The sequence below is a fragment of the Pseudomonas sp. R28(2017) genome (assembly GCF_002112505.1).
In the GTDB taxonomy this organism is placed as follows: Bacteria; Pseudomonadota; Gammaproteobacteria; order Pseudomonadales; family Pseudomonadaceae; genus Aquipseudomonas.
This window is the reverse complement of sequence record NZ_NEHW01000001.1, coordinates 1-57,671: the sequence shown is the minus strand read 5'-3', so window position 1 is coordinate 57,671 and position 57,671 is coordinate 1. Positions and strand designations below refer to the sequence as shown.

The 57,671-nt window shown below is 63.3% G+C and carries 41 protein-coding genes and 2 pseudogenes (1 of these 43 running past the window's edge); 18 read left to right on the top strand and 25 right to left on the bottom strand.

The window, feature by feature from the left end; translation table 11 throughout:
• The 5 genes from ccoN (CAF78_RS00230) to ccoN (CAF78_RS00205) form a co-directional block, all read right to left on the bottom strand.
• Positions 1 to 774, bottom strand: the 5' portion of a protein-coding gene (ccoN, locus tag CAF78_RS00230; protein ID WP_085677877.1) for a cytochrome-c oxidase, cbb3-type subunit I. 669 nt of this gene lie to the left of the window's left edge; the window shows 774 of its 1,443 coding nt (coding positions 1-774); the start codon lies at positions 772 to 774; its stop codon lies beyond the left edge, outside the window.
• A 365-nt stretch (positions 775 to 1,139) separates the two neighbouring features.
• Entirely contained in the window at positions 1,140 to 2,081 is a 942-nt protein-coding gene (gene ccoP / locus CAF78_RS00220) for a cytochrome-c oxidase, cbb3-type subunit III (RefSeq protein ID WP_085673176.1), read from the bottom strand.
• Positions 2,078 to 2,284, bottom strand: a complete 207-nt coding sequence (locus tag CAF78_RS00215) for a CcoQ/FixQ family Cbb3-type cytochrome c oxidase assembly chaperone (RefSeq protein ID WP_054884102.1) — start codon at positions 2,282 to 2,284, stop codon at positions 2,078 to 2,080. Before CAF78_RS00215 ends, ccoP begins: the two co-directional genes overlap by 4 nt.
• A 5-nt stretch (positions 2,285 to 2,289) precedes the next feature.
• On the bottom strand, positions 2,290 to 2,898 hold the full coding sequence (gene ccoO, locus CAF78_RS00210; protein WP_054884101.1) for a cytochrome-c oxidase, cbb3-type subunit II: 609 nt from the start codon (positions 2,896 to 2,898) through the stop codon (positions 2,290 to 2,292).
• A 13-nt stretch (positions 2,899 to 2,911) separates the two neighbouring features.
• The gene (gene ccoN, locus CAF78_RS00205) at positions 2,912 to 4,336 is read right to left on the bottom strand and encodes a cytochrome-c oxidase, cbb3-type subunit I (RefSeq protein WP_085673174.1); all 1,425 of its coding nucleotides are present in this window, start codon (positions 4,334 to 4,336) and stop codon (positions 2,912 to 2,914) included.
• Positions 4,337 to 4,387: 51 nt separating this feature from the next.
• Here ccoN (CAF78_RS00205) and CAF78_RS00200 point away from each other — a divergent pair, with 51 nt between their 5' ends.
• Complete coding sequence (locus tag CAF78_RS00200) at positions 4,388 to 5,080, top strand: alpha/beta family hydrolase (protein WP_085673171.1); 693 nt, start codon at positions 4,388 to 4,390, stop codon at positions 5,078 to 5,080.
• A gap of 113 nt (positions 5,081 to 5,193) precedes the next feature.
• On the opposite strand, the gene CAF78_RS00195 is transcribed toward CAF78_RS00200, so the two are convergent.
• Positions 5,194 to 5,478 carry a pyrimidine/purine nucleoside phosphorylase gene (locus tag CAF78_RS00195; protein WP_013973489.1) on the bottom strand — a complete coding sequence of 95 codons (285 nt, stop codon included), beginning with the start codon at positions 5,476 to 5,478 and terminating at the stop codon, positions 5,194 to 5,196.
• Positions 5,479 to 5,554: 76 nt separating this feature from the next.
• A complete protein-coding gene (locus tag CAF78_RS00190) occupies positions 5,555 to 6,106 on the bottom strand; it encodes an exonuclease domain-containing protein (protein ID WP_085673169.1) in 552 nt (183 codons plus the stop codon).
• Positions 6,107 to 6,269: 163 nt separating this feature from the next.
• On the opposite strand from CAF78_RS00190, the gene CAF78_RS00185 reads away from it, so the two are divergent.
• Both CAF78_RS00185 and CAF78_RS00180 read left to right on the top strand, forming a co-directional pair.
• A complete protein-coding gene (locus tag CAF78_RS00185; RefSeq protein WP_085673167.1) occupies positions 6,270 to 7,070 on the top strand; it encodes an ABC transporter substrate-binding protein in 801 nt (266 codons plus the stop codon).
• Positions 7,071 to 7,135: 65 nt separating this feature from the next.
• On the top strand, positions 7,136 to 8,149 hold the full coding sequence (locus CAF78_RS00180) for a GNAT family N-acetyltransferase (RefSeq protein WP_085673165.1): 1,014 nt from the start codon (positions 7,136 to 7,138) through the stop codon (positions 8,147 to 8,149).
• 131 nt (positions 8,150 to 8,280) lie between these two features.
• Here the strand turns inward: CAF78_RS00180 and CAF78_RS00175 are convergent, their stop codons facing one another.
• Complete coding sequence (locus tag CAF78_RS00175) at positions 8,281 to 8,811, bottom strand: RNA polymerase factor sigma-70 (RefSeq protein WP_079229034.1); 531 nt, start codon at positions 8,809 to 8,811, stop codon at positions 8,281 to 8,283.
• Positions 8,812 to 9,116: 305 nt separating this feature from the next.
• Between CAF78_RS00175 and CAF78_RS00170 the strand changes: the two genes are divergently transcribed.
• Entirely contained in the window at positions 9,117 to 22,067 is a 12,951-nt protein-coding gene (locus tag CAF78_RS00170) for a non-ribosomal peptide synthetase (RefSeq protein ID WP_085673163.1), read from the top strand.
• A 251-nt stretch (positions 22,068 to 22,318) separates the two neighbouring features.
• On the opposite strand, the gene CAF78_RS00165 is transcribed toward CAF78_RS00170, so the two are convergent.
• From CAF78_RS00165 to CAF78_RS00145, 5 genes are read right to left on the bottom strand one after another with little or no spacing between them, the layout of a single operon-like run.
• A complete protein-coding gene (locus CAF78_RS00165) occupies positions 22,319 to 23,029 on the bottom strand; it encodes an ATP-binding cassette domain-containing protein (protein ID WP_085673161.1) in 711 nt (236 codons plus the stop codon).
• Positions 23,030 to 23,788 carry an ABC transporter permease gene (locus CAF78_RS00160; protein WP_085673159.1) on the bottom strand — a complete coding sequence of 253 codons (759 nt, stop codon included), beginning with the start codon at positions 23,786 to 23,788 and terminating at the stop codon, positions 23,030 to 23,032. It lies immediately after the preceding gene.
• A complete protein-coding gene (locus tag CAF78_RS00155) occupies positions 23,785 to 24,978 on the bottom strand; it encodes a YcaO-like family protein (protein ID WP_085673157.1) in 1,194 nt (397 codons plus the stop codon). Before CAF78_RS00155 ends, CAF78_RS00160 begins: the two co-directional genes overlap by 4 nt.
• A gap of 4 nt (positions 24,979 to 24,982) precedes the next feature.
• The gene (locus CAF78_RS00150) at positions 24,983 to 25,774 is read right to left on the bottom strand and encodes a SagB/ThcOx family dehydrogenase (RefSeq protein WP_085673155.1); all 792 of its coding nucleotides are present in this window, start codon (positions 25,772 to 25,774) and stop codon (positions 24,983 to 24,985) included.
• A 2-nt stretch (positions 25,775 to 25,776) separates the two neighbouring features.
• Positions 25,777 to 26,637 (bottom strand): McbB family protein, encoded by an 861-nt coding sequence (locus CAF78_RS00145; protein ID WP_085673153.1) that lies wholly within the window; start codon positions 26,635 to 26,637, stop codon positions 25,777 to 25,779.
• Between the two features lie 690 nt (positions 26,638 to 27,327).
• Here CAF78_RS00145 and CAF78_RS00135 point away from each other — a divergent pair.
• Positions 27,328 to 27,744, top strand: a pseudogene (locus CAF78_RS00135) (phosphopantetheine-binding protein); the annotation flags it as partial.
• A gap of 179 nt (positions 27,745 to 27,923) precedes the next feature.
• On the opposite strand, the gene dsbG reads toward CAF78_RS00135, so the two are convergent.
• From dsbG to dsbD, 3 genes are read right to left on the bottom strand one after another with little or no spacing between them, the layout of a single operon-like run.
• Positions 27,924 to 28,682 carry a thiol:disulfide interchange protein DsbG gene (dsbG, locus tag CAF78_RS00130; protein WP_085673146.1) on the bottom strand — a complete coding sequence of 253 codons (759 nt, stop codon included), beginning with the start codon at positions 28,680 to 28,682 and terminating at the stop codon, positions 27,924 to 27,926.
• Position 28,683: 1 nt separating this feature from the next.
• The gene (locus tag CAF78_RS00125; protein ID WP_085673144.1) at positions 28,684 to 29,520 is read right to left on the bottom strand and encodes a TlpA family protein disulfide reductase; all 837 of its coding nucleotides are present in this window, start codon (positions 29,518 to 29,520) and stop codon (positions 28,684 to 28,686) included.
• Positions 29,520 to 31,232, bottom strand: coding sequence for a protein-disulfide reductase DsbD (gene dsbD / locus CAF78_RS00120; protein WP_085673180.1), 1,713 nt, complete (start codon positions 31,230 to 31,232; stop codon positions 29,520 to 29,522). The genes CAF78_RS00125 and dsbD overlap by 1 nt, the downstream gene beginning before the upstream one ends.
• Before the next feature lie 282 nt (positions 31,233 to 31,514).
• Here dsbD and CAF78_RS00115 point away from each other — a divergent pair, with 282 nt between their 5' ends.
• From CAF78_RS00115 to CAF78_RS00095, 5 genes are read left to right on the top strand one after another with little or no spacing between them, the layout of a single operon-like run.
• Positions 31,515 to 34,346 (top strand): xanthine dehydrogenase family protein molybdopterin-binding subunit, encoded by a 2,832-nt coding sequence (locus CAF78_RS00115; RefSeq protein WP_085673142.1) that lies wholly within the window; start codon positions 31,515 to 31,517, stop codon positions 34,344 to 34,346.
• Positions 34,339 to 34,875 (top strand): (2Fe-2S)-binding protein, encoded by a 537-nt coding sequence (locus CAF78_RS00110; protein WP_013973477.1) that lies wholly within the window; start codon positions 34,339 to 34,341, stop codon positions 34,873 to 34,875. The genes CAF78_RS00115 and CAF78_RS00110 overlap by 8 nt, the downstream gene beginning before the upstream one ends.
• A gap of 2 nt (positions 34,876 to 34,877) precedes the next feature.
• Positions 34,878 to 36,089, top strand: coding sequence for a cytochrome c (locus CAF78_RS00105; RefSeq protein WP_085673140.1), 1,212 nt, complete (start codon positions 34,878 to 34,880; stop codon positions 36,087 to 36,089).
• A 3-nt stretch (positions 36,090 to 36,092) separates the two neighbouring features.
• Positions 36,093 to 37,064: an XdhC family protein gene (locus CAF78_RS00100; protein WP_085673138.1), complete on the top strand. Its 972-nt coding sequence runs from the start codon at positions 36,093 to 36,095 to the stop codon at positions 37,062 to 37,064.
• Positions 37,061 to 37,627, top strand: coding sequence for an NTP transferase domain-containing protein (locus CAF78_RS00095; protein ID WP_085673136.1), 567 nt, complete (start codon positions 37,061 to 37,063; stop codon positions 37,625 to 37,627). Before CAF78_RS00100 ends, CAF78_RS00095 begins: the two co-directional genes overlap by 4 nt.
• A gap of 9 nt (positions 37,628 to 37,636) precedes the next feature.
• Here the strand turns inward: CAF78_RS00095 and CAF78_RS00090 are convergent, their stop codons facing one another.
• From CAF78_RS00090 to CAF78_RS00075, 4 genes are read right to left on the bottom strand one after another with little or no spacing between them, the layout of a single operon-like run.
• The gene (locus CAF78_RS00090) at positions 37,637 to 38,260 is read right to left on the bottom strand and encodes a GAD-like domain-containing protein (RefSeq protein WP_085673134.1); all 624 of its coding nucleotides are present in this window, start codon (positions 38,258 to 38,260) and stop codon (positions 37,637 to 37,639) included.
• Positions 38,261 to 38,295: 35 nt separating this feature from the next.
• On the bottom strand, positions 38,296 to 38,913 hold the full coding sequence (locus CAF78_RS00085; RefSeq protein ID WP_085673132.1) for a GAD-like domain-containing protein: 618 nt from the start codon (positions 38,911 to 38,913) through the stop codon (positions 38,296 to 38,298).
• Positions 38,914 to 38,943: 30 nt separating this feature from the next.
• Entirely contained in the window at positions 38,944 to 39,576 is a 633-nt protein-coding gene (locus CAF78_RS00080) for a GAD-like domain-containing protein (RefSeq protein ID WP_085673129.1), read from the bottom strand.
• 15 nt (positions 39,577 to 39,591) lie between these two features.
• Entirely contained in the window at positions 39,592 to 40,938 is a 1,347-nt protein-coding gene (locus CAF78_RS00075) for a DUF6861 domain-containing protein (protein ID WP_085691000.1), read from the bottom strand.
• Between the two features lie 502 nt (positions 40,939 to 41,440).
• Between CAF78_RS00075 and CAF78_RS00070 the strand changes: the two genes are divergently transcribed.
• The 3 genes from CAF78_RS00070 (at position 41,441) to CAF78_RS00055 (ending at position 45,048) form a co-directional block, all read left to right on the top strand.
• Complete coding sequence (locus tag CAF78_RS00070; RefSeq protein WP_085675894.1) at positions 41,441 to 42,124, top strand: response regulator transcription factor; 684 nt, start codon at positions 41,441 to 41,443, stop codon at positions 42,122 to 42,124.
• Entirely contained in the window at positions 42,121 to 43,443 is a 1,323-nt protein-coding gene (locus CAF78_RS00065; RefSeq protein WP_085675895.1) for an ATP-binding protein, read from the top strand. Before CAF78_RS00070 ends, CAF78_RS00065 begins: the two co-directional genes overlap by 4 nt.
• A gap of 213 nt (positions 43,444 to 43,656) precedes the next feature.
• Positions 43,657 to 45,048, top strand: coding sequence for an aspartate aminotransferase family protein (locus CAF78_RS00055; protein WP_085675897.1), 1,392 nt, complete (start codon positions 43,657 to 43,659; stop codon positions 45,046 to 45,048).
• Positions 45,049 to 45,088: 40 nt separating this feature from the next.
• Here the strand turns inward: CAF78_RS00055 and CAF78_RS00050 are convergent, their stop codons facing one another.
• The 4 genes from CAF78_RS00050 to CAF78_RS00035 are packed head-to-tail and all read right to left on the bottom strand — an operon-like array spanning position 45,089 to position 50,585.
• Positions 45,089 to 45,979, bottom strand: coding sequence for a siderophore-interacting protein (locus tag CAF78_RS00050; RefSeq protein ID WP_085675898.1), 891 nt, complete (start codon positions 45,977 to 45,979; stop codon positions 45,089 to 45,091).
• 55 nt (positions 45,980 to 46,034) lie between these two features.
• On the bottom strand, positions 46,035 to 47,450 hold the full coding sequence (locus tag CAF78_RS00045; protein ID WP_085675899.1) for an efflux transporter outer membrane subunit: 1,416 nt from the start codon (positions 47,448 to 47,450) through the stop codon (positions 46,035 to 46,037).
• 3 nt (positions 47,451 to 47,453) lie between these two features.
• Positions 47,454 to 49,418: a MacB family efflux pump subunit gene (locus tag CAF78_RS00040; RefSeq protein WP_085675900.1), complete on the bottom strand. Its 1,965-nt coding sequence runs from the start codon at positions 49,416 to 49,418 to the stop codon at positions 47,454 to 47,456.
• Positions 49,419 to 50,585, bottom strand: coding sequence for an efflux RND transporter periplasmic adaptor subunit (locus CAF78_RS00035; RefSeq protein WP_085675901.1), 1,167 nt, complete (start codon positions 50,583 to 50,585; stop codon positions 49,419 to 49,421).
• A 204-nt stretch (positions 50,586 to 50,789) separates the two neighbouring features.
• On the opposite strand from CAF78_RS00035, the gene CAF78_RS00030 reads away from it, so the two are divergent.
• The 4 genes from CAF78_RS00030 (at position 50,790) to CAF78_RS00015 (ending at position 55,043) form a co-directional block, all read left to right on the top strand.
• The gene (locus CAF78_RS00030) at positions 50,790 to 51,266 is read left to right on the top strand and encodes a sigma-70 family RNA polymerase sigma factor (RefSeq protein WP_085675902.1); all 477 of its coding nucleotides are present in this window, start codon (positions 50,790 to 50,792) and stop codon (positions 51,264 to 51,266) included.
• A gap of 171 nt (positions 51,267 to 51,437) precedes the next feature.
• Complete coding sequence (locus CAF78_RS00025) at positions 51,438 to 51,917, top strand: histidine kinase (protein WP_085675903.1); 480 nt, start codon at positions 51,438 to 51,440, stop codon at positions 51,915 to 51,917.
• Between the two features lie 70 nt (positions 51,918 to 51,987).
• Positions 51,988 to 53,295, top strand: a complete 1,308-nt coding sequence (locus tag CAF78_RS00020; protein WP_085675904.1) for an MFS transporter — start codon at positions 51,988 to 51,990, stop codon at positions 53,293 to 53,295.
• 110 nt (positions 53,296 to 53,405) lie between these two features.
• Complete coding sequence (locus CAF78_RS00015) at positions 53,406 to 55,043, top strand: hypothetical protein (RefSeq protein ID WP_085675905.1); 1,638 nt, start codon at positions 53,406 to 53,408, stop codon at positions 55,041 to 55,043.
• Between the two features lie 112 nt (positions 55,044 to 55,155).
• On the opposite strand, the gene CAF78_RS00010 is transcribed toward CAF78_RS00015, so the two are convergent.
• Positions 55,156 to 56,838, bottom strand: coding sequence for an electron transfer flavoprotein-ubiquinone oxidoreductase (locus tag CAF78_RS00010; RefSeq protein WP_085675906.1), 1,683 nt, complete (start codon positions 56,836 to 56,838; stop codon positions 55,156 to 55,158).
• A 531-nt stretch (positions 56,839 to 57,369) separates the two neighbouring features.
• On the opposite strand from CAF78_RS00010, the pseudogene CAF78_RS00005 reads away from it, so the two are divergent.
• Positions 57,370 to 57,671 (top strand): annotated as a pseudogene (locus CAF78_RS00005) (electron transfer flavoprotein subunit beta/FixA family protein); the annotation flags it as partial.

The following is a 57,671-nucleotide window of genomic DNA, read 5'->3' as shown; positions in this document are numbered from 1 at the left end:
GTGCGGGCCGGCCCAGATGTACAGGGTGATCAGCGCCCAGAAGTGGACGATCGACAGGCGATAGGAGTAGATCGGCCGTTCAGCCTGCTTGGGCACGAAGTAGTACATCATCCCCAGGAAGCCGGTGGTGAGGAAGAAACCCACCGCGTTGTGGCCGTACCACCACTGGATCATCGCGTCGGTGGCGCCGGCGTAGGCCGAGTACGACTTGAACAGGCTGACCGGCAGCGAGATGTGGTTGACGATGTGCAGCATCGCGGTGACCACGATGAAGGCACCGTAGAACCAGTTGCCGACATAGATGTGCTTGGTCTTGCGCTTGACGATGGTGCCGAAGAACACCAGCCCGTAGGTGACCCAGACGATGGCCAGCAGGATCGCCAGCGGCCACTCGAGCTCGGCGTATTCCTTGGTGGTGGTGAAGCCCATCGGCAGGGTGATCAGCGCGCCGACGATCACCGCCTGCCAGCCCCAGAAGGTGAAGGCGGCCATGCTGTCGGAGATCAGCCGGGTCTGGCAGGTGCGCTGCACCACGTAGTAACTGGTGCCGAACAGCGCACAGCCACCGAAGGCGAAGATGACCAGGTTGGTGTGCAGCGGGCGCAGGCGGCCGAAGCTGGTCCAGGGCAGGTCCAGGTTCAGTTGCGGCCACACCAGCTGCGAGGCGATGAAGACGCCCAGGCCCATGCCAAGGATCCCCCAGACCACCGTCATGATGGCGAACTGGCGGACGACCTTATAGTTATAAGCAGTCGGACTGATTGCTGTGCTCATTCTAAGGTTCCACGGTTTTGGTGTTCTTGTTGGTCGAAAAATCGGCGCCAGTATCGATAACCACTGGGGTTATGGCAACGCAAGGATCCTTGCGCCGACCCGTGTCCGGGCCCTTTCGCCGGTGTCCCGCGGCGAGAGGGTCGGGACGATTGTACACAAATAAATATTTGTAATGTGTACCGTTTTTCATATTTTTCTGATCGATCGGTCAAGCTTTTTTTCCGGGCGGCATCAGGCTGTACGCCGCGTCTGCTTCGGTCCTTTGGGAGCGAAGCCCACTGTGGCAACAAGCTTAGTTCTGTTCGGAGGGGGTGCAAGGGCGGGGGTAGAGCGGGGAGAGGGGCCGCAATGCGGCCCCGGGGGTATTACTGGGCGGTCAGGTTCTCTGAGGCGCCATTCTGCGACAGGCTGTACACATAGGCTGCCAGCAGATGCACCTTGTCATTGCCCTGGATGTCCGCCTGGGCTGGCATCTGCCCTTGGCGGCCATAGCGAATGGTCTGCTGCAACTGGGCAGAGCTCGAACCATAGATGAACGCCTGCGGATGGGTCAGGTTCGGCGCGCCCATGGCAGGGGTGCCTTTGCCTTCAGGCCCGTGGCAGGCCACGCAGTTGCTGGCGAAGAGTTCCTTGCCCTTGAGCGGGTCGGCCTTGACCCCTTCCGGCAGGCTGCGGCCATCGAGGTTGGTCAGCACGAAGGCGGCGACATCCGCCACGCCCTGTTCCCCGATCACCTCGGCCCACGCTGGCATCACGCCGTGGCGGCCGTTCATGATCGAGGCCTTGATGGTTTCCGGTTCGCCGCCCCAGCGCCAGTCCTGGTCGGTGAGGTTGGGGAAGCCGTAGGCGCCCTTGGCATCCGAGCCGTGGCACACCGAGCAGTTGGAGGCGAACAGGCGGCTGCCCATTTTCAGCGCTTGCGGGTCCTTGGCCACATCCTCCAGCGGCATGGCGGCGTACTTGGCAAAGATCGGGCCGAACCTGGCGTCGGCCTTTTCCATTTCCTTCTGCCACTCGTTGGCGCCGGTCCAGCCATTCTCGTAGCCGGGCAGGATGCCTTTCCAGTTGCCCAGGCCCGGGTACAGCACCAGGTAGCCGGCACCGAACACCAGGGTGCCGACGAACAGCCAGAACCACCACTTGGGCAGCGGGTTGTCGTACTCCTCGATGCCATCGAAGCTGTGCCCCATGGTCTGGTCGGTGGTGCTGTTGCTCTGGCCCTTGCGGGTGGACAGCAACAGCCAGGCCAGGCCGATCAGGCTGCCGAGGGTCAGTACGCTGATGTAGGTACTCCAGAAGGTGGTCATTGCGCTTTGCTCCTCACAGCCGCAGTCATGGCAGCAGGTTCCTGCCCGGCGGGGGGCAGGCGGTCGTCGACGAAGGGCAGCAGGCGCGCTTCGGCGAAATCATGGTCGCGGCGACGGTTGAACACCCACAGCGACAGGCCGATGAAGGCGATCATCACCACCAGGGTGCCCAGGCCGCGGATCATGCCGATGTCCATTTCCATGGCACTTACCTCTTGTTCTTGATGGCGGTGCCGAGCACCTGCAGGTAGGCGACCAGGGCGTCCATCTCGGTCTTGCCCTTGACCGCGTCACGGGCCCCGGCGATGTCCTCGTCGGTATACGGCACGCCGAGGGTGCGCAGGGTGCGCATCTTGGTGTCGGTGTGGCTGTTGTCGACCTTTTCGGCGACCAGCCACGGGTACGACGGCATCTTCGACTCCGGTACCACGTTGCGCGGGTTGTACAGGTGCGCGCGGTGCCAGTCGTCCGAGTAGCGGCCGCCGACCCGGGCCAGGTCCGGGCCGGTGCGCTTGGAGCCCCACAGGAAGGGGTGGTCCCAGACGCTTTCGCCGGCGACCGAGTAGTGGCCGTAGCGCTCGGTTTCGGCGCGGAACGGGCGGATCATCTGCGAGTGGCAACCGACGCAACCTTCGCGGATGTAGATGTCGCGGCCTTCCAGTTGCAGCGCGGTGTAAGGCTTCATGCCTTCGACCGGCTTGTTGGTGACGTCCTGGAAGAACAGCGGAACGATCTGGGTCAGGCCGCCGATGCTCACGGCAAACACCATCAGCAGGGCCAGCAGGCCGACGTTTTTCTCGATGACTTCATGTTTCATCAGGCAGGTCTCCTCAAGCCAGCTGGGCGGTCGCAGGGGCAGCGTCGAGCGCCGGCGAACGCACGGTGCGCCAGGTGTTCCAGGCCATCAGGAACATGCCGCTGAGGAAGATCGCGCCACCGACGAAGCGCACGATGAAGCCTGGGTGGCTGGCCACCAGGGTTTCCACGAACGAGTAGGTCAGCGTGCCGTCGCTGTTGACCGCGCGCCACATCAGGCCCTGGGCGATGCCGTTGACCCACATCGAGGCGATGTACAGCACGGTGCCGATGGTCGCCAGCCAGAAGTGCGCGTTGATCAGGCCCAGGCTGTGCATCTGCTGCTTGCCGAACACTTTCGGGATGGTGTGGTACAGCGCGCCGATCGAAATCATCGCCACCCAGCCGAGGGCGCCGGCGTGCACGTGGCCGATGGTCCAGTCGGTGTAGTGGGACAGGGCGTTGACCGTCTTGATGGCCATCATCGGGCCTTCGAAGGTGGACATGCCGTAGAACGCCAGCGACACCACCAAAAAGCGCAGGATCGGGTCGCTGCGCAGTTTGTGCCAGGCCCCCGAGAGGGTCATCATGCCGTTGATCATGCCGCCCCAGCTTGGTGCCAGCAGGATCAGCGACATCACCATGCCCAGCGACTGCGCCCAGTCCGGCAGGGCGGTGTAGTGCAGGTGGTGCGGGCCGGCCCAGATGTACAGGGTGATCAGCGCCCAGAAGTGGACGATCGACAGGCGATAGGAATACACCGGGCGTTCGGCCTGCTTGGGCACGTAGTAGTACATCATCCCGAGGAAGCCGGCGGTGAGGAAGAAGCCCACCGCGTTGTGCCCGTACCACCACTGCACCATGGCGTCGGTGGCGCCAGCGTAAACCGAGTACGACTTGGTCAGGCTGACCGGCAGCTCCAGGTTGTTGACGATGTGCAGCAGCGCCACGGTGAGGATGAAGGCGCCGAAGAACCAGTTGCCCACGTAGATATGCTTGGTGTTGCGCTTCATCAGCGTGCCGAAGAACACGATGGCGTAGCACACCCAGACGATGGTGATGAGGATGTCGATCGGCCATTCCAGCTCGGCGTATTCCTTGGAGCTGGTGTAGCCCAGCGGCAGGGTGATGGCCGCCAGCAGGATCACCAATTGCCAGCCCCAGAAGGTGAACGCGGCCAGGCCCGGTGCGAACAGGGTGGTCTGGCAGGTGCGTTGCACCGAATAATAGGAGGTGGCGAACAGCGCGCAGCCGCCGAAGGCAAAGATCACCGCATTGGTATGCAGGGGTCGCAGGCGGCCGAAGCTGGTCCAGGGGAGGTCGAAGTTGAGGGAAGGCCAGGCGAGCTGGGCGGCGATGAAGACGCCGAGCCCCATCCCGACGATTCCCCACACCACCGTCATGATGGCGAATTGGCGGACCACCTTGTAGTTATAGGCGGTACTGCTGGTTGTGTTCATGTATGGGTTCCCATCCACGGTTATTTTGGCAGGCTTTACAGCGAGGCAAGCATGAGTAATGGGCAAAGTGCCGGTATTGACGGGGATCAATGGGCGCAAGTCGGAAATGTCCCAGGCTTGCGCTGCGATCCTCCGCGAAACGGGGGCGAGGGCGGTGCGTCCGCGTGCCTGATCCTGGCTCACGGCGCGGGCGCGCCGATGGACAGCGACTTCATGAACGAAATGGCGCGAAGGCTGGCGGCGCTTGGGGTCGGGGTGGTTCGTTTCGAGTTCCCCTACATGGCCGAGCGGCGTCATGGCGGCGGCAAGCGGCCGCCCAATCCGCAGAAGGTGCTGCTCGAATGCTGGCGCGAGGTGTACCGGCAGGTGCGACCTTTGGTCACGGGCAGGCTGGGCATTGGCGGCAAGTCGATGGGCGGGCGCATGGCCAGCCTGTTGGCCGATGAATTGGGCGCGGATGCGCTGGTGTGCCTGGGGTATCCCTTCTATGCGGTGGGCAAGCCCGAGAAGCCCAGGGTCGAGCACCTGGCAGGGCTGAATACGCGTACGTTGATCGTGCAGGGGGAGCGCGATGCGCTGGGCAATCGCGAGGCAGTGCAAGGGTATGCGCTGTCACCGTCGATCGAGGTGAGCTGGCTGGTGGCGGGGGATCATGACCTTAAGCCGCTGAAGGCTTCGGGATTCAGCCATGAGCAGCACTTGCAGGCTGCGGCTGAAAAGGTGGCGAATTTCCTGAAGGTTTAGTGCTGGATTTTTCGCGGGTAAACCCGCTCCCACAGGTTCACCACTGCCCTCGAGTGTGGTGCTTAACCTGTGGGAGCGGGCTAGCCCGCGAAAGGGCCGGTACAGGCTGGCGCTTAGTCGCGGTACTCGCACAGGTAGGCGGTATCCACCTTCACCTGCAGCTGGAACTTGCTGTCGGCCGGTACGTTGAACTTGTCGCCAGCGTTGAAGGTTTCCCAGTTGTCGCTACCTGGCAGCTTCACGGTCAGGGCGCCGGACACCACGTGCATGATCTCGCGCTTGGCGGTGCCGAACTCGTATTCGCCCGGGGCCATCACGCCCACAGTGGCAGGGCCTTCTTCGCCCGCGAATGCGATCGACTTGACGGTGCCGTTGAAGTACTCGTTGACCTGGAACATGGGCGACTCCTGAAAGAATGGGGGTGAAAAAAGGGCTGGCCAGTATGCCCAAGCCCATTCGCCCCGTCATCTGCTTTCAAGTACCGTTCGCAGGCAGGCTCAATGGCAGCAGGCGTGCGGTGTTGCGTGCATCTTCCAAGGCCCGGTGCTGCTGCCCGCAGAAGTGCATGCCGGCCAGTTGCAGCGCACCATTGAGCCCGGCCGGGCGCTGCAGGTGGCGGGCCTTGGCGAAACGCTGCTTGAGGTTGATGTGCGGCAGCTCGCGCAGCAGGCTGTCGACCGCATGCTGGCGCCACTCCTGCAGCAGCTGCTGGCGGTCGTAGTCACCCCAGCTGACCCAGGCCTGCAGCTGCCCGCGATGGTGCTCCAGCCAGCGCTCGAAGCGCGCCCAAACCTCCGGGAACGCCGCAGCACTGTCGACGTTGGCCTGGCTGATGTGCGTCAGCTCGCGGCAGAACGGTGTCAGCTGTGGCCGCCGCCGGGGCCGCACGAAACGCTGGAAGTGGTCCACTTCACGGCCTTCGCGGGTCACCAGGCTGGCGCCGATTTCAATGATTTCCATCTCCGTGACCGGCCAGCCACCGTCATCGGTGGTGGCTTCCAGGTCGATCACCAACCAGTGGCCCATACCAGGCTCCCTCGCCATCTATGCCAAAGCAGCGTAGCCAATGTCTGGCCACACGGCATCCCCTGGCAAAATGCCCTCACTTTGGCATAACCAGCAGTTGTGCCATGCCGGGAAAACGCCTAGCTTAGGCGCATCCAGGTATGAACCGTGATGAGCGTCCGTTTTGACTCCAGCGCCCGGCCTGAAGGTAATTTCCACCCTGTTGATGCTGGCGGCAGCCTGGCTGGCGGTGCCAGCGTGGGCCGCCGAGGCCATCGACGTGAAGATCGGCGCCGCGCATTTCCCGCCTTACACCGTGCGCCCGGAGCAGGGCGCCGACACCGGTTTGCTGCCACAGCTGGTCGAGGCCTTGAACCGCCTGCAGCAGGATTACCGTTTCGTCCTGGTGCCCACGTCCATCCAGCGGCGCTTTGGTGATTTCCAGCAAGGTCGCACCGACATGGCGATCTTCGAGAACCCCGAGTGGGGTTGGCAGCAGATCCCCCACCAGACGGTGGACATGGGCCTGGAGGATGCCGAGGTGTTCGTCGCCAGGAAGGCCGATGGCCGTGACCCGCATTACTTCGATAGCCTGGGTGGCAAGCGCCTGGCCTTGTTCAACGGTTATCACTACGCCTTTGCCAACTTCAACCCCGACCCCAACTACCTGCGCAAGGCCTACAACGCGACACTGACCTACTCCCACGACAGCAACCTGCTGATGGTGCAGGCCGGCCGCTCCGACATTGCCCTGGTGACGCGCTCGTACCTGAGCGACTTCCTCGCCCGCAACCCCGAGAGCTTCAGCCAGCTGATCGCCTCGCAGCGCATCGACCAGGTCTATCACCACTATGCCTTGCTCCGCCCCGGTTCACCGATCAGTGATCGCAAGTTCGCCGAGCTGATGGGTAACCTGCGCAACACGGGTGAACTGGCGCGTATCTTCCAGCCCTACCAGATCACCGTCGCCGCGCCGCACGACTAAATTCCCCTGGCACGGGCACGTCATCAGCAGTGAGCCTTTCTTTCCTTTTGCCGTGAGCCCAGACCATGCCATCCGATGCCGCTTCGCAGCCCCTGTCTCTCCCCCGCTGGCGCAGCCTCAATGCCGAGGAGGGCGACGGCTGGTTGAGCCTGACCCTTGAAGGCCGCCCACTGATCCAGGTACGCCTGGTGCCGGGCGATACGCTGCAAGCCCATGTGCAGAGCCTGTGTTCGCAGCGCCCGCAGCAGGCGTTGTGGGCTGCCTGCTACTGGCTGCTGTCGCGTGACCCGGCACGTCAGCGCCTGGCTGTGCATCTGTCGGCAAGCGTGCCCGAGGCATTGGCCAGTGGTTTGTTGCTGGCCAGCGAAGCCGACGGTGTGTACCTGTGCGAACGTACGTTGTTCTGGCAGTTGCCGCAGCCATGGCTGGGCGCCTCGGCCTGCGCTGCCTACCCGCAGCAGATGCAATTCAGCAACGGCAAGCGCCACCCGCGCCGGGCACCCAAGCCCCGTGGCGAGGTGTATCGCCGCTTCGATACGCGCCTGGGCGCCTGGGTTTCGCTGCGGACCCTGGAAATCGACCAGGACCTCGAGCGTTTCAACCGCTGGCAGAACAACCCGCGGGTAGAGAAATTCTGGCAGGAGGCGGGCACGCTGGCGCAGCACCGCGAGTACCTGGCCAAGCTTGAAGCCGACCCCCATGCCCTGACCCTGATCGGCTGCTTCGATGACCAGCCGTTTGCCTACTTCGAAGCCTACTGGGCCAAAGAGGACCGCATCGCGCCGTTCTACCCGGCCGACGACTACGACCGTGGCATCCATATGTTGGTGGGGGAAGAGGCGCACCGTGGCCCGCACAAGGTCGCCAGCTGGCTGTTGGCACTGGTGCACTACCTGTTCCTGGACGACCCGCGCACCCAGCGGGTGGTGGCTGAGCCGCGCGCCGACAACGGCAAGATGATCGGCTACATGCACGACCAGTGCTTCCATTGCGACAAGGAGTTCGATTTCCCGCACAAGCGCGCGGCGCTGATGATTCTGGGGCGGGAGCGGTTCTTCGACCGCTGCAAGCTGGTCTGAAACCGCGTCGCCTGCTTCGCGGGCAAGTCGGGGCGCCGAACCGCCGCTCCCACAAAGGACCGCGCAGGCTTCAGATCCTGTGCTGTCTTTGTGGGAGCGGGTTCACCCGCGAAGCAGCCAGCACCGATGTTTCAGGCTTGCCGGTTGGCAGTCTTGCGGCAATGCACCAAAGCATCGCGAATCATGAAGTTGACCAGGGTCGGCGACACCCCTAGTTCCTTGGCGATGTCCTTCTGCGGCACGCCATGCAAGCGGTACATCTCGAAGGCATAGCGGGTGCGCTGGGGCAGTTCGTTGAGCGCCTCGGCGATATGCTCGAGTGCCGCCAGGTTGATGTGCGTGGCCTCGGGCGAAGCGTTCGGGATGACCACGTTCAGGCCTTCCTCTTCGCTGCCGGAGTACTTCAGCTCCATCGCCTGCTTGCGGTAATGGTCGATGGCCAGGTTGCGCACGATCTGGAACAGGTAGCTGAGCTGCGCCTTGAACGACGAGGTGATCTGCGGGGCGGCGCTGAGCCGGAAGAAAGCGTCCTGCACCACATCCTCGGCGCGCGAGCGGCAGCCAGTGATGCGCGCCGCGATCTTGACCAGGATGCTGCGGTTGTCGACGAACGCCTGGAGTAATGGTGAATCGCACTTACTTGTGGATAGTTGTTCCGCCATGGAAATCACCTTGTCTCGAAGGGGAAAGGGAGCACCCCATAAGGGGAAGCTTCCTACGACGTGCGACAAACTATTCAGAATGATAATGATTGTCAAATACGAAAGTTAATGAGTTTCTATTAGTTTCGGTTCTAAGCCGATGAGCGTGACGCAGTTCACCTTCCGCCGCCATCCGCGCCCCTTCGCGCCGCTAATTTCCTGCCGCGCCCATCCGTTCCCCTGTGTACATCCGGCCGCTGCAGCCGCCCGCCCACCGTGTGCGAGGCAGCCAGCCCGACTCAACCAGACACTGGCAGGAACCCCCCATGACGGACGCCTTCGAACTCCCGCTCTCGCTGGTCCAGGCCCTGGCGCAACGCGCCGCGCTGACCCCGGACCGCATCGCCCTGCGCTTTCTGGCCGATGCCCCCGGCGAGCAGGCCGTGCTCAGCTACCGCGACCTGGATGCGCGAGCGCGCACCATCGCTGCGGCGTTGCAGGCCCGTGCCGGGTTTGGCGAGCGGGCCGTGCTGCTGTTCCCCAGCGGCCCGGACTACGTGGCGGCGTTCTTCGGTTGCCTGTACGCCGGCGTCATTGCCGTGCCGGCCTATCCACCGGAGTCGTCGCGTCGGCATCACCAGGAGCGCCTGCTGTCGATCATCGACGACGCCGAGCCGCGCCTGCTGTTGACCGTCGCGGCGCTGCACGACAGCCTGCAGGGCCTTGAAGCCTTGAGCGGCGACAATGCTCCCGAACTGCTGGCGGTGGATGCGCTCGATCCGGCATTGGCAGCCAGCTGGCGCGAGCCTGCGCTGCAGGTGGACGACATTGCCTTCCTGCAATACACCTCCGGCTCCACCGCGTTGCCCAAGGGCGTGCAGGTCAGCCATGGCAACCTGGTGGCCAACGAGCAGTTGATCCGCTCGGGCTTCGGCATCGACCTCAACCCCGACGACGTGATCGTCAGCTGGTTGCCGCTGTACCACGACATGGGCCTGATCGGTGGGCTGCTGCAGCCGATCTTCAGCGGCGTACCCTGCGTGCTGATGTCGCCGGGTTACTTCCTCGCCCGGCCGCTGCGCTGGTTGCAGGCGATCAGCGAGTACGGCGGCACCATCAGCGGCGGGCCAGACTTCGCCTACCGGCTGTGCAGCGAGCGGGTCAGCGAGGCGGCCCTGGCCGGCCTCGACCTGAGCCGCTGGCGTGTGGCCTATTCCGGCTCCGAGCCGATCCGCCAGGACAGCCTCGCCACCTTCGCCGACACGTTCGCGGCCTGCGGCTTCCAGCCGGGCAGCTTCTTTGCCAGCTATGGCCTGGCCGAAGCCACCTTGTTCGTCAGTGGCAGCCGCCGTGGCCAGGGCATCGGCGCGCTGGAGCTGGACGCCGAGGCGTTCGCCGTCAACCGAGCCGAAGCCGGCAAGGGCAGTGTGCTGATGAGCTGTGGCTACCCGCAGCCCGGTCATGCGGTGCGCATCGTCGAGCCACAGCAACTGACGGTGCTGGGCGACAACCTGGTCGGCGAGATCTGGGCCGGCGGCCCGAGCATCGCCCGGGGTTACTGGCGCAACCCAGAGGCCACGGCGCGCACCTTCGTCGAACAGGATGGCCAGACCTGGCTGCGTACCGGCGACCTCGGTTTCATGCGTGATGGCGAGGTGTTCGTCACCGGGCGCCTGAAGGACATGCTGATCGTCCGCGGCCAGAACCTTTACCCGCAAGACCTGGAAAAGACCCTGGAACGTGAGGTCGACGTGCTGCGCAAGGGCCGGGTGGCCGTGTTCGCGGTCGACGACCAGGGCGAGGAGGGCATCGGCGTGGCGGTGGAAATCAGCCGCAACGTGCAGAAGGCGGTCAAACCCGAGGACCTGATCAAGACCCTGCGCCAGGTGATCGCCGATGCCTGCCGCCAGGCGCCAGCCGTGGTCCTGCTGCTCAACCCGGGCGCATTGCCGAAGACCTCCAGCGGCAAGCTGCAGCGTTCGGCCTGCCGCCTGCGCCTGCACGACGGCAGCCTGGATTGCTATGCGCGCTTCCCCGTGGCTGCCGGGCAGGTTGCAGAGACGGCAATGGCTGATGATCTGCAGGCATGCATCGCCGGCATCTGGCGCGAGGTCCTCAAGGTCGAGGCGGTTGCCGCTGACGATCACTTCCTGCTGCTGGGCGGCAACTCCATCGCGGCCACCCAGGTCACAGCCCGTCTGGCAGATGAGCTGGCTATCCCGCTGAGCCTTCGAACCCTGTTCGAGGCACCGACACTGGCCGAATACAGCGCTGGCGTGGCGGCCATCCTGGCTGAAGGCGCCGCTGCAACCACCGCTATCACGGCCCTGAACCGTGGCCAGGCCTTGCCGCAGTCGCTGGCTCAGAACCGCCTGTGGCTGACCTGGCAGTTGCAGCCACAGTCTGCCGCCTACAACATTCCCGCAGGCCTGCACCTGCGCGGCGAGCTGGACGAAGCCGCGCTCGAAGGCGCATTTCAAGCGTTGGTGGCGCGCCACGAATCGCTGCGCACGGTATTCAGTGAAGTAGACGGGCAGGCCTTGCAGCATGTGTTGCCGGAGCAGCCGTTCAGCCTTCAGCGCCTGGACTTCGAAGGGCTGGCGCCTGAACACGTGCGCCAGCGCCGCGAGGACGAGGCCCGGCAACCGTTCGACCTGACTCAGGGCCCGCTGCTGCGCGTGACCCTGGTGCGCCTGGATGATGAAGACCATCAACTGTGGGTGACCTTGCATCACATCGTCGCCGATGGCTGGTCGCTGAACATCCTCCTCGACGAATTCGCCAAACTGTATGCCGCCCGTTGCCAGGGCCTGGACGCCAGGCTGGCGCCGCTGACACTGGGTTATGCCGATTACGGCACCTGGCAGCGCCAATGGCTGGCCGAGGGCGAGAGTGCGCGCCAGCTGGCGTACTGGAAGGCCGCGTTGGGCGACACTTCGCCCGTGCTCGACCTGTACCCGGACCAGCCGCGCTCAAGTCTCCATCAGAACCGTGCCGCACGCCTGAGCGTGAAAGTGCCGGCCAGGCTGGGCGATGCCCTCAAGGGCCTGGCCGGCGAACAGCAGGCCAGCCTGTTCATGGTCCTGCTGGCGGCCTGGCAAGGCCTGTTGCACCGTTACACCGGCCAGGCCGACATCCGCGTCGGCGTGCCCAACGCCAACCGCCCGCGCCAGGAAACCCAGGGCATGGTCGGCTTCTTCATCAACACCCAGGTGCTGCGTGCGCACCTGGACGGCCGCCTGCCGTTCACGCAGTTGCTGGCCCAGGTGCGCGGGGCGACCCTCGACGCCCAGGCCAACCAGGACCTGCCGTTCGAGCAACTGCTCGAAGCCCTGCCCGAAGCCCGCGAGCAGGGGTTGTTCCAGGTCATGTTCAACCACCAGCAGCGTGATCTTTCAGCGTTGCGCCGCCTGCCGGGCCTGCTCGCCGAAGAGCTGCCGTGGCACAGCCGCGAAGCCAAGTTCGACCTGCAGCTGCACAGCGAGGAGGACCACCAGGGCCGCCTGAGCCTGGCCTTCGACTACGCCGCCGAGCTGTTCGAGGCCAGCACCGTCAAGCGCCTGGCCCAGCACCTGCTGGCGCTGCTCGAGCAAGTCTGCGCGCAGCCGCAACTGCCGTTGGGCGACATCCAGCTGCTGGATGAGCAGGGTCGCCAGCAACTGCTGGCATGGGGTGATGCACCTGCGCCTGCTCCGCAGCAGCTGCTGGTCGAGCAGCTCAACGAACAGGCCCGGCTGACCCCGGAGCGCACTGCCCTGGTGTGGGAGGGCGGCAGCCTCAGCTACGCCGAGCTGCATCAGCAGGCCAACCGCCTGGCGCACTACCTGCGCGACAAAGGCGTCGGCCCCGACACCTGCGTGGCCATCGCCCTCGAGCGTTCGCCGCAGCTGCTGGTCGGCCTGCTGGCCATCCTCAAGGCAGGTGGCGCCTATGTGCCGCTGGATGTCGACTACCCGGCCGAGCGCCTGGCCTACATGCTTGGCGACTGCCAGGCCAGCCTGTTGCTCAGCCACAGCAGCCTGCTTGGCACGCTGCCGCAGGTTGACGGCGTCAGCGCCATCGCCCTCGATCAGCTGCACTTGGACAGCTGGCCAAGCCAGGCGCCGGGCCTGCACCTGCACGGCGACAACCTGGCCTATGTGATCTACACCTCCGGCTCCACCGGCCGGCCGAAAGGCGTGGGCAACACCCATGCCGCGCTGGCCGAGCGCCTGCAGTGGATGCAATCCACTTATACGCTGGATGAAAGCGACGTGCTGATGCAAAAAGCGCCGATCAGCTTCGACGTCTCGGTGTGGGAGTGCTTCTGGCCGCTGATCACCGGTTGCAAGCTGGTGCTGGCCGGGCCCGGCGAGCACCGCGACCCGCAGCGTATCGCCGCGCTGGTGCAGGCGCATGGCGTGACCACCCTGCACTTCGTGCCGCCGCTGCTGCAGGTGTTCGTGCAGGAGCCGCTGGCCGCTGGCTGCAGCAGCTTGCGCCGGCTGTTCTCAGGTGGCGAGGCGCTCCCTTCGCACCTGCGTGACCGTGTGCTGCAACTGCTGCCGCAGGTGCAGTTGCACAACCGCTACGGGCCGACCGAAACTGCCATCAATGTCACCCACTGGCATTGCCAGGCAGCCGATGGCGAGCGCTCGCCGATCGGTCGACCATTGGGCAACGTGCTGTGCCGGGTACTGGACGATGAGCTTGAACTGGCTGCGCCTGGCGTGCCGGGCGAGCTGTACCTGGGCGGTGCCGGCCTGGCCCGTGGTTACCTGGGCCGCCCGGGCCTGACTGCCGAGCGCTTCGTGCCCCAGGCCGACGGCAACGGCGCGCGCCTGTACCGCAGCGGTGACCGCGCCCGCTGGCAGGTGCAGAACACCGCCCTGGAGTACCTCGGGCGCCTCGATCAGCAGGTGAAGGTGCGCGGCTTCCGCGTCGAGCCCGAAGAAGTGCAGGCCTGCCTGCTGGCCCAGCCGGGTGTCGAACAGGCCGTGGTGCTGGTCCACCAGGACGCGGTCGGCGCGCAACTGGTCGGCTACTATAGCGGCAGCAGCGGCAGTGCACAGTCCGATGCCTTGCTGGCCGCCTTGGCCGAGCAACTGCCGGCGTACATGGTGCCGTCCCAGTTGATCGGCCTGGCGCAGATGCCGCTGGGCCCGAGCGGCAAGATCGACCGCAAGGCGCTGCCCGCACCGGTCTGGCAACAGCGTGCCCATGTCGAGCCACAGACCGCGCTGCAGCAGCAGGTTGCGGCCATCTGGCGCGAGGTGCTGAACCTGCCACAGGTGGGCCTGCACGACGACTTCTTCGCCCTCGGCGGCCACTCGTTGCTGGCCACCCAGATTGTCTCGCGCACCCGCCAGGCGTGCGATGTCGAGCTGCCGCTCAAGGCGCTGTTCGAAGCCAGCGAGCTGGCGGCGTTCTGTGCAGAGATCGCCCGCATCCGCGCTGCCGGTGAGTGCAACCGGCAAGGCCAGATCGCCCTGGTCGACCGGCGCCAGGCCGTGCCGCTGTCGTACTCCCAGCAGCGCATGTGGTTCCTCTGGCAGATGGAGCCGGACAGCCCCGCCTACAACGTGGGCGGCATGGCGCGTTTACGTGGCGCCCTGCATGTGGATGCCTTCGAACGCGCCCTGCAGGCGCTGATCGTGCGCCACGAAACCCTGCGGACCACCTTCCCCAGCATCGAGGGTGTGCCGTACCAGTGCGTTGCCGACGACAGCGGGCTGCAACTGGACTGGCAGGACTTCATCGCGCTACCGGCCGATACCCGTCAGCAGCGCCTGCAGCAACTGGCTGACGACCAGGCCCACCAGCCGTTCGACCTGGAACGCGGCCCGCTGCTGCGCGCCTGCCTGGCCAAGACCGAAGACCGTGAACACTACTTCGTGCTGACCCTGCACCACATCGTCACCGAAGGCTGGGCCATGGACATTTTCGCTCGCGAGTTGGGCGAGCTCTACGAAGCCTTCGTCGATGATCGAGAATCGCCACTGGCACCGCTGCCGGTGCAATACCTGGACTACAGCGTGTGGCAGCGGCAATGGCTGGAAAGCGGCGAGGGCGCACGCCAGCTGGCCTACTGGAAAGACCGCCTGGGCGATGAGCACCCCGTGCTGGCGCTGCCCGCCGACCGCCCGCGCCCGGCCGTGCAGAGCCACCGCGGCGAGCTGCACCGCTTCGACCTCGACCCGGCGCTGGTCGCCCGCGTGCACGCCTTCAACCATCAACGCGGGCTGACCCTGTTCATGACCATGACCGCCACGCTGGCCGCGTTGCTGCACCGCTACAGCGGCCAGCGCGACCTGCGCATTGGCGCGCCAGTGGCCAACCGTATCCGCCCGGAAAGCGAAGGCCTGATCGGCGCCTTCCTCAACACCCAGGTGCTGCGTTGCCAGCTGGACGGGCAAATGACCGTCGCCGCCTTGCTCGACCAGGTGCGCCAGGCCGCCATTGAGGGCCAGTCGCACCAGGACTTGCCGTTCGACCAGCTGGTCGAGGCCCTGCAACCGCCGCGCAGCAGCGCCTACAACCCGCTGTTCCAGGTGATGTGCAACGTGCAGCGCTGGGCCTTCCAGCAGAGCCGCACGCTCGCTGGCATGCAGGTGGATTACCTGGTCAACGACGCCAGCGCCACCAAGTTCGACCTGTACCTGGAGGTCACCGACCTCGACGGCCGCCTGGGCTGCTGCCTGACCTACAGCCGCGACCTGTTCGATGCGCCGCGCATCGCGCGCATGGCCGAGCACTGGCAGCAGTTGCTGGTCGGCCTGCTCGATAACCCGCAACAGCGCCTGTGCGAGTTGCCGATGCTGGCCGATGCCGAGCAGCAGGTGCTGATCGGCCAGTTGCAGGGCGAACAGGACTTCGCCCTCGACCAGACCCTGCATGGTCTGTTCGCTGCCCAGGCTGCACGCACACCGAACGCGGGGGCGCTGACCTTCGCCGGCCAGCACATGACCTACGCCGAGCTCGACCAGCAGGCCAACCGCCTGGCCCGCGCCCTGCGTGAACGCGGGGTCGGCCCGCAGGTGCGGGTGGGCCTGGCGCTGGAGCGTTCGCTGGAGATGGTGGTCGGCTTGCTGGCCATTCTCAAGGCCGGTGGTGCTTATGTGCCGCTCGACCCGGAGTACCCGCTCGACCGCCTGCGCTACATGATCGAGGACAGCCGCATCGGCCTGCTGCTGAGCCAGCGCGCCCTGCTCGAAACCCTTGGCGAATTGCCTGATGGCGTGGCCCGCTGGAGCCTGGAAGACGATGCCGCGAGCCTGTCGGCCCACAGCAATGCGCCGCTGGACAACCTCAACCTGCCGCAGCATCAGGCCTACCTGATCTACACCTCCGGCTCCACCGGCAAGCCCAAGGGCGTGGTGGTCAGCCACGGTGAAATCAGCATGCACTGCCAGGCCGTGATCGACGCCTTCGGCATGCGCAGCGATGACTGCGAGCTGCACTTCTATTCGATCAACTTCGACGCGGCCAGTGAACGGTTGCTGGTGCCGTTGCTGTGCGGCGCCCGTGTGGTGCTGCGCGCCCAGGGCCAATGGGGCGCCGATGACATTTGCCAGCTGGTGCGTGAGCAGCAGGTGAGCGTGCTCGGCTTCACCCCCAGCTATGGCAGCCAGCTGGCCCAGTACCTGGCCGGGCGGGGCGAGCAACTGCCGGTGCGGCTGGTGATCACCGGTGGCGAAGCGCTCACCGGCGAGCACCTGCAGCGCATCCGCCAGGCCTTCGTCCCGCAGCAGTTCTTCAACGCCTACGGCCCCACCGAAACCGTGGTCATGCCGCTGGCCTGCCTGGCGCCGGAGGTGATGCCCGCCGACGCTGGTAGCGTGCCGATCGGCCGGGTGATCGGTGCCCGCACCGCCTACATCCTCGACGAGGACCTGGCCCTGCTGCCGCAAGGCGGGATCGGTGAGCTCTACGTCGGCGGCGCCGGCCTGGCCCAGGGTTACCACGACCGCCCGGGCCTCAGCGCCGAGCGTTTTGTCGCCGACCCGTTCAGCCGCGACGGTGGGCGCCTGTACCGCACCGGCGACCTGGTACGCCTGCGTGCCGATGGCCTGGTGGAATACGTCGGCCGTGCCGACCAGCAGGTGAAGATCCGCGGCTTCCGCATCGAGCTGGGTGAAATCGAAAGCCGTCTGCAGGAACATGCCGATGTCGATGAGGCCGTGGTCCTTGCGCTCGACCTGCCCGGTGGCAAGCAGCTGGTCGGTTACCTTGTCTGCCAGCAGGCCACTGCCGACAGCGAGGCTCAGTCCAGGCTGCGTGAGGCGGTCAAGGCCGATGCCCGTCAGCACCTGCCGGACTACATGGTGCCTGCGCACCTGGTGCTGCTCGAACGCCTGCCGTTGATGGGCAACGGCAAGCTCGACCGCCGCGCACTGCCAGCACCGGACCTGGAACAGGCGCGTCAGCACTACCAGGCGCCGGCCAATGAGCTGGAGGAGCAACTGGCGCAGGTCTGGCGCGAAGTGCTCAACACTTCCCGCGTGGGTGTGCAGGACAACTTCTTCGAGCTGGGTGGCGATTCGATCCTGTCGATTCAGGTGGTCAGCCGTGCGCGCCAGCTGGGCCTGCAGTTCACCCCGCGTGACCTGTTCCAGCACCAGACCATCCAGACCCTGGCCGCCGTGGTCAGCCGCAGCGCGGCGCCGAGCAGCATCGAGCAGGGCCCACGCGAGGGGTACAGCGGCCTCACGCCGATTCAGCACTGGTTCTTCGACAGTGACGTGGCCCAGCCGCAGCACTGGAACCAGGCGGTGTTGCTGGAGGCACGCCAGCCACTGGACCGTGCCACCCTGGAGCAGGCCCTGGCCGGGCTGGTGGCGCACCACGACAGCTTGCGCCTGCGCTTCACCCAAGGCCGCGCCGCATTCGCCGCGCCGTCTGCCGAGCAGTTGCTGTGGACGGCCACGGTCGCCGACTTCGCCGACTGCCAGGCGCTGTATACCGACGTACAACGCAGCCTCGACCTGGAGCGAGGCCCGCTGCTGCGTGCCTTGCTGGTCAGTGACGGGAAGGGCGCCCAGCGCCTGTTGCTGGCGATCCACCACCTGGTGGTCGATGGCGTGTCCTGGCGCGTGCTGCTCGAAGACCTGCAGGCGCTGTATCGCGGCCAGCCACTGGCGGCCAAGACCCACGCCATGGCCGACTGGGCCGCGCGCCTGGCCAGCTACGCCGGCAGCGATTCACTGCGTGACGAACTGGGCTGGTGGCAAGGCCAGCTCGGCAGCGTGCGCCATGAACTGCCGTGCGATCATCCGCAGGGTGGCAACCTGCATCGGCATGCCGACACCTTGGCCATCAGCCTGGACGTGGCGCAGACCCGGCAGTTGCTGCAAGAGGCACCGGCGGCCTACCACACCCAGGTCAACGACCTGCTGCTGACCGCGCTGGCCCGCACCCTGTGCCGCTGGAGTGGTGATCAGGAAGTGCTGGTGCAGCTCGAAGGCCACGGCCGCGACGGCCTGTTCGAGGACATGGACCTGACCCGCAGCGTCGGCTGGTTCACCAACGCCTACCCGCTGCGCCTGAACCCGCAGGTCGGCGATGACGATGCCGCGCGCGGAACATCGATCAAGCGCATCAAGGAGCAACTGCGTCAGGTGCCGCACAAGGGGCTGGGCTACGGTGTTCTGCGCTACCTGGGCGATGCTGCCAGCCGCGAACGCATGGCGGCACTGCCGCAGGCGCGCATCACCTTCAACTACCTGGGGCAGTTCGACCAGCAGTTCGACGAGGCCGCCTTGTTCCTGCCGCTGGATGCGCCGGCAGGCCTGGCTCACGACCTGGATGCGCCGTTGCCGAACTGGCTCAGCGTCGACGGCCAGGTCTACGGGGGCGCACTGCAACTGCGTTGGACCTACAGCCGCGAGCGTTATGAGCCGCGGACCATCGCGCAATTGGCCGAGGCCTACCGCCAGGAACTGCTGGCCCTGGTCAGCCACTGCCTGGCCGATGGCAATGGCAGCTTCACGCCATCGGACTTCCCGCTGGCGTACCTGACCCAGGCGCAGATCGATGCACTGCCGGTCCCCGCTGCCCGGATCGAAGACGTCTACCCGCTGACGCCGATGCAGGAGGGCATGCTGTTGCACACCCTGCTGGAGCCGGGTACCGGCCTTTACTACATGCAGGACCGCTACCGCATCAACAGCGCGCTCGACCCCGAGCGCTTCGCCCAGGCCTGGCAGGCCGTGGTGGCGCGTCACGAGGCCCTGCGCGCCTCGTTCAGCTGGAACGCTGGCGAGACCATGCTGCAGATCATCCACAAGCCGGGCCGTACGCCGGTGGATTATCAGGACTGGCGCGGCCTTGATGAAGCCGCCCAGGAGGCGCGCCTGCAGGCCCTGCACAAAGCGGAGCGGGAAACGGGCTTTGCCCTGCTGCAGGAGGCACCGTTCCACCTGCGCCTGGTGCGGGTCGATGACCAGCGCTACTGGTTCATGATGAGCAACCACCACATTCTCATCGATGCCTGGTGCCGTTCGTTGCTGATGAACGACTTCTTCGAGATCTACCAGGCGCTCGGCGAAGGCCGTCAGGCCCAGTTGCCGGTGCCGCCGCGCTACCGCGACTACATCGGCTGGCTGCAGCGCCAGGACATGGGCGAAGCGCGCCGCTGGTGGCAGGCCAACCTGGCCGGTTTCGAACGCGCCACGGCGCTGCCCAGCGACCGCCCGTTGCGCAACGATCACGCCGGTGACGGCATGGTGGTGGGCGACTGCTACACGCGCCTGGAGGTGAGCGACGGCGTGCGCCTGCGCGAACTGGCCCAGGCCCACCAGCTGACCATCAACACCTTCGCCCAGGCGGCCTGGGCGCTGGTGCTGGCGCGCTACAGCGGCGATCGCGACGTGGCCTTCGGCGTGACCGTGGCCGGGCGCCCGGTGAGCCTGCCGCAGATGCAGCGCACGGTCGGCCTGTTCATCAACAGTATCGCCCTGCGCGTGCAGCTGCCCGAGCCGGGCCAGCGCCGTAGCGTGCGCCAGTGGCTGCAGGGCTTGCTGGAACGCAACATGGAGCTGCGCGAGTACGAGTACCTGCCGCTGGTGGCGATCCAGGAGTGCAGCGAACTGCACAAGGGCCAACCGCTGTTCAACAGCCTGTTCGTGTTCGAGAACGCACCGGTGGAAACCGCAGTGCTCGACCACGCCCAGCACCTCAATGCCAGCTCCGACTCAGGCCGCACCCACACCAACTTCCCGCTGACGGCGGTGTGCTACCCGGGCGATGACCTGGGCCTGCACCTGTCATTCGACCAGCGCTACTTCGACTACCCGACCGTCGAACGCTTGCTGGCTGAGTTCAAGCGCCTGCTGCTGGCGCTGGTGCAAGGCTTTGAAGGGGAGGTGAGTGCCTTGCCGTTGCTGGGCGCGGACGAACAGCGCTTCCTGCTCGACGACTGCAACCGCACCGAGCATGCCTACCCGCTGGAGCAGAGCTACGTGGCACTGTTCGAAGCGCAGGTGGCTGCCCACCCTGAGCGAACAGTCGCCCGCTGCCTCGAAGCGTCGTATGACTATGCCGGGCTGAACCTGGCGGCCAACCGCCTGGGCCATGCCCTGGTCGGTGCAGGCGTGGCCATCGACCAACCGGTTGCCTTGCTGGCCGAGCGGGGCTTGCCGCTGCTGGGCATGATCGTCGGCAGCTTCAAGGCTGGCGCCGGCTACCTGCCGCTGGACCCGGGCCTGCCGTCGGCACGGCTGCAGCGTATCGTCGAACTGAGCCGCACGCCGGTGCTGGTGTGCAGCGCGGCTTGTGCCGGGCAGGCGCGCCAGCTGCTGGATGAGCTGGCCGGTGTGGCGCGGCCACAGTTGCTGGTGTGGGAGGAGGTGCAGGGCAGCAGCATCGCCAGCCACAACCCAGGCATCCACAGCGGGCCGGACAACCTGGCTTACGTGATCTACACCTCCGGCTCCACCGGGTTGCCCAAGGGCGTGATGGTCGAGCAGCGCGGGATGCTCAACAACCAGCTGAGCAAGGTGCCGTACCTGGCCTTGAGCGAGCGCGACGTGATCGCCCAGACCGCCTCGCAGAGCTTCGACATTTCGGTCTGGCAGTTCCTCGCCGCGCCGTTGTTCGGCGCCAGGGTGGAGATCGTGCCGAACGCCATCGCCCATGACCCACAAGGTTTGCTGGCGCATGTGCAAGCCACTGGTATCAGTGTGCTGGAAAGCGTGCCGTCGTTGATCCAGGGCATGCTGGCCAACGATCATCAGGCGCTCGATGGCCTGCGCTGGATGTTGCCGACCGGCGAGGCGATGCCGCCGGAGCTTGCTGCGCAATGGCTGCAGCGTTATCCGCAGGTTGGCCTGGTCAATGCCTACGGGCCGGCAGAGTGCTCGGATGATGTGGCCTTCTTCCGCGTCGACATGGCCTCGACCCGCGGCAGTTACCTGCCGATCGGCACGCCGACCGACAACAACCGGCTGTATCTGTATGGCGAAGATCAGGCCCTGGTCCCGCTGGGTGCGGTGGGTGAGCTGTGTGTGGCCGGTACCGGCGTCGGTCGCGGCTATGTCGGCGACCCGGTGCGCACGGCACTGGCCTTCATCCCGCACCCGCACGGGGCGCCGGGCGAGCGCCTGTACCGTACGGGTGACCTGGCGCGCCAGCGCCCGGACGGGGTGCTCGAGTATGTAGGGCGCATCGACCACCAGGTGAAGATCCGCGGCTACCGTATCGAACTGGGCGAGATCGAGGCGCGCCTGCACGAGCAGGCCGAGCTTCGCGATGCGGCGGTGGGCGTGCAGGAGAGCGCCAATGGCAAGCACCTGGTTGGTTACCTGGTGGCACACCAGGGTGTGGTTGCCGATGCCGCGTTGCTGGAGCAGGTCAAGCAGCGCCTGCGTGCGGAGCTTCCGGAGTACATGGTGCCGCTGCACTGGGGCTGGTTCGCCAGCCTGCCGCACAACGCCAACGGCAAGCTCGACCGCAAGGCGTTGCCGGCCATCGAGATCGGTGGGCAGCACAACCAGGCCTACCTGGCACCGCGGGATGAGCTGGAAGCGGTGCTGGCCGGTATCTGGGGCGATGTGCTCAAGGCCGAACGGGTCGGGGTGCATGACAACTTCTTCGAGCTGGGCGGGCATTCGCTGCTGGCCACGCAGATCGCTTCGCGGGTGCAGAAGCAGCTGCAATTGAACGTGCCGTTGCGTGCGATGTTCGAGTGCAGCACGGTGGAAGAGTTGGCCGAGTATGTGCGTGGGTTGCAGGGCAGTGCGCTGGATGAGGGCAAGGCGGATCGGCTCAGTGACCTGATGGCTGAGCTCGAAGGGCTTTAGACCGTAGGGGGGCGCTTTGCGCCCCATTCGCGGGCAAGCCCGCTACCACAGGAGTCGCGCCAGATTCTAGAAATTGAGCAAGACAGTTGCTCCCACAGGTACTCCGCAAGGCTTGATCCAGCGAGGTCCCTGTGGGAGCGGGCTTGCCCGCGAAGAGGCCGGAACTGGCAACCGAGGTATCAGCGCTTGCCGAGGATCTTGCCAAGCAGCTCTGGTCGCGGTGCCCCTTGCTGGCTCTGCAGGTTACCCTGTCAATCCTCATGAGAGGACGCTTTGATGAATGCCTCATCGAGTGATGAAGCGTTGTAACGCGACATAAATTCTCCGCCGCTATCAAACGCCTCAAGCCGCTGGTTTGCAAGCATGTAGAAGCGGTCACAATTTGCCGCGATCTCTTCGGTGTAATGGGAGGATACCAGCACGCTCGCACCTTCTTGGCGCGCACTGTTAATGGCTAGCCATATGAAATGCCGGAATTCTGCATCCACGCCTGCAGTCGGTTCGTCGAGGATGATCAAATCGCTCTCTAGCAGTAAAAGCGTAAGCGTGAAGTAGCTGCGGATCTCGCCGTAGCTGCAGCGGGCGACTTTTTTCTGGGAGATTAAGCTGTACCGTTTGTAAAGTGACGGTGACCATCTTGCTAAGCGGGCCAGCATTTCGCTTTGGGTAGGGACAATGGATGAGTTCAGGTGCCTGATGAGATCACCTGTTTCGCTCATGCGTAGCAAGGGTGGAGGTGTAAGGATTTGGGTAAGATAAATTTGTCTCTTTGCTGAGTTGAAAATGTGTCCGCTTGAAGGTTTTTTTATATTGCAGATAAGATCAAATAATGTTGTTTTGCCGGTGCCGTTGTTCCCTAAAATGCCTATCAATTCCCCTGGTTCTAGGTTGAGTGCTACTTCTTTCATTAGCGGCATGTCTTCATAGCTGAAGCACAGGTCTATTAAGCTGAGTAGATTCATTTAGTATCTGCTCCAGACAGGTTGGATCCTGAAGTGTCGCCCAGTGAGGTAAAGTCCGGTGAGCAGCGCCGCGAGCGCGATGCAGAAGGAAGTCAGCAGGGGGATTTCATGGTTGAAAATTTTGCTGCTCAATTGCAGTGGGTTTAAAGAGAGTAGGCTCTGAGGCGCGGCGCGAGACTGAGCGGATCCTAAGTATCCAGAGAGTAACATGAGAAATGATAATAGTGAAAATAAGGTGCTGGCTGTATTGAATTTAATGGGTAGCGCGGCTATGACAAGTCCGATGCAGCTGAATGTCAAGAAGCTGGTGTAAAAACATGCGGTCACGTATAGCAGTTCCGCAATTCTGTAATCGCCATACAGCGGTTTGGTGAGAAGGTAAAAGAGTGCCGCGTAGAGCACGCTTACCGTGGAATAACTGAGGAAGTGAGCTGCCAGAAAGCGCCTAATAGCGTCGGGCTGGTAGATGAAGGACCTGGTGAAACCGCTCTCACGTCTTCCGATCAGGTAAAAACTGAATCCAAAAAAAGCAATGCTTGCAGAGATGTACGAGAAAAACCACGATGCGGAGAGAATGTAAGCTTCATTACGGGCGGACTCTGCTTCTGCATGACCTTGTGTCAACAAGAATAGTAGGCAGGGAGCGATGGCTGACCATATAAGGGCTGTGGGTTCTCTCAGGTGCTCTAGGGTTAAGATTCGCGTGATGTGGAGTACTTTTTTTGTATTGATGATAATGGGTGTTAAGTGGCTGGTCATGGAAAGGGTACCATTCGAGATGATTGGCGTGCGATAACCTGATTGAGGAAATCGGCGGAGTACCTGTTCTTCAGGTTGAAATGATTCGCATTGTTCATGTGGAGGAACAGGTTTGGTGAGAAATATTTGCAAAAGTATATTGTTGGATGATTGGATGTCAGTCTGGATAGGTAGATGTAACCGTTCAGCTCTAAGCATCTGAGTGTGCTCAGAAGTGTTTGGCAATCTAATGGTGGGTGCTTGGTAGTAAGCGCTTCACAGTCATCGTAAGGGGTGGCTGTAGACATTTCTATGTAAGTTTTGTAGTTGTTGCAAGCAAGGAAATGTCTAAGGTAGGGGTCTTTAGGCTCACTGGCTAAGTTGTCAATGGACTGCATGTAACGGAACGTTTGCCAGAGTTCAAGGACAGCTTTTTCAAGCGCGTTGCTTGCAGTGTCTGAATATGACATGCCTGCGCAATATTGGACCTTGGCTTCGGCACGCATGTTGCCATAGCAGAGAAGAATGCAGGCGCCTGGAAAACGCCCGTCAGTGAGGTCTAGAACGAGAATATCCCCAGACTTTGATAGCTCACGAAAGAGGGTTGAACTGGGTCGTAACTCTAGGAGAGCACAGGCTTCGTGATGGTCAAGACGTTTTTTAAATTTAAGGGTGAGCCAGAATCGTAGCAAGAATTGCCGTTCGAGACTTTCTTTGGCAGCGCCAAATATGGCACTTTCAATGTTCTCATGCGCGCTGCATCCGCAGGTGTCCCGCATTGGGTAATATTTGTTGTCAATATTGTTTCTACATTCTGTTATCGAAAGACAGGCCGTTGGGACTTTGCAGGAGGTAAAATCGATTACTCTGTGCACGGTGGTGCGATCGAAGACGTGTGATTGAAGTTCTGTATCTGAGCCGTATGTGGATGTCTGCAGGAATGCCTCCGTGAACTCGTCAAGTTCTTGGTTGCTCAGTCCATCGGCAAGCTTCTCGGTGTCGTCGACCGGGATGTCCAAGTAAAAATGCTTCCGCTCGAAATGCTCACCTCTGGCGCAGACCGTTATCTTCGCAGACCAACCGCTACTGGATCCGTAGGTTTGCCAGCGACTGCCGCACTCTACGCTGTGGGGTAGGTGTGTTACCGCGCTTGGGCGAAGCAGTTCGAAATCAGGAGACGAAGGATGATGAACCTCATTGAATATATTCATTGATTTAACCTATCAATTGGATGCATGTCGGCAGGAATAGGGTTGGATTGAGGTTCAAGAGTTTTGTTATTTGATGGTCTGTGAAGGCGGACCAAGGTCTGCTATCCAAATTTAATTCTTTGCAGCGTAGGTCTGTGAGCATGTACAGCGAGCCCGCCTCCATTAATGCGTGGCGGTAACCTCGATATCGATATTTGAACAATGCTTTAGGCAGATAAATCACATAGATAAGTGCTAGGGCAGGTGCGCCGATTTCTGGGTTTTGTGGAGTAATAGCTTGAGTGAGCTGTTTTATATTGATGTTTGTGCTGTGTATTTCAAATGTTTGGGATGCTGGGAGCAGATGCAGGGCCATGCAGTCAGTTGGCCACTGTTCAATTCTATTATTTAGATTGATGCAAAATATTTCAATTGGAAAAATTGCTCCAGCGCTCGGGTAGCCGCGCTTGTGGTTTGATCCGATTTTTTTCAAAAGGGGAGCAATTAGATTGCGAACGGTATCAAAGTGCAGGTGGCGCTCACGGAAGTGATCGCACGACTCGTTTCTTATGAGGGGATGATCCAAGGGAAGCGCTGATAACTGAAACTCGCGGGCTTCGGCCTCGTTTGTGAGGGTGTTGAGTTTCAGCTCTTTGCCAGTAAGCTTGCGGAGGTCTTTAGCGGGTATGTGATGGAGAGTGCTTAGATGTCGGGTTGCTTCGTGGAGCGTATAATTTCCTTTGGCATGAAATGCCAATGTTTCGTCGAGAACTCTGGAGTCGGTGAATCTTGAATACTGGTCGTGACTAATACTCATTCTTATTTACCTAGGCATTGGCAGAATGGCCAGTGGACGCTTACTTCTTCGGTGGTAGCACCTGTCTCCAGGTCGATGGTTCTGGATAGAAGTGTCTGGTCTTGCGTGTACTTGGACTTTGGTGCTTGCGTAAGCTTGTTTGTGAAGGAAATGATGGTTCCCAGAATCAATGAAGCCTGGAAGTCGTCAATTGCTGCTTTAGGTAGGTCATAGTTGTTGTTGCAGCAAAAGGCCCATACTTTGCTCCATGGGTGTTGGCTTAGGCGTTTGGATTCATAATATGTAATTCGATCGAGAGTGCAAAAGGCACATGGGTTTCCTATTGATGGCACATGCACTTCTGTGAGATGGAAGTAACGATTGCTTGTAAATCCGATGCTGATGCCGTGCTCCGGGTTCTCTTTCGTTAGACTTGTGTAGATGCTTCTGATTGAGTCGGGGCGAAGTTTAAGGCAGGCAAAAACGAATAACGTTGGTGTGCAGATGTTAGGTGCTTCAAAGTGCTCGATTTTTTTAATTGTTATTGTGTTGCTGTGTTTTTTCTCGTAAAACTGTATTAGTGGTAGGGGCGCGTCTAGGTCGTGATAAATTATTACATTCTGAAAGTGTGGCGGCTCTGCTTTCTCTCCCAGAATTGATAACGTTTTTAGGAAATTTAACGTGCTTATGGGTTCAAGCTTCTCAGTTTCAAAAATTTCTTCAAGATCCTGGCGTTTAATGTATTTGGATTGGGTGCTCTCCATTTTCTGCAAAGCCCTGATTATTTTGGGTTCTTTGATCTTTGTGAATCCTGTGCTCGAAAAAATCATGGGGTCTAGGTCGAAATTTAATATCTCGTAATTGTAGATTCTGAATACGTTCATTGGATTGCCTTTTGCGTTATGCGGGCGTTCCTAGCGTTTTGCTGGGAACGCTCGCTCCTTAGTAAGTTATGGGGTTATCAGTTCGTGTTGCCTTCGATGTCAATAGCGTTTCCCCCACTACCACCGGAACCGCCACTGCCACCGCTGCACCCGCCTCCGCCGCCGCAGCCTCCACTACCACCGCAACCACCGGCGCCGCCAGAACCCCCGAAAAACTCCGAGTCCATATCGCAATTACTGTCGGAGGACAGTTCAAGGATGTTGATGCCGTATTGAGTTTCCATAGTGTCTCCTTAACTGTTTTTGTTGTCGCCCGATGTGTGCGGGCATCTAAAGGTTTAGAAGTTTGACTTTTCATTGTCAATGCGGCGGCGAGGCTTGCATGGGTGTGCAGGCGTAATAATTATCTTTGGTTTGAAGAGGTGGGTGTAGGAGCTTTCCTATGGAAAGTTTCTACTTGGGGAAGTTGTTTCTGGCTACTTATGCGGCGGACTTAATTTTTGTAGGTTTGATACTTGTCTCGCGTAAGAAAGTTTTCTTTGTGATGTCAGAGGATTCTTTTTCTTCATGTCTCTCAATTTTTGGGTGTCAGAGGGGGCGGCGCGATGTTTAGCCAATAATCTTTTCGCCAGATTGTTTCAAGATATTTGGTCTCGCTCTCATGGACGATTGCAGTTTGTTAGGAGTGGATGGAACGGCTTTTTTTCACTAGATAGCATCGGCCTGATTTCGCACGACACCAATGGCAAGCTTGACCGCAAGGCGCTGCCGGCCATCGAGATCGGTGGGCAGCACAGCCAGGCCTACCTGGCGCCGCGGGATGAGCTGGAAGCGGTGCTGGCGGGTATCTGGGGCGATGTGCTCAAGGCCGAACGGGTCGGGGTGCATGACAACTTCTTCGAGCTGGGCAGGCATTCGCTGCTGGCCACGCAGATTGCTTCGCGGGTGCAGAAGCAGCTGCAATTGAACGTGCCGTTGCGGGCGATGTTCGAGTGCAGCACGGTGGAGGAGTTGGCCGAGTATGTGCGTGGGTTGCAGGGCAGTGCGCCGGATGAGGGCAAGGCGGATCGGCTCAGTGACCTGATGGCTGAGCTCGAAGGGCTTTAGACCGTAGGGGGGCGCTTTGCGCCCCATTCGCGGGCAAGCCCGCTCCCACAGGAATCGCGCCAGACTCTAGAAATTGAGCAAGACAGTTGCTCCCACAGGTACTCCGCAAGGCTTGAACCAGCGAGGTCCCTGTGGGAGCGGGCTTGCCCGCGAAGAGGCCGGAACTGGCAACCGAGGTATCAGCGCTTGCCGAGGATCTTGCCAAGCAGCTCTGGTCGCGGCGCCCCTTGCTGGCTCTGCAGGTTACCCTGCTCATCCTGATAGAAGATCGCCGGGGTCGCCTGCAGCCCCATTTCCTCCATCAGTGCCATGTTCGCCGCCAGCTTCTGCTGCACGGCATCCGGCACCTTGTCCAGCGGCTTCAGGCTGCTCGCCTTGCCCGCTTTCTCATGCTCATGCAACGCCTTGGCCGGGTCCTTGGCTGCCAACAGTGCAGCCGACTTGCCCGGGCTGTCCTCGCGGATGATGCCGACCATGATATGGCGCAACTGCACCTTGCCCGACTCCACCCAAGGCCGCGCCTGTTCCCAGAACATGTTGCAGTACGGGCAGTTGGGGTCGCTGAACAGGTACACCTTGCGCGGCGCACTGTCCTTGCCATCGGCGATCCAGGCGGTTTTCTCCATCTTCGCCCAGATTGCCTTGCTCATCGGCGCGTACACCAGCTTCTGCAGCGGCTCGGCGCTGAGGTCCTTGCCCTGTTCGTCGAACAGGCTGCCGACCAGCACGTGCTTGCCGTCCGGGGTCAGGTACAGGGCCAGGGCGTTGTTCTGGTACTCGGCGGCATAGCCGCGCAGGCCGTTGGGCGCATCGAAGCTGCCCTTGATCTCGGCGCCCTTGGCTTGCAGTTGCTGGATCGCCTTGGGCAGGTCTTCGGCCTGCGCCAGCGGGGCGGCCAGCAGGGCCAGGGAGAGGGGCAGCAGGGCAGTCAATCGCATGTCAGTTTCCTTGTGCGGCGGGGGCGGGCGCCTTGGCCCGCTCGAAAGGTTCCAGGGCATGGCGCAGGCTGGCCCGCGACAGCTCGCCGAGGTGGCTGCCGATCAGGCGGCCGTCGGCGTCGTAGAACAGGGTGGTGGGCAGGGCCATCGAGCCGACCCGTTGGGCCAGCACGCCGGTACCGTCGAACAGCACATGGGTCAGGCTCAGCCCGGTGGTGGCGAGGAAGGTGGTGACGTTTTCCGGCGTCTCCCCCTGGTTGACGAAGATGAAGGTCACGTGGGGGTACTCGCCCTGGGCCTGTTGCAGCACTGGCATTTCCCGACGGCATGGCGGGCACCACGTGGCCCAGATGTTGATTACCAGCGGTTTGCCACGGTAGCCGTGCAACGCCACGGACTGGCCGGCGGCGTTGCGCAGGCTCAGCTCGGGCAGTGCGGTGCCCTTGCTGTACAGGTGGCTGCCCAGGCTGGTCAGGCCCCAGAACAGCGCACCGCTGAACAGTGCCCAGCCCAGCGGGCGACGCAAGCCAGGCTGACGCCAGCCCTGCCACAGGGTGGCGAGGACGATGCCGACCAGGCCCGACCAGAGCAGGAAGCCGCCGTCACGGATGTCGATGACCTGCAGCAGGTCGTCGCGGTACATCGGCCAGTAGGCCAGCACGAAACCCAGGCGGGCGCACAGCAGGCCGATCAGGAACAGGTTGAACAGCGCCGATTCAGGGCTTTCGCCGCCACGCCGGGCGACCCACCAGCCAACCAGGCAGGCCACGCCGAGGGCGGCGAGCATCAGCAGGTGGTTGAGGGCCATGGTCAGCGGCCCGAGGGTTACCGTCAGCATCAGCCTTGGCTCCGGGTCTGGGTCCAGTGTTGCAGGAATGCGGCGGCATCCACCTCACCGGTGATGCGCCGGGCGCGGCGTTCGTCGCCTTCCGGGCCGAGCCAGATGATGCTGGGCGGGCCGGGTACCTGGTAGCGCTGCAGCAGGGCGCGGCTGGCGGCGGAGTCGGCGGTCACGTCCAGGCGCAGCAGGTGCACGCCGGCCAGGCTCGATTGGATGTCGGGGCGGGAGAACACCTGCTTTTCCATGACCTTGCACGACACGCACCAGTCGGCGTAGTAGTCGACCATCACCCACTGGCCGCGGGCCTTGGCGGCGTCCAGCTCGCGCTGCAGGGCTTCAGGGCTGCTGACCGTGACGAAGTGCTCGTCGGCCTTTTGCACGGTGGCGGCTGCGCTGCCGCCGGCGAACGGCCGCAACGGTTGCCACAGGTCGTCGCCCCCCGCAGCAGCGCCGACCAGCAGCAAGCCGCCCCACAACGCGCCCAGCAGCGGTAGCGCACGCAGCGCCGGCAAGCGCTGCAGGGCCGGCCACATGGCCCAGCCCAGGGCAATCAGCCAGGCACCGCTCAGGGCCAGTACCACGGGCGCGGCAAGCAGGCTGCGCACGGTGTACAGGGCCATGGCCAGGAACACGAACCCAAAAACGCCCTTGACCCGGTTCATCCAGGCGCCCGGGCGCGGCAGGTAGCGGTTGCCCAGGGTCACCAGCAACAGCAGCGGCACGCCCATGCCCAGGCCGAGGCTGAACAGCACCAGTGCGCCTTGCAGCACATCGCCACTCTGCGCGATGTACAGCAGGGCCCCCGCCAGTGGTGCTGTCATGCACGGGCCGAGCAGCAGGCCGGACAGTGCGCCGAGCAACGCTGCGCCGTACAGGTTGCCGCCGCGGGTGCCTTGGCCGGCGCGGTCCAGGCGATCGCGCAGGGCGGCCGGCAGTTGCAGCTCGAAAGCGCCGAACATCGGCAGGGCGAGGAGGATGAACAGGCCGGCCAGGCTGCCCAGCAGCCAGGGTTGCTGCAGCCACGCCTGCAGGCTGGCCCCCAGCAGTGCCGCGACCACGCCCAAGGCCGCGTACACCAGCGCCATGCTCAGCACATAGACCCCGGCCAGCAGCCAGCCACGCCGGGCGCTGGCACCGTTGCCAAGGACCAGGCCGGCAAGGATCGGCAGCATCGGCAGCGAGCAAGGGGTGAACGCCAACAGCAGGCCGAGGCCGAAGAATGCCAGCAGGCTCCAGGCCAGGCTGGCGCTCTGCAGGCCGCTGGCCAGGGCCTGGTCGCTGGCTTGTTCGGCAACCGGCGTCACACTGCCGCCCAGGTCGATGGCGGTGGTTTGCGGCGGGTAGCACAGGCCCGCGTCGGCGCAGCCCTGCCAGCCCAGGCGCAACTGGCCCTGGGCATTGGCCGGGATCAGCAGTTCCAGTTGGTCGCGGTACACCGCGCTGTCACCGAAGAACTCGTCGTGGTGGTTCAGTGCTGGCGGCAGTTGCGGCTGTAGGTCGGCGGGCAAACCGTCGAATTTCAGGCGCTTCTGGTACAGGTAGTAACCCTGCTTGATCTGGAAGTACAGGCGCATCTGGCCGTCGGCCTGGCGGTCGTGGGTCAGCACGAACGCCTGGTTGACCGGCAGGAAGTCGGGTTTGACGTCGAACGGGTTGGCCTGCAACGGGCCGGCCAGGAGGAACGTCAGGAAGAGCAGAAGGATGCGCATGTCTTCGCCTTGGCAGTACGGAATGGTGGCCATGCTGGCTGGGGTTGATTAACCCAAGGTTAACCGTTCCTGCCAACGCTGTTGCTGCGCTGCCGCGTGTCGGCCTTCGAAACACCGCGACATATTGTCGGCTTGACTTTGCTTATGCCCATATTCTTGTTGTAAAGTTGACGCAGAAGTCAGTTTTTCCTGACTCGCGCGACAAGGTTCTCACCCTTCCGAGTCCCCCGCACAAGAATCAGAAAAAGATGGGCAGATACTCTTCTGCCCAGAGGATCAAGCATGTCCAACCGTGATATTTCCCGGCGCGCCTTCTTGCAAGGCGGCCTGATCGCTGGTGTCGGCGTGACCATGGCGCCCCTTGGCAGCCAGGCATTTGCCGCCCTGATGGAAGAGCGCGTCACCACCTCGCCGCAAAAGTGGATGAACCATGACGGCAAGGCGCGTTTTCGCAACGACGCACTGTCCAAGGTCTGTGGCAACAAGGTCTTCGCCCGCGACATCCGCGCCAAGGACATGCCGGGCTGGCCGGCCCAGCAAGGCCACGCGTTGCTGCTCAAGGCGACCAAGGTCGACCGCATCTACACCGGCCATGACCTCAGCCTGCTTGGCGCCGACTTGCAGCCGGACCGTATCGTCACCGCCGCCGACCTGGCCAAGGACGGCATCGCCTGGCCCGAGGCCCATTCGCCCGACCCGCTGCTGCCGCCCGGCCAGGTGCCGATGTTCATCGGCCACCCGGTGGCGATCCTGATCTGGCACGACTTCGAGCGCTTCCGCCAGGCCAAGCGCAAGCTGCAGTTCAACGACAAGGCGATCACCTACGGCGCCCAGGCCCCGCTGTACCAGCGCGACCCCTATGGCAGCTTCCGCTTCGTGCGTGTGGGCGGCGCCACGCCGTTCGACGACGATGAGTTCTCCAGCCTGAAGAACTCCATGCTGTTCCCCACCATCCTCAACCGCAAACCGGTGTGGTCGAAGCAGCCCAACCAGCACGGCGACCTGACCGAGCAGGGCCTGTTCTACGCCAAGCGCATGGGCGAGCAACTGGACAACCCGCCCGAGGACTGGCTGGTGTTCGACGAGCGCTACAAGACGCCGTCGATCGAGCCCGCCGCGCTGGAACCGGACAACGGCAACGGCTGGTACGACCCGGCGACCGGCACGCTGCACTTCGTGGTCGCGACCCAGTGCCCGTTCGAAGCGGCCCAGGAATGCGTGCACATGATCAAGCCGTCGCGCTTCGCCCTGAACACGCTGAACATGCACCCGGGCTACACCGTGGGTTACGGTTCCAAAGACAACAACATCTTCGTCTTCTACGCCGCCGTGGCCGCGCTGTATGGCGAGGGTGTGCCGGTGCGCCTGGCCAACGACCGCTACGAGCAGTTCCAGAGCGGTATCAAGCGTCATGCCTTCGACATCCGCTACCAGCTGGCCGTGGACAAGAAAGACAACCGCTTCAAGATCTTCCGCGCCGACATGAGCTGCGACGGTGGCGGGCGCATCAACTACAGCCCGTCGGTGGCCGCAGTGGGTGCCACCGCGGCGCAGTCGATCTACTACATGCCGCAGAACGACCTGTCGGTGACCGCCTACTTCTCCCGCGGTGTCGAGGCGGGTTCCATGCGCGGTTATGGCACCCTGCAGACCATGGCAGCCACCGAGATGATGGTGGATGAAATTGCCGGTCGCCTGGGCGTCGACGCCATCGACCTGCGCCGCGCCAACGCCCTGAAGTCGGGCATGAAGAACACCCAGGGTGCGGTCCCGGCCGGTGCCCTGCGCCTTTACGAGATCCTCGACAAGGCGGCCGTGCATGAGTGGTGGCGCAACCGCGACGCACGCAAGCAACAGATGGACGCCAAGGACCCTGACCACTGGTACGGCGTCGGCTTCGCCATCTGCCAGAAGGACTTCGGCACCGGCTCCGAGGCGCCGATGGCCAGCATCGAGTTCAGCGCCGATGGCCGCATCAGCCTGCGCCACATCGGCACCGAGCTGGGCACTGGCATGTCGACGTCCCAGGCGCTGGTGGTCAGCGACTTCCTCGGCCGCTCGGCCGACGAGGTGAAGACGGCGGTCACCGAATGGCCGGAGTTGCAGCTGACCACCAGCGGCAACCCATACCTGATCAGCCAGCCTGAACAGGACGCCGCGCTGCGCAACCCGCGCTGGGTCGGCAAGCTGGCTTCGCCGTCGTCGGCGACCAACTCGGCGTTCTACTTCAGCCACGCTACCCGTGAAGCGGCTCGCGTGCTGTTCAACCACGGCCTGTGGCCAGCGGCCATGGCCCTCTGGAGCCAAGGCCCGCATGGCGGCCAGGCCAACCCGCTGGTGGTGCGCCGTGAAAACGCGGTGTGGGTCAACGGCGAGCTGACCGGCAACGGCCTGGCGCCGATCCCGTTCGCCCAGCTGGCGCAGAAGGCTCACGAGATGGGCCTGGTCACCGGTGTCAGCGTGCACGGCTTCAACCGCTGGAGCTGGGCCGAGGCCGACTTCGTCATCGACGGCGTGCGCGAACGCTTCCCGCTCGATGCCGTGGCGGTGAAGTACGGCGACGGCGCGGTGAATGCCAAGAAAGCGCAGATGAGCAGCCATGGCTACCACCTGCTCGACCGGCAGAACGCCGCGTACCCGGATACCCAGCTGAACAACGCCATGGTCACCTACTACAGCCCGGTGGCGACCATTGTCGAGGTCAAGGTCAACAAGGGCACACATGAAGTGCAGGTGCTCAACCATCACAGCTGGGTCGAGTGTGGTCGCGTGCTGGTGCCGGAACTGGTCAAGGGCCAGCTCGAAGGCGGTATCGCCATGGGCATCGGCCATGCGCTGACCGAAGAAATGCCGTTGCACGAGGGTGGGCCCGGGGAGGGCGACTGGAACTTCAACCGCTACCGCCTGCCCCATGCGCGCGATGTGGCGGTGTGGAAGCAGACCAGCGAAATCCTCCCACCGCTGTCACCGACCGACCCGTCCAAGGGCATCGCCGAAGTGGTGATGATCCCAGTCGTCGGTGCAATCGGCAACGCCGTGGCACATGCCATTGGCAAGCGCGTGCGCGATCTCCCCATCACTCCAGCCCGTATCAAGGAGGCCCTCAATGGCTAACCGTCCACTGCAACTGACCCTCAACGGTCAACCGGTCGGCCCGGTCGAGGTCCCTGATGACCTGGCGATGATCGACTACCTGCACGAACACCAGAACCTCACCGGTTCCCGCCTGGGCTGCGGCCAGGGCATCTGCCACGCCTGCGTGGTGATCGTCGACAACCCCGATGGCACCAGCGAGGAAGTGCGCACCTGCATCACCGGCGCGCATTACTTCGAGGGCAAGAAGGTCCGTACCATCGAGGGCCATGCCAAACAGGACGAGGCTGGCAACCTGACGCTGAACCCGATCCAGCAGAAGTTCGTCGACCTGTTCGCCTTCCAGTGCAGCTATTGCGCGCCGGGCTTCGTCAACGCCGCCACGGTGCTGGTGGAAACCGCCCAGCGCCAGCCGTTGAAGAAGAGCGAAGTGGAAGACCGCATCGAGGCCAGCCTCGGCCACCACATCTGCCGCTGCACCGGGTACGTGCGTTACTACGACGCCACCCGCACGGTGCTCAATGACCTCGGCCTGGTCAAGGAGGGTTGAGCATGGGGTTCGTTCGCAGCACACTCGCGCTGGCCCTGGGCCTTACCGTCGTATCGCAGGCACTGGCGGCCGACGAGGCGCAGGTCAAGCGGGGTGAATACCTGGCCCGTGCGGCCGACTGCATGGCCTGCCACACGGCCGAAGGCGGCGCGCCGTTCGCCGGTGGCCTGCCGATCCATTCGCCGTTCGGCACCATCTACGGCAGCAACATCACCCCGGACAAACAGTACGGCATTGGCAGCTACACGGCCGACGAGTTCTTCGCTGCCGTGACCGAGGGCAAGCGCAAGGATGGCGCCAATCTCTATCCGGCCATGCCCTACACCTCGTACCACCTGATCAAGCGGGAAGACTCGGACGCGATCCTGGCCTACCTGATGACCATCGCGCCGATCAACCGCCCGGCGCCGGAAACCAAACTGAGTTTCCCGTTCAACGTGCGCCTGGGCCTGACTGGCTGGAACATGCTGTACGGCAAGAGCGTGCAGTTGCAGCCAACCGAAGGCAAGAGCCCGGCCTGGCAGCGTGGGCAATACATGGTCGAGGTCATGGGCCACTGTGGCGAGTGCCATACGCCGCGCAACCCGATCGGTGCACTGCAACAGGACAAGCGCCTGACCGGTGGCCTGCTGGCCGGCTACCTGGCGCCGAGCCTGCTGGCCCAGGACCTGGCCGACCGTGGCTGGACCCAGCCTGACCTGACCACCTTCCTCAAGCACGGCATCAGCGCCCAGGGCAGCATGTTCAACGAGATGTTCCCGGTGGTGCACCACAGCACCCAGCATCTTGAAGACGCTGACCTGGCAGCCATGGCCACGTACCTGCTGGGTGACCAGCCGCCAAAGGCCAAGGTGATCGAGGCGGTGCCCCTGGAGCAGCTTACCGAGAGCGCCAAGCGTGGCCGCCAGCAGTACCTGAACGTCTGCGCCGGCTGCCACGGTGTGGACGGTGAGGGCAAGCCGCACATTGCCGTGGCCATGCAGGGCAATACCGTGTTGCGCCAGGATGACTCACGCAACCTGGCCAAGGCGATTCTCGACGGCATCCGTGAACAGCAGTTCACCGGCTTCGAGCGCATGCAGCCGATGCCGGGCTTCGCCGACAAGCTCGACGACCAGCAAGTGACCGACATGGTCAACTACCTGCGCCAGGCCTGGGGTGGACTGCCCGGCGACCTGACCGTACAGCAGCTCGCCGAGCTGAAGGCGGAATAAACCGTGCAGCATCTCGATCTTCAGGTAATCAGCCAGGCCTTGCAGTGGTCGTGCAGCGGCCAGCGGGTGTGGTTGTGCACGGTGCTCGCCACCTACGGCTCGGCGCCTCGTGCGCCGGGCTCGCTGCTGGCGGTCAACGCCAGCGGCCAGTGGCTGGGGTCGCTGTCGGGCGGCTGCGTCGAAGATGACTTCCTCGAACGTGTGGCACGGGGTGAATTCCCCGAGCCGATCGCCATCGTGCGTTACGGTGATGGCAGCGATACGCGTTCGAGCATTCGTCTGCCCTGCGGCGGTGTGCTCGAGGTGCTGGTGGAAAACCTGCCGGCCGACTGCGCAGTGCAGGCCCACCTGCGTGAGCTGGAAGGCGCACTGCGCGGCCAGCGCCGGCTGCTGCGCGAAGTGACTGTGCCGCAAGGCGATCGCCGGCTCAGCGACGACCACGCCCAGGGCCCGCGCGTGGAGCGTGCAAGCGGCTGCGTGCGCTTGCGTGTCGGTGCTGCCCAGCGCCTGTTGCTCGCCGGTTACTCCAGCGTCGCGCACTTCTGTGCCGAGTTCGGTAAAGGGATGGGCTTTGAAGTCATTCTCTGCGACCCGCGTGACGAGGTGCTCGAGGGCGTGGTGCTGGACGGCATCGAAGTGCGCCGTGAGCTGCCGTCGGAGTTCATCGCCAATGGCGGTTGCCATGCCGACACAGCAGTGGTTGCATTGACCCATGATCCGAAAATCGATGACCTGGCCATGCTTGAAGCGGTACGTACCGAAGCGTTCTACATCGGCGTGATGGGCTCGAAGGCCACCTCCGACAAGCGTCGCGAACGCTTGCACCGCATCGGCGGCCTGGGCTACGACGAGCTGGCGCGCATCCACGCGCCGATCGGCCTCAACCTGGGCAGCAAGACCCCGGCCGAGATTGCCCTGGCAGTGCTTGCCGATATCCTGCGCTTGCGCAACGGAATCGGGCGGGCAGCGCTGTGAGTGTGGTGGCGCTGGTATTGGCGGCAGGCAGCAGCGTGCGTTTCGGCGCTGACAAGCGGCGGGCGCTGATGGCCGATGGTCGCAGCTTGCTGGCGCACAGTGTCGAACGTGCCTGCGCGGTGTTCGATGACGTGCGGGTGGTGTTGCGTGACGGCGAGCGGGGCGAGGAACTGGGGTTGCCATCGGCATGCCGGGTCATCGCCAGCGCGGATTACACGCAGGGTTTGGGCCATAGCCTGGCGGCGGGCGCTGCTTCGCTGGTCGATAGCAAGGCGCAGGCGGTGGCGATTCTGCTGGGGGACATGCCCTGGGTGGAACTCGGGACCCTTGGTTTGCTTGCACGCGAGGCCAGTGGGTCAACGATAGTCATGCCTTGTCATTCCGGGCAGCAGGGCCATCCGGTAGTGTTCGGGCGTGATTTCTGGCCAGCGCTAGCGCGGCTGACGGGCGATGAAGGGGCGCGTTCGGTGGTCAGGGCCCATCCGGGCAGTTGCGTCAGGCTGGCAGTCGAGGATGCCGGTGTGCTGCGCGATGTCGATACGCCCGATGCACTGCGCCAATGAGCGTCGGCCTTATTCATCTTCTTCATCATCGAATGCATAAGGTTCCAGATCGCTCAGCTGGGAAAGCAGAATCAGGTGCACGTCGGCCTTGAGCCGCTGGAGATTGGCCAGGCTTGCAGGCCCGCCCAGCATCAATGCCGGTACGAAGCCATACATCTCGTCTGGCGCCAACGTCCCCAGTGTTTCCCTGGCCGATTCGAACAGGTCCAGGTCGATCCCTTCAGTCATGACCCACATGAGCAGCCCTTGGATCTTCGCGTCACGCTCTTCGTCGGTCGAGCTGCAAGCGCCATCGATGTATTGGGATGCGTAGGCAGTGATGGTCAGGACTGAGCCGGTTTCTTCGCCCCAGAGATACAGCTCGCCGAAAGCGCTGCGCGCGATGAGGTGGTAGGTGTCCTGGGTTTCGAAGTGAGTGCCGGCGAGCCAGTAAGCCACGACATCTTCGTATTCCTGCGGGTTGACCATCCAGAACAGGCCACCGCCGTAGCCGCACCAGCCGTGGTCTTTCCAATAGGTCAGGAGTTGGTTTGGGAGTTTGCCTTGGTAGTGGTCCAGAGAAGCAGTCGGGACGGGCTGGTGGCCGATGGGGTCGCTGAAGGTTTCGAGGAAGATGGAGAAGAGTACGTTCATTTTTTAGATCCTTTTATTACTGTTGGGTAAGGGCTTCAAAAATCAGAAAAGCTATAGGGCTCGATTGTGCAAAGCTGAGACAGCAGTACCAAGTGCTCAATGGCTTTCAGCCTTTGAATATTATCGAGCCGAATGGAGCCGCCAAATACCAAGGCTGGAACAAATCCGTACATCTCGTCCGGGCCAAGTGTGCCGAGGTTTTTTTTAGCGGGTTCAAACATGCCGTCAAAATCATTTGAATCTAGATCTCTACAGGCGAAGAAGTTCTGCACGAGTCTGTCCATGTCGGATGCCGTTACTTCGCTTTTTCTGCCAATATATCGACCTATATGTGGTGCAATTTTCAGTGAAAATCCGGTTTTCTCACCAAAGAGATAAAGGTCACCAAAGGCTCCACGGGCGATGAGATGAAACCTGTCGTATGTTTCCAGATTTGCACTATCGAGCATAGAGGCGACCACGCCCTCGTACTCTTGAGGATTTACGATCCAAAACATTCCATCGCCGTACCCGCACCATCCATGCTCCATCCAATACTGCAGAAGTTTATCCGGTAGCTTCCCCTTATAGCGCTCTATAGTTGAAGCGGGTACCTCCTGCCTGTGCGTAGGCTCACCGACATCTTCAATAAAAACAGAAAATGCTTCATCCATGTAATGACCTCCGGTATATGTCGGTAATGGCTAATGCCCGAGTGGAAAGTCCCCTGTCGACACATAGGGGCGAAGATCTGAAAGTTGTGCCAGAAAACTTAGATGTTCCACTGATTTTACCTTTCCAAGGTGGTTGAACGACCCTGATCCGCCCAACATGATGGCGGGGGTGAAGCCGTACATTTCATCCGCGGTAAGCGCGCCTAGCTTCTCATAAGCGGGGTCGAACATATCTCCGTAGTTGTTGGAATCAAAGCTGATTGATAGAAGAAAAGCGGGGAACCCTTTGTCTAGGTCTACACCGGTATAAATTGATGTTCGGGTTACATAACTTGACAGGATGCTGGTTATTTTAAGTGAGGCGCCTGTATTCTCGCCCCAGAAATACATGTCTCCGAACGCACTGCGTGCCATGAGGTGATATTTGTCGCGCTTCGAGTGCTCAGTGCCGTTTAGCCAGGTGTCGACTACGCACTCGTACTCTGCGGGGTTCACCAACCAAAAGATACCTTTGCCGAATCCACTCCATCCATATTGGCTCCAGTGTTCTAGAAGCTGATGAGGTAGTTTTCCTTTGTATTTCTCAATAACGGTATTCGGCACGATTTGTCGGCAGGTTGGTAGGCCGATTTTCTCTACTAATCTAGCGAATAATCTATCCATTTATACTCCCGATGCTCAGCATCTGTGCAGCTTTACATTTAGAAAAGTCTTATTTCGCATTGATATGGGCACTGCTTCAGCTGCAGCTGCAAGGCTTTGGATCTTTGTTCTCCACTGTGGGCCAATCGTTGAGTTGACCTGCCGGTCACCGAAACCTCCAATGATATCCTTGCCACCAGCGAACAAATCAGGGTTGTGAAGCGCTGCTATCGTTGACATCTCCCTTTTTGCCTTTTTTGTGGCAAGTTCTTCTGCTTCAAGGAAGTCATGATCTTGAAGGAGCTCTTCTAAGAAACGGTTGATGAAGGCATCCTCCTGATCTCTCCTTGCTCGCTTGGCATTGTTCGGGTTTCGAAGGATAGGGTCGGCAATGTTTTGCAGGAACTCCTGAACAGTTAAGTTATTCATGCCTTTCTCTTGGCCGCCCAGTTGCCGGTCAAATTCTCCAATTTTAGAGTTTGGCAGCTTATCCGCCTTAAAGCAGTCGACGTTATACAGCGTCATGGTACCCGGCTTGTTCTTTGCCGGCTCCTTGTCTTTCCCCGCTGGCCGATTCGGCTGCGCAGGCTGCGGCTCACTCACCGCGCCCTTACGCCGCTCCGGCACCTGCAGGTCCGGCCGTTTCTTCAGGGCATCCTCATGCTTGAGCATCCACTGCCCAATCCGTGCGCCTTTCTTGCTGGCGGCCATTTCCTGAGCCAGCACACCGGCATTGCCACCCCCACGGGTGAGGTAGGACACCATGGCGCCCAACAGCAGCATCACGACTTCCACATGCCCGGTGGCAATGAAATGCGCGGCCTGATTGATGGCAAACGGGTTGTCCTGGCTGAACGCGCTCAACCCTTGTTCACCGCGTGGGCCTTCCCAGGCGATGCCGATGCCGTCCAGGTAGCACTCGCCGATGCGCGGCAAGCCGTCGACGAAGAACTCGGCGAGGGAGGCGATGCCCAGCACGCCGAGGATCCAGCCGCTGACCTTGAAGCCGATGGCGGTGCCTGCAACGCCACCGGGAAATGCGCCGACGCCGCCGGCGAAGGCACCGATGCCGGCACCGAGCAGGCCGCCAGTGAGGGCGCTGCCGGCGACGATCATCGCCATCTGCTCGGCGACGCCGAGCAGGTCGTTGAGGATGCTTTTGATGTCGAGGTCGGCGAAGCGCTGGCGCAGCAGTTCGCCCGCTACCCATTCGGCCTTGTAGAACGCGCGCCGCACGCTGTCGACACGGCGCAGCTGGAGGGCCAGTGATGGCACCTCTTCGTTGAGGTAGGTACGGAAATGGGCGCCTCCCTGATAGCCCATTTCATCGGTGATGCGTGACTCGATATCGTGCCAGGTGGGCACGATGTGCCAGAGCAGCATGAGGCGTCTCCCTGCCAGGTTTGTGCAGGGGGAATCACAACATGGAGTGGGGGTAGGACATTCCTGAGTCAGCTGTAGGAAAAGTCGATTCGTTGCGGATGGGGGGATGTTCGGGATTGGGGTGTTGCTGCGAGGGGTACGGCAGGAGGGATTTGGCGCCCTTGAGATCGAGCGCCGCCCGCGCGGCGCATCGCGAGCTACGCTCGCTCCTACGTTTGTTTCGGGCCAATGATTCCTGGGGGATTTGCGCGCGAACGCCTTGGCGCATGGCGCTATATCGCGTCGTGCCAACAAGGCGGTCGCGCGCGCCTGGCACAGGCGTTACTGGCCCGAAACAAACGTAGGAGCGAGCGCAGCTCGCGATGCGCCGCGCGGGCGGCGCTCGATCTCAAGGGCGCTGCAAGGCTCTCGGCGAACCCCATCACCCCCACAAAAAGGTCCATAATCCCCCCTTAATCCCCCCATAGTGCAATGCCAGTCACACCACTCCGGGAGCCCCACCATGCACGTTCTGCTCTGCGAGGACGACGACCTGATCGCCAGCGGCATCTGCGCCGGCCTCACCGCCCAGGGCCTGACTGTCGACCGCGTGGCCAATGCCGCCAGTGCCCGGGCCCTGCTGCAGGCGGCACAGTTCGACGTGATGATCCTCGACCTCGGCCTGCCCGACGAAGATGGCCTCAAACTGCTGCGCCGCCTGCGCCAGCAGGGTGTGGACCTGCCGGTGCTGGTACTTACCGCACGCGATGCGGTCACCGACCGGGTCGATGGCCTGCAGGCGGGCGCCGACGACTACCTGCTCAAACCCTTCGACCTGCGCGAACTGGCTGCGCGCCTGCATACCCTGTTGCGCCGGGTAGCGGGGCGGGCGGTCAACGTGATCGAGCATGGCCCGCTGCGCTACGACCCGAGCAGCTGCGAAGCGACCCTGGCCGGCCAGCCTGTGGACCTGTCGAGGCGCGAGCAGGCACTGCTCCAGGCATTGCTGCAGAACCCCGGCCGGGTGCTGTCCAGCGAACAGCTCAAGGACTGCGTGTACGGCTTCAGCGATGAGGTCGAAAGCAACGCGCTGAACGTGCATATCCACCACCTGCGGCGCAAGCTCGGCAACAGCATCGTCGAGACCGTGCGTGGCCTGGGTTATCGCCTGGGGCCTGCGCAGGCGCCGCAAGAGGCTGCCTCATGAGCCTGCGGGTACGCCTGAGCCTGATCCTCGGCAGCGCCTTCATCATCATCTGGGCACTGGCGGCGGCGTGGATGCTGCGCGACCTGCGCCAGCAGATGATGTTCTCCCTCGACCAGCGCCTGGTGGCGTCGGCACGCATGGTCGCCGGGCTGATCGATCAGTTGCCGCAACCGCTGGCGGCCAAGGGCGAGGATGCGCATTTTTCCGCCGACCAGTTGAGCGTGCCCGATGGCATGGCCTGCCAGGTGAGTTCCCTGCGCGGCGAGATCCTTGCCAGCAACCACAAGCATGACGGCGCCATGGACGACCAGCGCAGCGGCTTCCGCGACCAGACCATCGACGGCGCGTTGTGGCGCACCTTCACCTACAACCACGGTGACGTGCGCATCACCACCGCCGACCGGCACATGGAGCGCGAGGCGTTGAACCAGTCGATCCTGCTGGCCGCCTCGGCACCGGTGCTGATGGCCTTGCTCGGCAGCCTCGGGCTGCTGTGGATCGGCCTGGGCAAAGGCCTGGAGCCACTCAATCGCATGCGCGATGCCCTGCGCCGACGGCGTGCCGACAGTGTCGAGCCATTGCAGGTGGCCGGCTTGCCCAGCGAGCTGCAACCTTTGCTCGATACCCAGAACCAGCTGTTCCTGCGCATTGCCCAGACCATCGAACGCGAACGGCGGCTTACCGATGATGCCGCCCACGAACTGCGCAGCCCGCTGACAGCGATCAAGACCCACCTGCAGGTGGCGCGCATGACCGACGGCGCGGTGCGCGAGCAGGCGCTGGAGCATGCCGAGCAAGGCGCCGACCGCATGCACCGAACCCTGGAGCAGCTGCTGATGCTGGCGCGGGTCGAGGGCAGCCTGTCGTTCGAGGACGGCGTGCAGTGCAGCGCCGAGCAGGTCGCCCGCCAGGCGGTGCAGGATGCTGGCGGCGGTGACAACCGGCGCATTGTCCTGCACCTGCCGGAGGCGGCGACGCAGATCTACCTGGGCATGCCTGCGCCGCTGGCGGTGGCGGCCTTGCGCAACCTGCTGGACAACGCCCTGCGCCATGGCGGGGATACCGAGGTGGAGCTGGAAGTGCAGATGGCCGACGGGCAGGTGGGGTTCATGGTTCGTGACCATGGGCCGGGCATTGCCGAAGCCGACCTGCAACACCTGACCGAGCGCTTCTGGCGCAATGGCCAGAGTGGTGGGTGTGGGTTGGGGTTGGCGATCGTTCAGGCAATCGTGCAGCGCTGTGCCGGCAGCCTCAGGTTTGATAGCCGCAGTGATGGGCTGCGGGTGGTGCTGCAGGTGCCGGCGCGTTCGGCCAGCTGATAGTTACTGCCTGTACCGGCCCTTTCGCGGGCAAGCCCGCTCCCACAGGATCGCCACAGCCTCGAAGATTGTGCAATCCCTGTGGGAGCGGGCTTGCCCGCGAAGGGGCCGGTACAGGCAGAGCAAAATCCCGCAGCAACCGCTAAATCCTCCCCGCACTCATGCGTTTTCCAAGCGATAACTGCCCATTCGCTTGCTTGCGAGGATTCACCCATGTCCACCGCTACCAGCCTTGCCCAGGTGCCGCCGGCCAGCGCGCCGCAACCGTTGTACGAATTCACGGACTCGCCCTTGCTGCAGCGTCAGCAGCAACAGGAATCCAACGCCCGCAGCTACCCCCGGCGCATTCCGCTGGCGCTCAAGCGTGCCCGCGGTATCCATGTCGAGGACATCGAAGGCCGCCAGTTCATCGATTGCCTGGCCGGCGCAGGGACACTGGCCCTGGGGCACAACCACCCGGTGGTGATCGAGGCGATCCAGCGCGTGCTGGCCGACGAACTGCCGCTGCACACCCTGGACCTGACCACACCGGTCAAGGACCGCTTCGTCCAGGACCTGTTCGGCATCCTGCCCGAAGCCCTGCGTCGCGAGGCCAAGGTGCAGTTCTGCGGGCCGACCGGCACCGACGCGGTGGAAGCGGCGCTCAAGCTGGTGCGCGGCGCCACCGGGCGCAGCACCGTGCTGGCCTTCCACGGCGCGTACCACGGCATGAGCCAAGGCGCGCTGAGCCTGATGGGCAGCCACGGGCCCAAGCAGCCGCTAGGGGCGCTGCTGAGCAATGGCGTGCAGTTCATGCCATACCCTTACGACTACCGTTGCCCGTTCGGCCTGGGCGGTGAAGCCGGGGTCAAGGCCAACCTGCATTATCTGGAAAACCTGCTGCTGGACCCGGAAAGCGGTGTGCCGCTGCCGGCGGCGGTGATCCTCGAGGTGGTGCAGGGTGAGGGTGGGGTGATCCCGGCCGATATCGAATGGCTCAAGGGCGTGCGGCGTATCACCGAGCAGGCTGGCGTGGCGCTGATCGTCGACGAGATCCAGAGTGGCTTCGCCCGGACCGGGCAGATGTTCGCCTTCGAGCACGCCGGCATCGTGCCGGATGTGGTCACGCTATCCAAGGCCATAGGTGGCAGCCTGCCGCTGGCGGTGGTGGTGTACCGCGACTGGCTGGACACCTGGAAGCCAGGCGCCCATGCCGGCACCTTCCGCGGCAATCAGATGGCCATGGCTGCTGGTTCGGCGGTGATCAATTACCTGGTCGACCATCGCCTGGCCGAACACGCAGAAGCCATGGGCCTGCGCCTGCGTGATCATCTGCAGCGGCTGCAACGGGACTATCCGCAACTGGGCGATGTCCGTGGCCGTGGCTTGATGCTCGGTGTGGAACTGGTCGATCCGCAGGGGCAGCGCGATGCGTTGGGCCACCCGCCTGCCAATCGGCTGCTGGCCCCCAAGGTCCAGCGCGAATGCCTCAAGCGTGGCCTGATCCTCGAACTGGGCGGGCGCCATGGCGCCGTGGTGCGCTTCCTGCCGCCGCTGATCATCAGCGCACAGCAGATCGACGAAGTCGCGCAGCGCTTTGCCGAGGCTGTGGCCGCAGCCGTTTGAGTCTGGAAGGGCCGCGTTGCGGCCCTTTCGTTCGGCCTGTTCAGTCGCAGGCTTCACCCAGGCGCCAATACCCCATCGTCATCAGGCGGTCGCGCTGCAGCCCGCGTTGTCTGGTCAGGTACCGGCGAATATCCAGCACCGTCGCCGACTCCCCGGCCACCCAGGCATAGAACGCGCTTTCCAGCGGCAGGCTGGCCAGTTCGCGCACCGCATGCTGCATGGCCTGGCCATGGTCGCAGCGCAGCAGTTCGCGGGGCAGCCAGTGCAGGCGGGTGTTGGCGCTGTGGCGCAGCGGCAGGCAATCCGCCTCCTGGGGGACTTCGATGAAGGCTTCCACGGCCAGTTCGGGCTGTTGCTCTGCCAACGCTTCGAGAATACCGGCGATGGCCGGCAGCGCCGTTTCGTCGCCGACCAGCAGCACATGGCGGGTACCTTGCGGTGGCTTCCACTCATAGCCGCCGGGGTCACCGGTGTGGGCCAGGTTCGGCGCCACCATCAGCAGCCGATCGCCTTCCTGGGCATGGGTCGCCCAGGTCGAGGCTGGCCCATTGACCCCATGCAACACAAAGTCCACGTCGACTTCCAGGGCATCCGGGCGCAAGGCACGGATGGTGTAGGTGCGCATGGGTGGGCGCTGTTCGGCGGGCAGTGCGCTGTGGGCGGCCTTCCAGTGCACGTCGTGGGGCAGGGTCGGCAATGAACCATCGGGTGCGGGGAACAGCAGCTTTACACGCTGATCGGGCGCCAGGGTGTGCATGAGTCCGACATCCGGGCCGGTGAACACCAGGCGGGCGAACGAAGGACTGAGGCGGATGCGCCGGGCCAGTACCAGGTCGAACGCGCGGTAGGCCCGGGCACCTGGCGCTTGGCCCTGGACCAGGCGGCGCAGGCCTTGTTGCCAGGCCTGGAGCATGCTGGCGGAGCGGGTCATGGGGAAATCCTCTTGCAAGCGGCTTTCCCTATGAACGAGTTGCGCGTGCGGCGAATTAACCGTTGCCTGCGTTCGCGACCTGCCAGCCACCGCCCAACGCCTTGTAAAGCGCTACGCTGCCCTGCAGGCGCGCCAGGCGCAACTGTGCCTGCAGGTCCTGGGCGATATAGAGCGTGCGCTGGGTTTCCAGCACGCTCAGCAGGGTTTCGGCCCCGGCCGCGTAGCGCCGCTGGGCCAGGTCGAAGGCCAGGCGCGCCTGTTCGACCTCCTGGTCCTGCCACTGGCGTTGCTGTTCAACGCCGCGGATCGCATTGAGGGCCTTCTCGACATCGGCGAAACCGGCCAGGATGCTGCTGCGGTAGCTTTCCAGCAACTCGTCCTGCTCGGCTTGGGCCAACTGCTGTGCCGCTCGCAGCCGGCCATTGTTGAAGATGGGCGCGATCAGGCCAGCGGTCAGGGTGTAATAAGCGCTGTCGAAGACCTCGGCCAGGGTGCTCGCACCGGTGCCGAGGTTGGCGCCCAAGGTCACTTTTGGCAGCAGGGCGGCCCTGGCCACCTGAACATTGGCGTTGGCGGCGGCCAGGCGTGCTTCGGCGGCGGCGATGTCCGGGCGGCGGGTCAGCAGTTCGCTGGGTACGCCGCTGCCAATGTGCGGCCAGTTCACGGCTTGCAGCGCCTCGCGCGTGGTGGGCAGGGCCTGGACCGGGTCGCCCAGCAGAGTGGCCAGGGTAATGCGGTTGTCCTGCCGCTGCTGCTCGAGCAGCGGCACTTGCCGCTCCTGTGCAGCCACCAGGCTGCGCTGCTGGGCCAGTTCCAGGCGTGTCGCAGAGCCGGCGCGCTGGCGTGTCTCGACCAGCGCCAGAACATCACGGGCGTTACGCAGGTTGAGGCGGGCAATGCGCAGTTGCTCTTCCAGGGCCAGGCCCTGCAGGTAGCTGCTGGCCACGCTGCTGACCAGCGTCAACTCGACCGTCTGGCGGTCGAAGCGGCTGGCGTCGAGGCTGTGCAGGGCGCTTGAACGTGCAGCGCGCAGGCCACCCCAGAAGTCGATCTCGTAGCTGGCGACCAGCTGCATGCCGAATGAGGTACTGGTCGGTTCGTACTTGCTGACATCGAGCTGGTCATAGCCCTCGCCATGCAGCAGGCGCTGGCGGCTGCCGTCGAGCTCGAACCTGAGCTCCGGCAGCAGCGGCGCCCCGGCAATCACCGCCCGGGCCTGGGCCTGGCGCACACGCGCGGTGGCGGCGGCAAGGTCGTGGGCGTTGTGCCGGGCGCGGGCGACCAGGCGGTCCAGTTCGGCGCTGTCGAAGGTGCGCCACCACTGGGCCGATGGCAGGCTGGCAGAGGCCTGGGCGGTTGCGCCTTGCCAGGCCGGGGGGGCAGCAATGCCGCTGGCTGGCGCGGGCGGCAGGCTACAGGCGGCGAGGCCCAGGCACAGGGACAACAGGCTGATGCGGCTTGGCAGGGTCATGGGCTATTCGCTGGTGAGGGCTTTGACCGGGTCGAGTCGGGCGGCTTTGCGGGCCGGCATGAAGCCGAACACGACGCCGGTGAGTACGGCGCAGGAGAACGCACCGAGCATGGCGGGCAGGGTGAAGGCCACGGCAACCTTGCCCAGCATCAATGCGCCGCCGATCAGCAGCGCCAGGCCGATGCCGGCCATGCCGCCGACCATCGACAGCATCACCGCTTCGCTGAGGAACTGGCGCAGGATGTCGTGCTGGCGAGCGCCGGTGGCCATGCGGATGCCGATTTCACGGGTACGCTCGCGCACCGTCATGAGCATGATGTTCATCACCCCGATGCCACCGACCAGCAGCGAGATCGCGGCGATTGCCCCGAGCATCATCGACAGGCTGTTCTGGGTGCGGGCCTCGGCCTGGATCAGCGCGGCCGAGTTGGTCAGTTCGAAATCGTGACGGCCCTGGTGGCGCTGGCGCAGCAGGCGCTCGACGGCGGCTTCGGTTTCATCGACGCGCGCGGCGTCGACGGCAGCGACGGTGATGTAATCGGGGTCGCGCTGGCCGAACAGGCGGATCGCCGCTGCCGTGTAGGGCACGACGATGCGCCCGTCGGCATCCTGGTCGCCGGAACTCGCGCCTTTGCCGGCGAGTATGCCGATGACCTGGAAGGGCACATTGCCGATCAGCAGGTACTGGCCGAGCGGGTCGCGGTCAGGCTCGAGCATCTTCTCCCGGACCTTCTGGCCGATCACCGCCACCGCTGCGCCACTGGCTTCGTCGGCGTCGGTGAAGAACGCGCCTTCGACGGCCGGCCAGTTGAAGATCAGCGGGAACTGGTTGTTGTTGCCGCCCACATAGAAACGCTGGCTGTTGTTGCCGTGGCGCACCATCACCTTTTCGCCCAGCACCGGCATGATCTGCCTGACCTGCGGCAGTTGGCCGATGGCGGCGACGTCATCGAGGGTAATGGTGCCGGCAGGCTCGCCCAGTGTGGCGGGCTTGCCGTTGAGGTAGAGGATGTTCGAACCGAAGGCGGCCATTTGCGCCATCACCTGGCGTTTGCTGCCTTCGCCTACCGCCAGCATGACCACCACCGAGGCGACACCGATGATGATGCCGAGCAGGGTCAGGGCGGTGCGAAAGCGGTTCACCCACATCACCCGCCAGGCGGCCTGCAGGGCTTCGAGCAGCTCGCCTTTCCAGGCGCCGCGCAGGGTCGCGCCGCGGTCCAGGCGCTGGCGCAGGTCATCGGCCTGCAGCCCCTGGGGTGCAGCAATCAGTGCTTGCCCGTTGGCGGTGTCGCTGATCATCTGGCCGTCGCGGATTTCGATCACCCGCTGCGCCCGCGCCGCCACCTTGTGGTCGTGGGTGATCAGGATGATCACATGGCCCTGGCTGGCCAGTTCATCGAGCAGCGCCATGACTTCGGTGCCGCTGTGGCTGTCGAGCGCACCGGTGGGTTCGTCGGCGAGGATGATATGGCCACCGTTCATCAGCGCCCGGGCGATCGACACCCGCTGCTGCTGGCCACCCGAGAGCTGGTGAGGGCGGTTTGCGCTGCGACTGGCCAGGCCCAGGCGGGCGAGCAGGGCGGCGGCACGGGCATGCCGCTCGCTGGCGGGAGCGCCGGCATAAATGGCCGGCATTTCGACGTTTTCCTGGGCCGAGCCGGAAGGGATCAGGTGGTAGCCCTGGAACACGAAGCCAAAGGCCTCGCGGCGCAGCCAGGCCAGTTCGTCGTTGCCCAACTCGGCGACGTTCTTGCCGGCGAAGCGGTAGCTGCCCGACGTCGGGCGGTCGAGGCAGCCGAGGATGTTCATCAAGGTCGACTTGCCCGAGCCGGAGGCGCCGACGATGGCGACAAACTCCCCGGGGTGGATGCTCAGGCTGATGCCGCGCAGTACATCGACCTTGGGGCTGCCCTGGCCGCCGTAGGATTTGCGGATATCGACCAGCTCGATCAGCGGCGCGCTCATTCAGCCTCCACTGGCGCTGGGGGCGCCCATCAGCAACTGTTCGCCTTCGCTGAGCCCGTCCAGCACCTGCACGCGCAGGCGGTCGCTCAGGCCAGTGCGCACCTGGCGCTGCACCACCTTGCCGTGAGGGTCGAGCACCCGCGCCCTGTACTGGCCGGCGTTATCGTCCAGTGCGGCAAGCGGCACGGTCAGCACCTGGCTGGCCTGGCCGGCGACGAAGAACACCTGGGTGGTCATGTCGGCCATCAGGGCACCATCGGGGTTGTCGACGTCCAGCAGCACGGTGTACTGCACCACCTGGTTGCCAGTGCTGCCGGCACTGGCCGGGCTGCCGCCGCCCTGGCTGGCCTGCTCGAGCGGCTTGGGCGGGATCGGCAGAATCTGCCGCACGGTGCTGCTCCAGCGGCGCTTGCCGCCGGCCAGGGTGGTGAAGTAGGCCGTCATGCCCGGCTTGACCTTGCCGATGTCGGCTTCGGACACCTGGGCCCACACGGTCATGGGCGACAGCTTGGCGATGCGCAGGATCAGCGGCGTGCGTTGCTGGGCGTTGAGGGTCTGGCCTTCGCGGGCGTCCACGGCCACCACGGTGCCGTCCATTGGCGCATAGATGCGCGTGTAGCCCAGTTCCGCCTCGTCCCTGCGCAGGCTGGCCTGGGCCTGGCGGATCTGGGCCTGGAACATGTCGATACGCGCCTGGGTGACCTTCAGCTGGGCGGCAGCGGCTTGTACGTCTTCATCGCGGGTGGCGCCGGCAGCGGCAAGCTCACGCTGGCGCTTGAGTTGCTGGCTGGCCAGCTCGAACTGCGCACGCTGCTCGGCGAGCTGGGCCTTGAGATTGTCGATCGAGAAGCGCCCGGCATCCAGCCGCGCCTGCTGGGTGGAGGGGTCGATCTCGACCAGCAGTTGCCCCTTGCGCACCGGGTCGCCCGCCTCCACGTGCAAGGTACGGATCTGCCCCGAGGCCTGGGCGCCCACGTCCACGTAACGCCGGGGCTGCAAGGTACCCAGGGCCGTCACGCTGCTTTCGATGTCTGCCCGTGTGACCGTGACGGTACCGAGCGGTTGCGCGCCGAAGGGCGGGGCTTGCCAGGCCAGCAGGCAGCCCAGGCTCAGCAGGCCCACGCCGGCGAGGGTGAGCGGGCGGCGGGTGGAGGATAAACGGCTCATGCGGACTTCCAGCCTGGGTAGTGGTCACGCGCTGCCAATCGTGGTGCGCATCGAAGTCCCAGATAAACGAAGGCTGGCCAGGCGGATTTAGCCTTGGAGAGAGGGCGGAAGGCGTGTTGCTGAGAATAGTTATAATTTGTACTATCACAGCCCGGTATCACTCAGTCCCGCACGTGGGTTGCAAGGACGAATTCAGGTGCTGTTGTGGAACATTACTATCGCGAACTGGTGAGCTTCCTTAGTGCGCGCCTGGGCAATCGCCAGGCTGCGGAGGATGTTGCCCACGATGCCTACCTGCGGGTGCTGGAGCGCACCGAAAGCGGGCAGATCGAACACCCGCGAGCGTTTCTCTACCGTACGGCACTGAACCTGGTGATCGACCGGCACCGGCGCCATCAGGTGCGCCAGGCCGAATCGCTGGATGCGCTGGATGCCGATGGGCGTTTTTTCAGCACAGAATTGCAGCAGGACCTGCAACTCGACCAGCGCCTGGCCATGATGCAAAAGGCCCTGGATGAACTGACCAAGGTGTGCCGGGACTGCTTCTTGTTGCGCAAGCTCGATGGCCTGTCACACCAGCAGATTGCAGAGCGCCTGGGGATCTCCCGCAGCCTGGTGGAAAAGCACATCGTCAATGCCATGAAGCATTGCCGTGTGCGCATGCGGCAGTGGGAGGGCTGAATGTGGGGTGAAGGGCAGGTGAAAATTCTGTGTGATGGCCACTTGATTTCTCCCTGTTTCCCGACAACTATCTAGATTGACCCCTCCAGGCACAGCCCTGGTGGTTGCCTGTTTCTGGCGCAGTTTGGTCAGGGAGCTGTCCCTAATTCACCTGACGGCCCAGGTCCGACAATGACAAACAAGACCCTGCGCATCCTGATTGCCGACGAGCACCCGCACCAGCGCCTGCAGCTGGAAAAACTGCTCAATGGCCTTGGCTATTACCGGATTGCCCCGGTCGAGTCCTTCGACGAGTTGCAGCGCCTGGTGCAGTGCGCCTTGCAACCGTTCAACCTGCTGTTGGGCAACATCGAGCTGGCCAGCCATGCCGGTGTCGACCTGGCACGTTTCTGCCGGGTCAGTACGCAGATCCAGCACGCCCTGCTTTACCATTCGCAACACCTGAAAGTGCCTGTCGTGCCGCAGACCGAGCGCCAGGCCGTCAGCGTGAGCCTGCCACAGGTGCCGGACAACGACGCGCTGCAATCCTTCATGGCGATCATCGACAGCCCCGTGCTGGTCGGCAAGATTGCCCTGCCTTCCGGGCTTGCGAGTGGCGCGGTGCATGCACGCAAGCCCAGGAACTTCGGCCACACCGTCTTCAGCCGCTAGTGGCGTTGCTGGGGCAAGGCGGCGGGCATTTGCTATCCTCTTGCCCTTTGCCGATCTGCGGACCCCTGCCATGACTGCCATCGATACCGCTCGCCCGCCCCGGTTCAGCCGCGGCGACCACCGGACCCTGGGCCTGGCGGCACTGGGCGGCGCGTTGGAAATCTACGATTTCATCATCTTCGTGTTCTTTGCCCTGACCCTCAGCCAGCTGTTCTTCCCGCCGGAAATGCCCGAGTGGCTGCGCCTGCTGCAGAGCTTCGGCATCTTCGTCACCGGATACCTGGCGCGGCCGCTGGGCGGCATCCTGATGGCGCACTTTGCCGACCACCTCGGGCGCAAGCGGGTGTTCAGCCTGAGCATCCTGATGATGGCCATGCCGTGCCTGCTGATCGGGGTGATGCCGACTTACGCCGACATTGGCTATGCGGCACCGCTGATCCTGCTGGCGCTGCGCATCCTGCAGGGTGCCGCGGTGGGGGGCGAGGTGCCGAGCGCGTGGACCTTCGTCGCCGAGCACGCGCCAAACGGGCGTCGTGGCTATGCCCTGGGTTTCCTGCAGGCGGGGCTGACCTTCGGCTACCTGCTGGGCGCACTGACGGCGACACTGCTGGCGCAGGTGTTCACGCCGCAGGAGATTCTCGATTACGCCTGGCGTTACCCGTTCCTGCTCGGTGGGGTGTTTGGCGTGATCGGTGTGTGGCTGCGCCGCTGGCTCAGCGAAACCCCGGTGTTCCTGGCCTTGCGCGAACGTCAGGAGCAGCCGGTCCGGTTTCCGCTGCGGCGGGTGCTGGGCGAGCACCGTTCGGCGTTGATCCCGGCGGCACTGCTGACCTGCGTGCTGACTTCCGCGGTGGTGGTGCTGGTGGTGATTACCCCGACGGTGATGCAGCAGCGCTTTGGCATGACGGCGGGGCATACTTTCGCCCTGAGCAGCGTGGGCATCGTCTTCCTCAATATCGGCTGTGTGCTGGCCGGGTTGCTGGTCGACCGCCTGGGTGCCTGGCGCGCACTGATGATCTACAGCCTGCTGCTGCCGCTGGGGATTGGTGCGCTGTATGCCAGCCTGGTAGGGCAGTGGGGCATGACCTGGCTGGCCTATGCGCTGGCGGGGTTGGCCTGTGGCGTGGTTGGGGTGGTGCCGTCGGTGATGGTCGGACTGTTCCCGGCCGAGATCCGCGTTTCGGGGATTTCCTTCACGTACAACGTGGCTTACGCCTTGTGGGCCAGCACCACGCCGCTGGCGCTGATCGCGCTGATGCCGTGGAGCCCGTGGGTGTGTGTCGGCTTTTGTCTGGTCATGGGCAGCGTCGGGCTGCTGACGGCTTGGTATTTCGGGCGCCGTGACCGGTCCTTCATTGCTCAGTGTGCTGCCTCCTGATCCGACGGTGAGCGGCTCCGGCGCATACAGCAGCATTGGACTATGCCGACAGTCAGGCGCCACCGGCGCAGGTAGCTTGCCAGGTTTAATCGAGCGGGAAGGCAAGCATCATGTATGGATTCACCGTGAAGTGGCTGGGGCGTGAGGATCTGCCCCAGATACCCCAGGGCATGCTGTTCTCTGGGGTGCCCAGAGAGCAAGAACATGGGCGTGTGCAAACCCCGGTGATCTGCTGGGGAAAAAGCAAGGCCTTTGTGTTCGATGACCGGGTTCATCATCAGCATGCCTGGTTGGTGGTTTATGGCGATGGAGAGCATGTCACTGGCGGGCATTGCTTGACGGACTTCCGGCATATTCTTGATATCAAGGAATCCCCCAAAGGTGTTGCGCTGGACCTTTACGATTCACATGGGCGCACGGTCGAAATCACCCACCTGCAACTTGATGCGCTGCAGGGTGGCAAAGGACGGGAGTCTGAACGCGAGGGGCTGCCCGCAAACATTCCATTCTACCTGAGCAATGGCCGTGATCTGCTGGCTGCGGATGAGGGTGGGGTCTATGTTGCCGCAAGGCCCGATGCCTTGGTGGCGCAATGGTTGTTCAAGGATGGGCGTCTGACTCATGTTGCCTCGCGTCAAGTGCTGGGCCTGGGGCTTCGGCCATTGCCAGCAGCGCGTGACACCGGCAAGTGGCACCTTTCGCCCAAAGGTGAGCTGAGGTATGGCGACGATTCGCGAGGCCTGGTTGCCGACCCGGCAACGGGTGAGGTCTGGCTGCAGGCTCAGGACAAGGAAGCGCCGGGCATGCAGTGGCAGGTAAAGTGGCTTGGTCCGGTGGATCGGAGCAAGGCAGCCAACCTGCTGGTCAAGAAGTTGGAGATCAGGGTACAGGTTGCCGATGAACTTCGGGCTGGGACCTCGGACAAGGTGTATTTCTCGATCAATCGAGGCGTGGGGCGTCAATTTCTCGCTGAAGATTTTGAGCGGGGCAGTTTGTTGCGTGCCGCTGCCGACCTCACTCGCCTGTTCCCGGGTCAGTCGCTGTTTGCGGACGACCTGGACAGCGTCGAACTCTATCAGGTGAGCTCGGATGGCTACGGCCCGGCCTGGCGCATGAGTTCGTTGGACCTGGTGATCAATGATGAGATGAGTAACCGGATTTTAGGGTCTGACAGCGCATGGTTGCTGCCTGCCGATGGCGCAAATTGGAGCGGTAGGGTGAACTGGCTGGATTGGCGACACGAACATGGCGACACGCCGCTGGATTACGCGGGCTACACCTACCCGATACAGTGGCAGCCGATGTTGGCGGATTGGCTATCCTGGCGCTCCTACGAACCGTCGACTCTCGAAGGCGTGTGCCAACTGATCGGTGTTACCCAGGGCAGGGTCCTCGCTTATGACCTGAAAAGTAAAAGCCCTGTCTATTTGAAGGCCAATACAGACAACGATGCGTATACCTGGGTTTACACCCCCCGGGGCAGCATCATCGTCAAGCATTGGGACAAGGCCGCCTCTCGTGATCAATACGTGCGTCACAGCCAGTTGGGTGCGGGTAAACCGGTGGTCTGCGCCGGTGAGGCGAGCATCAAGGGTTCGGCGGTGCATGACCTGCTCGGCATGATCAACGATGCATCAGGGCACTATAAACCGGATGGTGGCGCTTGCCTCGTGCATGTGCTTGAGCGGTTGGGGCAGTTGGGGTTCGATACCTCCAGCACGCAAGTCCACTCCCGGCAGGAGGCTTGACCGACGGGTTGCCGAGGCAGTGACAGCGCCCTGCACGGGCAACCTGGCAATAATGAAAAAACCCCCAAGCTTGCGCTCTGGGGGCCTTTCCTGACGCGAATGGCGTGGCACGTTACATGTTCGGGTAGTTCGGCCCGCCAGCGCCTTCAGGGGTGACCCAGGTGATGTTCTGGGCCGGGTCCTTGATGTCGCAGGTCTTGCAGTGCACGCAGTTCTGCGCGTTGATCTGGAAGCGCTTGCTGCCATCTTCCTGGTTGACCACTTCGTACACGCCGGCCGGGCAGTAGCGCTGGGCCGGTTCGTCATACAGCGGCAGGTTGCTGGCGATCGGTACTTTCGGGTCGGTCAGTTTCAGGTGGCAGGGTTGTTCCTCTTCATGGTTGGTGCTGGAGAGGAATACCGAGCTGAGCTTGTCGAAGCTGAGCTTGCCGTCCGGTTTCGGGTAGTCGATCTTCTTCGACTCGGCGGCCAGCTTGAGGCAGGCGTAGTCCGGCTTGGTGTCGTGCAAGGTGAACGGCAGCTTGCCGCCGAACCAGTTCTGGTCAACGTAGTTGAACGCGCCACCGAGCAGCGGGCCGAACTTGTGCAGCGCCGGGCCGAAGTTGCGGCTGGCGAACAGCTCTTCATGCAGCCAGCTGCCCTTGAAGGCCTCGACGTACGTGTTCAGGGCATCGCCGCCCTCGCTGCCAGCGATCAGTGCGTCGGCCACGGCGTCGGCCGCGAGCATGCCGGACTTCATCGCAGTGTGGCTGCCCTTGATCTTGGAGAAGTTCAGGGTGCCCAGGTCGCAGCCGATCAGGGCGCCGCCGTTGAAAACCATCTTCGGCAGCGAGTTCAGGCCGCCTTTGCAGATGGCGCGGGCGCCATAGCTGATGCGCTTGCCGCCTTCGAGGTATTGCGCCATCACCGGGTGGTGCTTGAGGCGCTGGAACTCGTCGAACGGCGACAGGTACGGGTTGGCGTAGGACAGGTCGACGATCAGGCCCACCACGACCTGGTTGTTTTCCAGGTGGTAGAGGAACGAGCCGCCAGTGTTGTCGGCGCTGACCACGTCCAGCGGCCAGCCGGCGGTATGCACCACCAGGCCCTGCTCGTGCTTGGCCGGGTCGATTTCCCAGATTTCCTTCAGGCCGATGCCGTAATGCTGGACGTCGGACTCGCTGTCCAGATTGAAGCGCTTGATCAGCTGCTTGCCGATGTGGCCGCGGCAGCCTTCGGCGAACAGGGTGTACTTGGCACGCAGCTCCATGCCCGGGGTGTACAGGCCGTCCTTCGGGTTACCTTCGCGGTCGACACCCAGGTCGCCGGTGACGATGCCGCGGACCACGCCGTTGTCGTCGAACAGCGCTTCCTGGGCGGCGAAGCCCGGGTAGATTTCCACGCCCAGGTTCTCGGCCTGCTGGGCCAGCCAGCGGCACAGGTTGCCCAGGGAGATGATGTAGTTGCCCTGGTTGTGCATGGTCTTGGGCACGAACAGGTCTGGCACCTTGGTCGAGCTGCCAGCGTCCTTGAGCACATAGATATCGTCGCGCTTCACTTCGGTGTTGAGTGGTGCGCCGAGTTCCTTCCAGTCAGGGAACAGCTCGTTCAGGGCGCGGGGTTCGAACACCGCGCCGGAAAGAATATGAGCACCCACTTCGGAGCCTTTCTCCACCACGCAGACGCTGATCTCGCTACCGGCTTCGGCGGCCTTCTGCTTCAGGCGGCAGGCGGCGGACAGGCCCGCAGGGCCTGCGCCGACGATGACCACGTCGAATTCCATGTATTCGCGTTCCACAGGTTCTCTCCTACTCATCAAGGCTCGTGCTGTTGCTTTGTCTTATGGGTGCTTGCGTGCAGCGGCGCTTCACTGGCGCGAAACTGTAGCTACGCAATGGACGGACTACACCGTTTTGTCTTGGCGCGCATTATATCTACACCACTTGGCGGGTCCAATACAAACGTTTGTTTGAATTTGCCGGAGCCCAGTAAAATCACAGGAACGCGGCTGGAAGGTGACCGATTTGCCGTATTGACCGGATTGGGTGTTACGGTCAAGATACGAGCGGTTTTACGTTCGCCGTAGGCTTGCAGCCGGGCGCAGGTACACCTCTAAAGACCAGGTGTGGAGCAGGGTTGTCGGTATGAATACCGATTTGTAGTGGAGTTTACACGCCACGACAGAAAATGACCCGTGGGTATTTGCCGCAACAGTCGCGACAAGACTGTTCGGTCACCATGAAGTTTGCCCCTCCCGGTACGTTTTTAGAGGTGCCCTTGTACCCACGCGCATCGCCGGGCTCTGCCCCTGGCGACTATCTATTCACCGGAGAGTAACGAGGAATCCATGAAGGTTCTTGTAGCTGTCAAACGAGTGGTCGACTACAACGTCAAGGTTCGCGTCAAGGCGGACAACTCCGGCGTCGACCTTGCTAACGTCAAGATGTCCATGAACCCCTTCTGCGAAATCGCCGTGGAAGAAGCCGTACGCCTGAAGGAAAAGGGCGTTGCCACCGAGATCGTTGTCGTCTCCGTCGGCCCGACCACTGCCCAGGAGCAGCTGCGTACCGCCCTGGCTCTGGGTGCCGATCGCGCCATCCTGGTCGAAGCCGCTGACGAGCTGAATTCCCTGGCCGTGGCCAAGGCCCT

What these genes read in the sequence shown, in the direction of transcription:
- CAF78_RS00015 (WP_085675905.1), top strand. Translation starts at nt 53,406, where the DNA reads ATGTATGGATTCACCGTGAAGTGGCTGGGGCGTGAGGATCTGCCCCAG.
- CAF78_RS00090 (WP_085673134.1), bottom strand. Translation starts at nt 38,260, where the DNA reads ATGAACGTACTCTTCTCCATCTTCCTCGAAACCTTCAGCGACCCCATC.
- CAF78_RS00075 (WP_085691000.1), bottom strand. Translation starts at nt 40,938, where the DNA reads ATGCTGCTCTGGCACATCGTGCCCACCTGGCACGATATCGAGTCACGC.
- ccoN (WP_085673174.1), bottom strand. Translation starts at nt 4,336, where the DNA reads ATGAACACAACCAGCAGTACCGCCTATAACTACAAGGTGGTCCGCCAA.
- CAF78_RS00110 (WP_013973477.1), top strand. Translation starts at nt 34,339, where the DNA reads ATGGCTAACCGTCCACTGCAACTGACCCTCAACGGTCAACCGGTCGGC.
- CAF78_RS00165 (WP_085673161.1), bottom strand. Translation starts at nt 23,029, where the DNA reads ATGAATCTACTCAGCTTAATAGACCTGTGCTTCAGCTATGAAGACATG.
- CAF78_RS00200 (WP_085673171.1), top strand. Translation starts at nt 4,388, where the DNA reads ATGAGTAATGGGCAAAGTGCCGGTATTGACGGGGATCAATGGGCGCAA.
- CAF78_RS00055 (WP_085675897.1), top strand. Translation starts at nt 43,657, where the DNA reads ATGTCCACCGCTACCAGCCTTGCCCAGGTGCCGCCGGCCAGCGCGCCG.
- CAF78_RS00010 (WP_085675906.1), bottom strand. Translation starts at nt 56,838, where the DNA reads ATGAGTAGGAGAGAACCTGTGGAACGCGAATACATGGAATTCGACGTG.
- CAF78_RS00105 (WP_085673140.1), top strand. Translation starts at nt 34,878, where the DNA reads ATGGGGTTCGTTCGCAGCACACTCGCGCTGGCCCTGGGCCTTACCGTC.
- CAF78_RS00150 (WP_085673155.1), bottom strand. Translation starts at nt 25,774, where the DNA reads ATGAGTATTAGTCACGACCAGTATTCAAGATTCACCGACTCCAGAGTT.
- CAF78_RS00040 (WP_085675900.1), bottom strand. Translation starts at nt 49,418, where the DNA reads ATGAGCGCGCCGCTGATCGAGCTGGTCGATATCCGCAAATCCTACGGC.
- CAF78_RS00020 (WP_085675904.1), top strand. Translation starts at nt 51,988, where the DNA reads ATGACTGCCATCGATACCGCTCGCCCGCCCCGGTTCAGCCGCGGCGAC.
- ccoO (WP_054884101.1), bottom strand. Translation starts at nt 2,898, where the DNA reads ATGAAACATGAAGTCATCGAGAAAAACGTCGGCCTGCTGGCCCTGCTG.
- CAF78_RS00170 (WP_085673163.1), top strand. Translation starts at nt 9,117, where the DNA reads ATGACGGACGCCTTCGAACTCCCGCTCTCGCTGGTCCAGGCCCTGGCG.
- CAF78_RS00175 (WP_079229034.1), bottom strand. Translation starts at nt 8,811, where the DNA reads ATGGCGGAACAACTATCCACAAGTAAGTGCGATTCACCATTACTCCAG.
- dsbG (WP_085673146.1), bottom strand. Translation starts at nt 28,682, where the DNA reads ATGCGATTGACTGCCCTGCTGCCCCTCTCCCTGGCCCTGCTGGCCGCC.
- CAF78_RS00045 (WP_085675899.1), bottom strand. Translation starts at nt 47,450, where the DNA reads ATGACCCTGCCAAGCCGCATCAGCCTGTTGTCCCTGTGCCTGGGCCTC.
- CAF78_RS00190 (WP_085673169.1), bottom strand. Translation starts at nt 6,106, where the DNA reads ATGGGCCACTGGTTGGTGATCGACCTGGAAGCCACCACCGATGACGGT.
- CAF78_RS00195 (WP_013973489.1), bottom strand. Translation starts at nt 5,478, where the DNA reads ATGTTCCAGGTCAACGAGTACTTCAACGGCACCGTCAAGTCGATCGCA.
- CAF78_RS00065 (WP_085675895.1), top strand. Translation starts at nt 42,121, where the DNA reads ATGAGCCTGCGGGTACGCCTGAGCCTGATCCTCGGCAGCGCCTTCATC.
- CAF78_RS00085 (WP_085673132.1), bottom strand. Translation starts at nt 38,913, where the DNA reads ATGGATGAAGCATTTTCTGTTTTTATTGAAGATGTCGGTGAGCCTACG.
- CAF78_RS00160 (WP_085673159.1), bottom strand. Translation starts at nt 23,788, where the DNA reads ATGACCAGCCACTTAACACCCATTATCATCAATACAAAAAAAGTACTC.
- CAF78_RS00025 (WP_085675903.1), top strand. Translation starts at nt 51,438, where the DNA reads ATGACAAACAAGACCCTGCGCATCCTGATTGCCGACGAGCACCCGCAC.
- CAF78_RS00070 (WP_085675894.1), top strand. Translation starts at nt 41,441, where the DNA reads ATGCACGTTCTGCTCTGCGAGGACGACGACCTGATCGCCAGCGGCATC.
- CAF78_RS00080 (WP_085673129.1), bottom strand. Translation starts at nt 39,576, where the DNA reads ATGGATAGATTATTCGCTAGATTAGTAGAGAAAATCGGCCTACCAACC.
- CAF78_RS00180 (WP_085673165.1), top strand. Translation starts at nt 7,136, where the DNA reads ATGCCATCCGATGCCGCTTCGCAGCCCCTGTCTCTCCCCCGCTGGCGC.
- ccoP (WP_085673176.1), bottom strand. Translation starts at nt 2,081, where the DNA reads ATGACCACCTTCTGGAGTACCTACATCAGCGTACTGACCCTCGGCAGC.
- CAF78_RS00115 (WP_085673142.1), top strand. Translation starts at nt 31,515, where the DNA reads ATGTCCAACCGTGATATTTCCCGGCGCGCCTTCTTGCAAGGCGGCCTG.
- dsbD (WP_085673180.1), bottom strand. Translation starts at nt 31,232, where the DNA reads ATGCGCATCCTTCTGCTCTTCCTGACGTTCCTCCTGGCCGGCCCGTTG.
- CAF78_RS00035 (WP_085675901.1), bottom strand. Translation starts at nt 50,585, where the DNA reads ATGAGCCGTTTATCCTCCACCCGCCGCCCGCTCACCCTCGCCGGCGTG.
- CAF78_RS00215 (WP_054884102.1), bottom strand. Translation starts at nt 2,284, where the DNA reads ATGGAAATGGACATCGGCATGATCCGCGGCCTGGGCACCCTGGTGGTG.
- CAF78_RS00125 (WP_085673144.1), bottom strand. Translation starts at nt 29,520, where the DNA reads ATGCTGACGGTAACCCTCGGGCCGCTGACCATGGCCCTCAACCACCTG.
- CAF78_RS00050 (WP_085675898.1), bottom strand. Translation starts at nt 45,979, where the DNA reads ATGACCCGCTCCGCCAGCATGCTCCAGGCCTGGCAACAAGGCCTGCGC.
- CAF78_RS00145 (WP_085673153.1), bottom strand. Translation starts at nt 26,637, where the DNA reads ATGAACGTATTCAGAATCTACAATTACGAGATATTAAATTTCGACCTA.
- CAF78_RS00155 (WP_085673157.1), bottom strand. Translation starts at nt 24,978, where the DNA reads ATGAATATATTCAATGAGGTTCATCATCCTTCGTCTCCTGATTTCGAA.